The organism is Metabacillus sp. 84, assembly GCF_050107715.1.
GTDB lineage: Bacteria > Bacillota > Bacilli > Bacillales > Bacillaceae > Metabacillus_B.
This window is the reverse complement of sequence record NZ_JBNILN010000002.1, coordinates 113,951-171,621: the sequence shown is the minus strand read 5'-3', so window position 1 is coordinate 171,621 and position 57,671 is coordinate 113,951. Positions and strand designations below refer to the sequence as shown.

Annotated in this window: 52 protein-coding genes, 1 pseudogene, 1 riboswitch and 1 other annotated feature (2 of these 55 running past the window's edge); of the genes and pseudogenes, 14 read left to right on the top strand and 39 right to left on the bottom strand. The window is 44.6% G+C overall.

Annotated elements, in window-relative coordinates; translation table 11 throughout:
• Positions 1-290 carry the 5' end (the start) of a forespore capture DNA-binding protein RefZ gene (gene refZ, locus ACQCV8_RS05400; RefSeq protein WP_426843799.1) on the bottom strand. It extends 322 nt beyond the left edge of the window, so 290 of the gene's 612 nt are visible here — the first part of the coding sequence; its start codon is at positions 288-290; its stop codon lies beyond the left edge, outside the window.
• 154 nt (positions 291-444) lie between these two features.
• Between refZ and ACQCV8_RS05395 the strand changes: the two genes are divergently transcribed.
• A complete protein-coding gene (locus ACQCV8_RS05395; RefSeq protein ID WP_426843539.1) occupies positions 445-924 on the top strand; it encodes a GAF domain-containing protein in 480 nt (159 codons plus the stop codon).
• Positions 925-1,094: 170 nt separating this feature from the next.
• Here ACQCV8_RS05395 and ACQCV8_RS05390 read toward each other — a convergent pair whose 3' ends face one another.
• On the bottom strand, positions 1,095-2,915 hold the full coding sequence (locus ACQCV8_RS05390; RefSeq protein WP_426843538.1) for a diguanylate cyclase domain-containing protein: 1,821 nt from the start codon (positions 2,913-2,915) through the stop codon (positions 1,095-1,097).
• Between the two features lie 337 nt (positions 2,916-3,252).
• Between ACQCV8_RS05390 and rpsD the strand changes: the two genes are divergently transcribed.
• The gene (gene rpsD, locus ACQCV8_RS05385; RefSeq protein ID WP_426843537.1) at positions 3,253-3,855 is read left to right on the top strand and encodes a 30S ribosomal protein S4; all 603 of its coding nucleotides are present in this window, start codon (positions 3,253-3,255) and stop codon (positions 3,853-3,855) included.
• Positions 3,856-3,957: 102 nt separating this feature from the next.
• Here the strand turns inward: rpsD and ACQCV8_RS05380 are convergent, their stop codons facing one another.
• Together ACQCV8_RS05380 and tyrS are read right to left on the bottom strand one after the other, a co-directional pair.
• Positions 3,958-4,485, bottom strand: a complete 528-nt coding sequence (locus ACQCV8_RS05380; protein ID WP_426843536.1) for a cupin domain-containing protein — start codon at positions 4,483-4,485, stop codon at positions 3,958-3,960.
• Between the two features lie 190 nt (positions 4,486-4,675).
• Entirely contained in the window at positions 4,676-5,935 is a 1,260-nt protein-coding gene (tyrS, locus tag ACQCV8_RS05375) for a tyrosine--tRNA ligase (RefSeq protein WP_426843535.1), read from the bottom strand.
• A 55-nt stretch (positions 5,936-5,990) separates the two neighbouring features.
• Positions 5,991-6,215, bottom strand: a binding site (T-box leader).
• A 121-nt stretch (positions 6,216-6,336) separates the two neighbouring features.
• On the opposite strand from tyrS, the gene ACQCV8_RS05370 reads away from it, so the two are divergent.
• Positions 6,337-9,258 carry a transglycosylase domain-containing protein gene (locus ACQCV8_RS05370; RefSeq protein WP_426843534.1) on the top strand — a complete coding sequence of 974 codons (2,922 nt, stop codon included), beginning with the start codon at positions 6,337-6,339 and terminating at the stop codon, positions 9,256-9,258.
• Between the two features lie 44 nt (positions 9,259-9,302).
• Here the strand turns inward: ACQCV8_RS05370 and ACQCV8_RS05365 are convergent, their stop codons facing one another.
• On the bottom strand, positions 9,303-9,455 hold the full coding sequence (locus ACQCV8_RS05365; RefSeq protein ID WP_426843533.1) for a YjcZ family sporulation protein: 153 nt from the start codon (positions 9,453-9,455) through the stop codon (positions 9,303-9,305).
• Positions 9,456-9,616: 161 nt separating this feature from the next.
• On the opposite strand from ACQCV8_RS05365, the gene ACQCV8_RS05360 reads away from it, so the two are divergent.
• The gene (locus ACQCV8_RS05360) at positions 9,617-10,474 is read left to right on the top strand and encodes a YihY/virulence factor BrkB family protein (RefSeq protein WP_426843532.1); all 858 of its coding nucleotides are present in this window, start codon (positions 9,617-9,619) and stop codon (positions 10,472-10,474) included.
• A gap of 288 nt (positions 10,475-10,762) precedes the next feature.
• Here the strand turns inward: ACQCV8_RS05360 and pelG are convergent, their stop codons facing one another.
• The 5 genes from pelG to ACQCV8_RS05335 are packed head-to-tail and all read right to left on the bottom strand — an operon-like array spanning position 10,763 to position 17,609.
• A complete protein-coding gene (gene pelG / locus ACQCV8_RS05355; RefSeq protein ID WP_426843531.1) occupies positions 10,763-12,214 on the bottom strand; it encodes an exopolysaccharide Pel transporter PelG in 1,452 nt (483 codons plus the stop codon).
• Positions 12,177-13,613: a GT4 family glycosyltransferase PelF gene (pelF, locus tag ACQCV8_RS05350; protein ID WP_426843530.1), complete on the bottom strand. Its 1,437-nt coding sequence runs from the start codon at positions 13,611-13,613 to the stop codon at positions 12,177-12,179. The genes pelG and pelF overlap by 38 nt, the downstream gene beginning before the upstream one ends.
• Positions 13,613-15,466 carry a DUF2194 domain-containing protein gene (locus tag ACQCV8_RS05345; protein ID WP_426843529.1) on the bottom strand — a complete coding sequence of 618 codons (1,854 nt, stop codon included), beginning with the start codon at positions 15,464-15,466 and terminating at the stop codon, positions 13,613-13,615. The genes pelF and ACQCV8_RS05345 overlap by 1 nt, the downstream gene beginning before the upstream one ends.
• Positions 15,463-16,365 carry a hypothetical protein gene (locus tag ACQCV8_RS05340; protein ID WP_426843528.1) on the bottom strand — a complete coding sequence of 301 codons (903 nt, stop codon included), beginning with the start codon at positions 16,363-16,365 and terminating at the stop codon, positions 15,463-15,465. Before ACQCV8_RS05340 ends, ACQCV8_RS05345 begins: the two co-directional genes overlap by 4 nt.
• Entirely contained in the window at positions 16,362-17,609 is a 1,248-nt protein-coding gene (locus ACQCV8_RS05335; RefSeq protein ID WP_426843527.1) for a hypothetical protein, read from the bottom strand. The genes ACQCV8_RS05340 and ACQCV8_RS05335 overlap by 4 nt, the downstream gene beginning before the upstream one ends.
• A 43-nt stretch (positions 17,610-17,652) precedes the next feature.
• Positions 17,653-17,744: riboswitch (cyclic di-GMP riboswitch) on the top strand.
• 36 nt (positions 17,745-17,780) lie between these two features.
• Here ACQCV8_RS05335 and ACQCV8_RS05330 point away from each other — a divergent pair.
• Positions 17,781-18,641: a putative glycoside hydrolase gene (locus ACQCV8_RS05330; RefSeq protein ID WP_426843526.1), complete on the top strand. Its 861-nt coding sequence runs from the start codon at positions 17,781-17,783 to the stop codon at positions 18,639-18,641.
• Between the two features lie 865 nt (positions 18,642-19,506).
• Here ACQCV8_RS05330 and ACQCV8_RS05325 read toward each other — a convergent pair.
• From ACQCV8_RS05325 to acsA, 4 genes are all read right to left on the bottom strand, one after another.
• A complete protein-coding gene (locus ACQCV8_RS05325) occupies positions 19,507-21,387 on the bottom strand; it encodes a PTS fructose transporter subunit IIABC (protein WP_426843525.1) in 1,881 nt (626 codons plus the stop codon).
• A 12-nt stretch (positions 21,388-21,399) separates the two neighbouring features.
• Positions 21,400-22,314, bottom strand: coding sequence for a 1-phosphofructokinase (gene pfkB / locus ACQCV8_RS05320; RefSeq protein ID WP_426843524.1), 915 nt, complete (start codon positions 22,312-22,314; stop codon positions 21,400-21,402).
• Positions 22,311-23,066 carry a DeoR/GlpR family DNA-binding transcription regulator gene (locus ACQCV8_RS05315; protein ID WP_426843523.1) on the bottom strand — a complete coding sequence of 252 codons (756 nt, stop codon included), beginning with the start codon at positions 23,064-23,066 and terminating at the stop codon, positions 22,311-22,313. Before ACQCV8_RS05315 ends, pfkB begins: the two co-directional genes overlap by 4 nt.
• A 905-nt stretch (positions 23,067-23,971) precedes the next feature.
• On the bottom strand, positions 23,972-25,687 hold the full coding sequence (acsA, locus tag ACQCV8_RS05310; RefSeq protein WP_426843522.1) for an acetate--CoA ligase: 1,716 nt from the start codon (positions 25,685-25,687) through the stop codon (positions 23,972-23,974).
• A gap of 387 nt (positions 25,688-26,074) precedes the next feature.
• On the opposite strand from acsA, the gene ACQCV8_RS05305 reads away from it, so the two are divergent.
• From ACQCV8_RS05305 to ACQCV8_RS05295, 3 genes are read left to right on the top strand one after another with little or no spacing between them, the layout of a single operon-like run.
• Positions 26,075-26,707, top strand: a complete 633-nt coding sequence (locus ACQCV8_RS05305) for a GNAT family N-acetyltransferase (protein WP_426843798.1) — start codon at positions 26,075-26,077, stop codon at positions 26,705-26,707.
• Positions 26,708-26,763: 56 nt separating this feature from the next.
• Positions 26,764-27,408 (top strand): acetoin utilization AcuB family protein, encoded by a 645-nt coding sequence (locus ACQCV8_RS05300; protein WP_426843521.1) that lies wholly within the window; start codon positions 26,764-26,766, stop codon positions 27,406-27,408.
• On the top strand, positions 27,405-28,586 hold the full coding sequence (locus tag ACQCV8_RS05295) for an acetoin utilization protein AcuC (protein WP_426843520.1): 1,182 nt from the start codon (positions 27,405-27,407) through the stop codon (positions 28,584-28,586). Before ACQCV8_RS05300 ends, ACQCV8_RS05295 begins: the two co-directional genes overlap by 4 nt.
• Before the next feature lie 146 nt (positions 28,587-28,732).
• Here ACQCV8_RS05295 and ccpA read toward each other — a convergent pair whose 3' ends face one another.
• Together ccpA and ACQCV8_RS05285 are read right to left on the bottom strand one after the other, a co-directional pair.
• A complete protein-coding gene (gene ccpA / locus ACQCV8_RS05290; RefSeq protein WP_426843519.1) occupies positions 28,733-29,734 on the bottom strand; it encodes a catabolite control protein A in 1,002 nt (333 codons plus the stop codon).
• A gap of 257 nt (positions 29,735-29,991) precedes the next feature.
• On the bottom strand, positions 29,992-31,068 hold the full coding sequence (locus ACQCV8_RS05285; RefSeq protein ID WP_426843518.1) for a bifunctional 3-deoxy-7-phosphoheptulonate synthase/chorismate mutase: 1,077 nt from the start codon (positions 31,066-31,068) through the stop codon (positions 29,992-29,994).
• A gap of 290 nt (positions 31,069-31,358) precedes the next feature.
• On the opposite strand from ACQCV8_RS05285, the gene ACQCV8_RS05280 reads away from it, so the two are divergent.
• Entirely contained in the window at positions 31,359-31,517 is a 159-nt protein-coding gene (locus tag ACQCV8_RS05280) for a tRNA U-34 5-methylaminomethyl-2-thiouridine biosynthesis protein (protein WP_426843517.1), read from the top strand.
• A gap of 254 nt (positions 31,518-31,771) precedes the next feature.
• Here ACQCV8_RS05280 and ytxJ read toward each other — a convergent pair whose 3' ends face one another.
• The 3 genes from ytxJ to ACQCV8_RS05265 form a co-directional block, all read right to left on the bottom strand.
• A complete protein-coding gene (gene ytxJ / locus ACQCV8_RS05275; RefSeq protein ID WP_426843516.1) occupies positions 31,772-32,113 on the bottom strand; it encodes a bacillithiol system redox-active protein YtxJ in 342 nt (113 codons plus the stop codon).
• 118 nt (positions 32,114-32,231) lie between these two features.
• Complete coding sequence (locus ACQCV8_RS05270) at positions 32,232-32,687, bottom strand: YtxH domain-containing protein (RefSeq protein WP_426843515.1); 456 nt, start codon at positions 32,685-32,687, stop codon at positions 32,232-32,234.
• Positions 32,688-32,802: 115 nt separating this feature from the next.
• On the bottom strand, positions 32,803-33,246 hold the full coding sequence (locus ACQCV8_RS05265; RefSeq protein ID WP_426843514.1) for a DUF948 domain-containing protein: 444 nt from the start codon (positions 33,244-33,246) through the stop codon (positions 32,803-32,805).
• 213 nt (positions 33,247-33,459) lie between these two features.
• Between ACQCV8_RS05265 and ACQCV8_RS05260 the strand changes: the two genes are divergently transcribed.
• Positions 33,460-34,575, top strand: a complete 1,116-nt coding sequence (locus ACQCV8_RS05260) for an aminopeptidase (RefSeq protein WP_426843797.1) — start codon at positions 33,460-33,462, stop codon at positions 34,573-34,575.
• Between the two features lie 174 nt (positions 34,576-34,749).
• Here the strand turns inward: ACQCV8_RS05260 and murC are convergent, their stop codons facing one another.
• From murC to ACQCV8_RS05230, 6 genes are all read right to left on the bottom strand, one after another.
• Positions 34,750-36,048 carry a UDP-N-acetylmuramate--L-alanine ligase gene (gene murC, locus ACQCV8_RS05255; protein WP_426843513.1) on the bottom strand — a complete coding sequence of 433 codons (1,299 nt, stop codon included), beginning with the start codon at positions 36,046-36,048 and terminating at the stop codon, positions 34,750-34,752.
• A gap of 243 nt (positions 36,049-36,291) precedes the next feature.
• Positions 36,292-38,949, bottom strand: coding sequence for a DNA translocase FtsK (locus tag ACQCV8_RS05250; protein ID WP_426843512.1), 2,658 nt, complete (start codon positions 38,947-38,949; stop codon positions 36,292-36,294).
• Between the two features lie 267 nt (positions 38,950-39,216).
• Positions 39,217-39,822 carry a YtpR family tRNA-binding protein gene (ytpR, locus tag ACQCV8_RS05245; RefSeq protein ID WP_426843511.1) on the bottom strand — a complete coding sequence of 202 codons (606 nt, stop codon included), beginning with the start codon at positions 39,820-39,822 and terminating at the stop codon, positions 39,217-39,219.
• A 1-nt stretch (position 39,823) separates the two neighbouring features.
• Complete coding sequence (locus ACQCV8_RS05240) at positions 39,824-40,642, bottom strand: DUF1444 domain-containing protein (protein ID WP_426843510.1); 819 nt, start codon at positions 40,640-40,642, stop codon at positions 39,824-39,826.
• A 32-nt stretch (positions 40,643-40,674) separates the two neighbouring features.
• Positions 40,675-40,989 (bottom strand): thioredoxin family protein, encoded by a 315-nt coding sequence (locus tag ACQCV8_RS05235; protein WP_426843509.1) that lies wholly within the window; start codon positions 40,987-40,989, stop codon positions 40,675-40,677.
• Between the two features lie 164 nt (positions 40,990-41,153).
• Complete coding sequence (locus tag ACQCV8_RS05230) at positions 41,154-41,654, bottom strand: hypothetical protein (protein ID WP_426843508.1); 501 nt, start codon at positions 41,652-41,654, stop codon at positions 41,154-41,156.
• Positions 41,655-41,784: 130 nt separating this feature from the next.
• Here ACQCV8_RS05230 and ACQCV8_RS05225 point away from each other — a divergent pair, with 130 nt between their 5' ends.
• The gene (locus ACQCV8_RS05225; RefSeq protein WP_426843507.1) at positions 41,785-42,225 is read left to right on the top strand and encodes a YtoQ family protein; all 441 of its coding nucleotides are present in this window, start codon (positions 41,785-41,787) and stop codon (positions 42,223-42,225) included.
• Positions 42,226-42,295: 70 nt separating this feature from the next.
• Here ACQCV8_RS05225 and ACQCV8_RS05220 read toward each other — a convergent pair whose 3' ends face one another.
• Both ACQCV8_RS05220 and ACQCV8_RS05215 read right to left on the bottom strand, forming a co-directional pair.
• The gene (locus tag ACQCV8_RS05220; RefSeq protein WP_426843506.1) at positions 42,296-42,823 is read right to left on the bottom strand and encodes a DUF84 family protein; all 528 of its coding nucleotides are present in this window, start codon (positions 42,821-42,823) and stop codon (positions 42,296-42,298) included.
• A 26-nt stretch (positions 42,824-42,849) separates the two neighbouring features.
• Positions 42,850-43,923 carry a M42 family metallopeptidase gene (locus ACQCV8_RS05215; RefSeq protein ID WP_426843505.1) on the bottom strand — a complete coding sequence of 358 codons (1,074 nt, stop codon included), beginning with the start codon at positions 43,921-43,923 and terminating at the stop codon, positions 42,850-42,852.
• A 107-nt stretch (positions 43,924-44,030) separates the two neighbouring features.
• Between ACQCV8_RS05215 and ACQCV8_RS05210 the strand changes: the two genes are divergently transcribed.
• Positions 44,031-44,342 (top strand): PepSY domain-containing protein, encoded by a 312-nt coding sequence (locus ACQCV8_RS05210; RefSeq protein ID WP_426843504.1) that lies wholly within the window; start codon positions 44,031-44,033, stop codon positions 44,340-44,342.
• A gap of 80 nt (positions 44,343-44,422) precedes the next feature.
• Here ACQCV8_RS05210 and ACQCV8_RS05205 read toward each other — a convergent pair whose 3' ends face one another.
• Entirely contained in the window at positions 44,423-45,265 is an 843-nt protein-coding gene (locus ACQCV8_RS05205; RefSeq protein WP_426843503.1) for a YtnP family quorum-quenching lactonase, read from the bottom strand.
• A 223-nt stretch (positions 45,266-45,488) separates the two neighbouring features.
• Complete coding sequence (gene trmB, locus ACQCV8_RS05200; protein ID WP_426843501.1) at positions 45,489-46,133, bottom strand: tRNA (guanosine(46)-N7)-methyltransferase TrmB; 645 nt, start codon at positions 46,131-46,133, stop codon at positions 45,489-45,491.
• Between the two features lie 177 nt (positions 46,134-46,310).
• Here trmB and ACQCV8_RS05195 point away from each other — a divergent pair, with 177 nt between their 5' ends.
• A complete protein-coding gene (locus ACQCV8_RS05195; protein WP_426843500.1) occupies positions 46,311-46,589 on the top strand; it encodes a YtzH-like family protein in 279 nt (92 codons plus the stop codon).
• Here ACQCV8_RS05195 and ACQCV8_RS05190 read toward each other — a convergent pair.
• From ACQCV8_RS05190 to thpR, 6 genes are all read right to left on the bottom strand, one after another.
• The gene (locus ACQCV8_RS05190) at positions 46,586-47,392 is read right to left on the bottom strand and encodes a phosphotransferase family protein (protein ID WP_426843499.1); all 807 of its coding nucleotides are present in this window, start codon (positions 47,390-47,392) and stop codon (positions 46,586-46,588) included. The two genes, ACQCV8_RS05195 and ACQCV8_RS05190, sit on opposite strands and share 4 nt — an antisense overlap.
• Before the next feature lie 228 nt (positions 47,393-47,620).
• On the bottom strand, positions 47,621-49,765 hold the full coding sequence (gene pulA / locus ACQCV8_RS05185; RefSeq protein ID WP_426843498.1) for a type I pullulanase: 2,145 nt from the start codon (positions 49,763-49,765) through the stop codon (positions 47,621-47,623).
• 136 nt (positions 49,766-49,901) lie between these two features.
• Positions 49,902-50,837, bottom strand: a complete 936-nt coding sequence (locus ACQCV8_RS05180; RefSeq protein ID WP_426843497.1) for a nuclease-related domain-containing protein — start codon at positions 50,835-50,837, stop codon at positions 49,902-49,904.
• A gap of 12 nt (positions 50,838-50,849) precedes the next feature.
• Positions 50,850-51,527: an LrgB family protein gene (locus ACQCV8_RS05175; RefSeq protein ID WP_426843796.1), complete on the bottom strand. Its 678-nt coding sequence runs from the start codon at positions 51,525-51,527 to the stop codon at positions 50,850-50,852.
• Positions 51,527-51,913 carry a CidA/LrgA family protein gene (locus ACQCV8_RS05170; RefSeq protein ID WP_426843496.1) on the bottom strand — a complete coding sequence of 129 codons (387 nt, stop codon included), beginning with the start codon at positions 51,911-51,913 and terminating at the stop codon, positions 51,527-51,529. The genes ACQCV8_RS05175 and ACQCV8_RS05170 overlap by 1 nt, the downstream gene beginning before the upstream one ends.
• Entirely contained in the window at positions 51,910-52,467 is a 558-nt protein-coding gene (gene thpR, locus ACQCV8_RS05165; RefSeq protein ID WP_426843495.1) for an RNA 2',3'-cyclic phosphodiesterase, read from the bottom strand. Before thpR ends, ACQCV8_RS05170 begins: the two co-directional genes overlap by 4 nt.
• Positions 52,468-52,600: 133 nt before the next feature.
• Here thpR and cysK point away from each other — a divergent pair, with 133 nt between their 5' ends.
• A complete protein-coding gene (cysK, locus tag ACQCV8_RS05160; protein ID WP_426843493.1) occupies positions 52,601-53,533 on the top strand; it encodes a cysteine synthase A in 933 nt (310 codons plus the stop codon).
• 162 nt (positions 53,534-53,695) lie between these two features.
• On the opposite strand, the gene ACQCV8_RS05155 is transcribed toward cysK, so the two are convergent.
• From ACQCV8_RS05155 to ACQCV8_RS05140, 4 genes and pseudogenes are all read right to left on the bottom strand, one after another.
• Entirely contained in the window at positions 53,696-54,859 is a 1,164-nt protein-coding gene (locus ACQCV8_RS05155; protein ID WP_426843492.1) for an MFS transporter, read from the bottom strand.
• 243 nt (positions 54,860-55,102) lie between these two features.
• The gene (locus ACQCV8_RS05150; RefSeq protein ID WP_426843491.1) at positions 55,103-55,864 is read right to left on the bottom strand and encodes an SDR family NAD(P)-dependent oxidoreductase; all 762 of its coding nucleotides are present in this window, start codon (positions 55,862-55,864) and stop codon (positions 55,103-55,105) included.
• A 467-nt stretch (positions 55,865-56,331) separates the two neighbouring features.
• A pseudogene (locus ACQCV8_RS05145) lies at positions 56,332-56,604 on the bottom strand (AMP-binding enzyme); the annotation flags it as partial.
• Between the two features lie 120 nt (positions 56,605-56,724).
• A protein-coding gene (locus tag ACQCV8_RS05140) for a quinone oxidoreductase family protein (protein ID WP_426843490.1) crosses the window boundary here: on the bottom strand, positions 56,725-57,671 show its 3' portion. It continues 37 nt past the right edge of the window; 947 of the gene's 984 nt are visible here — the last part of the coding sequence; the start codon falls outside the window, past its right edge — the gene reads right to left on this strand; the stop codon is at positions 56,725-56,727.

The following is a 57,671-nucleotide window of genomic DNA, read 5'->3' as shown; positions in this document are numbered from 1 at the left end:
AATTGACGTCTTTCCTGCTGGTAGTTTAAAATATCAAATACTAAACGGGTAAGCCGTACGATTGGACTTTTGTCCATATCAGCGAGGATGGCAGCTTCCATAACCTGAAGGTACCCTTCATAAAACCGGGAAACAAGGTGTTCCATCAGGCCTGTCTTCCCATTGAAATAATAGGAGATATGAGCGACGTTAACGTTCGCTTTTTTAGCAATGGCCCTGACGGAAGTTCCAGTGAAGCCATTTGTATTAAACAGAGCAATTGCAGACTGGATAATCTTCTCCCTGGTCATGTTTACGTTTTCCTGTTTCACACGGCTCACCCCTTAGTATATTCTTGATACATCATTCCATAGAGGGAACAGGAATCCTTTATCATATTCTCGACAAAATTCTGTCAGGAAGAAGCCTGGATTCATATAATAGATAGAAAGAAGGAGATCATTCATGTTTCATGTCGAAAAATATTCGAATAACTCGAAAGAAAATTATGAATTAGTGATTAAGCAGCTCCAAGCATTGCTTGAAGATGAGCACGATCAGATTGCCAACCTATCGAATGCATCAGCTCTGCTAAACCAGTTTCTTGAAGATGTAAATTGGGTTGGGTTCTATTTAATGAAAGAGGGAGAGCTGGTGTTAGGGCCTTTCCAGGGCCTCCCAGCCTGTGTGCGCATTCCTTCCGGCAAAGGAGTATGCGGAACAGCCGCTGCCACCGGGAAAACACAGCTTGTTGAAGACGTTCATCAATTTCCTGGACACATTGCCTGTGATGGCGCTACGAACTCTGAAATTGTCATCCCTCTTGTTAAGAATGGTCAAGTCTTTGGTGTTCTTGACATAGACAGCCCATCATTCAAGAGATTTAACGAAACGGATAAAGAGTACCTGGAAAAATTTGCAGAAGCTCTGCTTCCTTTTCTTTAAGTTCTGTTAACTTTGGCTGCTGATTGCAGCTAACGGGGGTCCGCTTTCCGCTCCAATCAGCGGGTGGAAAATCAAAACCGTGCTTTCCCCCCTACTCATACCAGCCATCATGATGTTCGGCTTTACTCCAATGCACGAAAAAGCGTCCGGCACCTATGCCGGACGCTTTTTCATAGTGGCTGGACCACAACTTGATCCTTTCCATTGCTTTTCGCCTCATACAAAGCACGATCCGCTCTTAGAAAAAGCCTTTTAGGGGTGTCTTCTCCCTCCGCCTCCCAGACGGATACACCGCAGGAAATAGTCACAGTAGGTGCAGTTACGTTTTTTACTCTTTCTACAAGACGGCTTGCAACTGCAATTCCCGCTTCCAAGTCGACCTGCGGAAGGTAGATGGCAAGCTCTTCTCCGCCCCATCTGGCTCCCACATCATTCTCCCGGATGCTGCTTTTGATAATACCGCCTACCTGGATGAGGACTTCATCTCCAACCTGATGGCCATATGTATCATTAATATTTTTAAAATTATCAATATCAATTAACAAAAATACGCCGTTTCTTTCCTCTTTCATCGACTGCCGGATCCGCTCATTTAAATAGTTCCTTGAAAACAGCTTCGTTAAATTATCTGTTTTTACAAGCGCCTCAAGCTCCTCCCGCAGCATCGAATTGGTCAGAGCAAGGGCTGAATGATGGATAAGAGACTGCAGCAGCTTAAATGTTTCGAACGTGAATTGGTATGGAACTGAATGCAGGGCGATGGCAAAGCCTTTTATCTGCTCATTTTCCATCATTGGCACGGCCATAAGGCATTTAAATAAACCGGAAACGGTCTCCGTTCCAAGGCTCCCGATAAAGATGCCCTCTTTCTCATTTTCGATTCTTGAAAGCACTAAGCTGACGTAAGGTTCAGCCTCTTCTGTGATAAAAAAACCGGTGCTCCCCGGCAAAAGCTGATAGTTTCCGGAGGAGTCCCTGTAAAAAAAACCGGCTTCCATTGCATTAAATGAGCGGATAATCCGATTAGAAAGGTATTTCATCGTATCCTTGAGCGGGAGATTTTTATTAAGCTGATGGGAGGTTTCATTAATAAGCCGCAAGTCATCAATTAATTTGCGGGACTGCTGATAAAGCTGTGCGTTTTCCATTGCATTTCCTGCAGCATTCGCAAGCATCATAATGAACGTAACCTCTGACTCTTTAATAGGAGCAGCTTTTCCTGATATAACCTCCAGAACGCCGTAAACCCCCTGGCGCCCCTTCAGCGGGATATACACGTGCAGCTGTCCGGCTGCCGTTCTGTCCATTTTTAAGGTCCCAGTCAGAAAAGCCTCCATAGCACTGTCAGCCGACCCTTTTTCATCGAAATACAAGTCTTTTGTAGGAAGATCCAGCTTACTGTCATTATCGTGAGATAGAAACAAATAAAATATGTTTTCCGTATACATATTTTGAAGAGACTCAATTAGCTTAACGAGAACCTGATCTTTATCCATGGATGAATGGAACCGCTCCGTCATTTCATATAGATGGGAATGTTTTCTTGAATTTAAGGCGCTTAATTCTGCTTCTCTGCAATAGAATAAAAATTCGAAGCAGGCATTGCTTAAGTCCGGCAGCCAGGTTTTATCCATTGCAGCCGCGTCCAGAATTTCAAGAATAGAAAACCATTCATTAGAAGGGGCTCCAAGAAGCAGCCTGCATTGATTTGCCTTTTCTGAAAAACCATTTGCAAACAGCTCTTCTTTCACCTCAGGCAGGGAAGAATCTCTTATTTGCTGAGGGGCAGTGCTTGCCGTATAATACGGCAGCAGAGGATCGCTGGCAGAATAGTAGCAGGATATAGAAACCTTCCCTGCCCTGAATAATTCCTTGAGCTCAGAAGCCAGCCACTGCGCTGCCTTCTCAAGAGATTGGTCTGGTCTTTCAGTATATAAATAAGCAAAAAATCGGCCGTTTAGCGAGGTTAAGATGCTGTTTGTTTGTTGCATGCACGGACCACCCATTAAGTTCCAAATTAAGTAAATTTTATAGATTTATTATATCATAAAACCTGCTCCCGCCATAGTTGAACTTTTCCCTTCAGAGCATTTGGAATTCACCCTTGACTTCACACTTGCTGGAGATTATAATGTTAGTTGTTGTGTAAAATATTGCAGCCTCAGAATCGCATAGATGTCCCCATTTTGTTCCCGTGCCTGACACGAGGTGCATCGAGTAACTCCCTGCTGCTGGAGCGAGGATGCATGAAAACATAATGGTCATACATGTAAGGTTCGGTCTGGTTTTTATTTTATACAAAATAAAAACACAAGGAGGAGTCATATAATGTCTCGTTATACTGGCCCTAGCTGGAAACTATCCCGCCGTCTTGGAATCTCTCTAAGCGGTACAGGTAAAGAATTAGAAAAACGCCCTTACGCTCCTGGACAACACGGTCCCGGACAGCGTAAAAAACTTTCTGAGTATGGTCTTCAACTTCAGGAAAAACAAAAGCTTCGTCATATGTACGGAGTAAACGAGCGCCAGTTCCGCAACACGTTCGTTAAAGCTGGAAAAATGAAAGGGATCCTTGGTGAGAGCTTCATGGCTTTGCTTGAATCCCGCCTTGACAACGTTGTTTACCGTCTTGGTCTTGCGCGCACACGCCGTCAGGCCCGTCAATTGGTAAACCACGGTCACATCATGGTTGACAACGCTCGCGTTGACATTCCATCTTTCCAAGTGAAACCTGGTCAAGTGATCACATTGCGTGAAAAATCCCGTAATCTTGATATCGTGAAAGAAGCTATGGAAGTAAACAGCTTCGTTCCTGAATACTTGACTTTCGATGCTGACAAGCTTGAAGGAACTTACACTCGCTTTCCTGAGCGTTCCGAGCTTCCAGCTGAAATTAACGAATCTCTTATCGTTGAGTTCTACTCCCGTTAATCCTGCACTTTGCAGATTAGCACACAAAAACCCTCTGAAATGCTGGTTCTCAGCGATTTCAGGGGGTTTTTCTTTTGCATATGCGCTGCCCTACTATAATACTTACCCCTGCATATATCCTTCTTCTGCTGCCAAAGCATCCTGTTTGGTTGCATGAACCGTTCCAAACGGATGGTTAGGAGGGGCGTATATCGAATAAAGCTTAATGGGTTCATTTCCTGTATTGGTTAGATTATGCCATGTTCCTGCCGGTATAAAGATGGCATAGTCATCAAATACATTCGCTTGAAAGGGTAAATTGTTTTTATTTTTCCCCATTTGGACCATTCCTTGCCCTTGCTCGATCCGTATAAATTGATCAACGTCAGGATGCATCTCCAATCCGATATCTCCGCCCGGAGGAATGCTCATCAGTGTCGTCTGCAAATAAGTTCCGGTCCATAAAGCTGTACGGAAATTATTATTCTTCTTTGTTGCTTCATCAATATTCAAAACCAACGGATTTTTGCCGTAATCCTTCAGCGGAATTCTGCTGAAGCCCCCTTGATTATTGCCGTAAGGATAAGTCCAGTAAGCAGACTGCCTGCAGCTGTAGCCTTGATGATATGGATCATTATAGTATGGGTGCATCTAACCCTTCCCTTCAGCTTTATTTTCAAATTATCCTATGCCCACGTTTAGAAAATGTACTTTTAAAGCTCATTTTTTTGTTTCCTTATTCGAACTCCCCCAGCAGAAGTTTTTTTCTTCCAGACCAGTCCGGTTGGTTCCCATACTAAAAAGGCTGATCCCGCAGCAAAGCGGAACCAGCCTTTTCAGTCTAGAATTGGATCATTGTATATTTCTTCTTCCCTCTTCGGATAATCGTAAATTCGTCATCTATCCTGTCCTCAGCCTGCAGAACGTAATCAAGCTCCTGTTTTCGTTCTCCGTTTATATAAACAGCACCGTTGGTAATATCCTCCCGTGCCTGTCTTTTCGAAGGAGAAATGCCGGCTTCCACGAGCAGTTCGACCAGACCGGTCTCCTTGCTGCTTGCCTGATGAGCAGGTACATCCTTAAAGCCCTGTTTGATTTCCTCTCCGCTTAATGCTTTAATGTCCCCGCTGAACAAAGCCTTAGAGATACGGATGGATTGATTGAGCGCTTCCTCTCCGTGTACCATTGCAGTTACTTCCTCGGCCAGGCGTTTCTGAGCCGTTCTCTTCTCCGGAGCTTCCTGTACTTCCTTCTCAAGAGTATTGATTTCTTCATGGGACAGGAAAGTGAAGTATTTTAAGTATTTTACTACATCCCGGTCATCTGCATTAATCCAGAATTGGTAGAACTCATAAGGGGAAGTTTTTTCGCGGTCAAGCCACACCGCTCCGCCCTCCGTTTTCCCGAATTTCGTTCCATCCGCCTTTGTTACGAGCGGAATGGTCAGTCCGAATGCTTTTGCATCCCCATCGGTTTTACGGATCAGTTCAAGACCTGCTGTGATGTTTCCCCATTGGTCACTTCCGCCAATTTGAAGCTTGCAGCCTTCGTTTTGGTATAGGTTAAGGAAATCGTAGGATTGAAGAATCATGTAGCTGAATTCTGTGAAAGAAATACCGGATTCGATTCTTGTTTTCACAGAATCCTTTGCCAGCATGTAATTCACACCGAAATATTTGCCTACATCCCGCAGGAATTCAATAATGTCCATTTTTCCAAGCCAGTCGAAATTGTTAGCAAGGACAGCCGGATTTTTTTCAGCTTTAAAATCAAGGAATCTGGATAGCTGATCTTTGATCCGCTGTGACCAGAGCTGAACGATGTCTTCCGTATTGAGTGTTCTTTCTGCTTTTTTCCCGCTTGGATCTCCAATCAGGCCCGTACCGCCTCCAACCAGCGCTATTGGATGATGTCCTGCCTCCTGAAATCTTTTTAATGTAAGAATGGGAAGCATATGGCCGATGTGCAGGCTGTCCGCAGTCGGATCGAATCCAGAGTACAGCTTGATGGATTCTTTATTCAATGCCTCTTCCAATCCGGCTTCATCTGTTATCTGGCTTATAAGCCCTCTAAATGTTAAATCCTGCAATAAATTGTTCATGGTTATACTCCTTTGCCTTTTGATAGAAAATAAAAAAGCCCCTTCATTTTAAAAATGAAGGGACGAATCACGTCGCGGTACCACCCTACTTAAGAATGGTTCACTAAACAGCCATTCTTCGCTTTAACAGATAACGGCCGGGGCCGTCTTCCGCTGCATAATGCAGCTTCAGATGCTCATGGATTGTAATTCACAGCCTGTTTGTGTGCTGATTCTCACCGGCCATCAGCTCTCTGCTACAGGGAAACAGCTGTTACTGTCATCCAATCGTCGCTCACTATTCATATATTGATTTTTACCACATTCAATACCTTCATGTCAAATTCAATTTTCCGACAATAGATTCCAATTTTCAGTTAATTTTATGATATACTATCTATGCTTCAGGGGGGAGGATTATAATGGAAAAATGGATAAAGAAATTAATTGGGGATTCTTCTACACGCCCTCTTTTGGTAAAAAAACTTAGAATCGCCTACGGTGTTATGTGGAATATAGCCTTAATAGCCATTATTGCATGCAGTTCATTCGTTGTGTTTGCCGGCAGTGCAGGTGCAGGCTATTTTGCTTCCCTTGTAAAAAACGAAGAAATACTGAGTTACGATGAAATGAAAAAAGATATTTATAATTATGAAGAAACAACGGAAGTATATTTTGACAACCAGGAGCTGATCGGCAAACTCCGTTCCGATTTGTCCAGAACAAAAGTAGCGCTTGATGAAGTATCTCCGCATTTGATAAATGCCATCATTTCTACAGAAGATGAATTTTTCTATGAGCATGACGGGGTTGTTCCGAAAGCCATTTTCAGAGCCCTTTTTCAGGAATTTACGAATGCCCCCACACAAAGTGGAGGAAGCACTCTGACCCAGCAGCTAATTAAAAACCAGATCTTAACAAATGAAGTTTCCTTTGACCGAAAGGCAAAAGAGATTCTGCTTGCGCTCAGACTGGAACGTTTTTTTGAAAAAGATGAAATTCTTGAGTCCTACTTGAATATGGCTGATTTCGGGAGGGATAATTCCGGAAGAAATATTGCCGGAGCAGAAACGGCTGCCATGGGCATCTTTGGGGTAAGCGCTAAAGATTTGAGCATCGCTCAGGCTGCTTTTCTTGCTGGAATGCCTCAAAGTCCTTTTGCCTATACCCCCTATACAAATAACGGAGAGCTGAAAAAAGACTTCTCTGCCGGGGTTAATAGAATGAAGACCGTTCTCAGCCGGATGCTCAGCGAAAATAAGATTACCCTCTCTGAATATGAAAGCGCTTCGGCGGAGGATATAACCGCTCAGTTTAAAAAGCCTAACAAAAACCGTCTTTATAATAAGTATCCTTTCCTGACAGATGAAATTGAAAAGAGAGCAAAAGAAATTCTGATGATTCAGCTGGCCGATGAAGATGGATTTTTGCCAAAGGATCTTGATGAAGATCCGAAACTGAGAGCAGACTATCTCGCTCTTGCAGATCGTGAATTAAGGCAGAACGGCTACCGTATTCAAACGACTATAAACAAAGATATCTTTGAAGCGATGCAGAAAGCAGCTGAAAACTATCCGGATTACGGACAGGTAAACACGGTTATGAAGAAAAATAACGATACCGGTAAAATGGAACAAGTGAAAGAACCGCTCGAGGTCGGAGCACTCTTAATGGAAAACAAAAGCGGCAAAATCATCAGCTTTGTTGGCGGGCGTGATCATTCCAGGGAGCAAATAAATCATGCAACAGCCGGAACAAATAGAGGACGGTCAAATGGATCAACCATGAAACCCCTCGTGTTTTACGGTCCTGCGCTGGAGGAAGGGTTTTTGCAGCCCGGCAGCGTTTTAGCTGATTTGCCCTATGATATAAAAGCAAACGGGGATCCTTATCCAAAAAACTTTGACAGGAAATCCCATGGGCTGGTAACTGCAAGAACAGCTCTGGCTAAATCCTATAATCAGGCCGTTATAAGGGGCTATTCTAAGCTGATGCCGACGGAACCCACACGGTACCTGACGAAAATGGGCATAAATAAAAATTTTGAAGACGTTCTTTCCCTCTCGCTTGGAGGAGGAGCCAAAGTATCTGTGGAAGAAAACGTAAATGCCTATTCTACCTTTGCAGCTGGAGGGAAATTTACGGATGCCTACATGATTGAGAGCATCCGCAAGGCTGACGGAACAGCTGTATATCAGCATGAAAAAGTGACTGAGGAGGTCTTTTCCCCTCAAACCGCGTACCTCACAATCGACATGATGCGTGATGTTTTAAATGGAGGGACAGGTTCAAGAGTTCCCGGATTGCTCAATTTCAGTGCAGACTGGGCTGGAAAAACCGGTACGAGCCAGGATACGATAGATGCCTGGTTTGTTGCTTCCAATCCCAGTGTTTCATTTGGGACATGGATTGGCTATGATACCGAAGCCACCATCCAATCCTATAAAGGAAAATCCTACAGCACGCGGAGCCAGGAAATCTGGGCAGCTCTTATCAATGCAGCCCATGAAAAAAATCCTGAGTTGATTGCTCCTGAGGAACCTTTTAAAATGCCTGAAGGGATAGCCGAATTTTCTTATTGTGCCCTATCTGGAGCCCTTCCCTCCGAATTGTGCAGGCAGGCAGGCTTTGTAAAATCCGATCTGTTTAACGTGAAATATGCTCCAAGCAAAGTGGATGACAGCCTTCGGACTGGAAAGTACGTTCTTCAGAATGGCACAGCCTATGAGGTGCCTGCAAGCGCCCCGCAGGATTTTGTATATGAAGGACCGATGATCAAGCAGGAGCTGCTGGACAGGTTTGGACTGAATTCTCCAAAGGAGCTGTACCAATATACCAGTGATATAGGAAAGCTTGTCGTTTATTCAGGAAAAAGACTGGAGGATGATGGCGTTTCTCCTGCCCGGTTAAAAGGGGTTTCCATCAGCGGTGCAACACTGAACTGGTCTCCAGCTTATCAGAAAGACATTCTCGGCTACCGGGTGTATATGGCTGGAGGGGGGTCAGGCAACTTCACAAGGATTGCAAGTATTTCCGTCGCGGACGGCACTGGGCTGACTATCGGCTCGGGAAGTGCTTCTTATTATGTAACAGCAGTCGATGCAGGAGGCAAAGAATCACCGCCTTCCCAAATAGCCGGAATGAGACGAAGGCCAAATGCGCCCGAAAAGAAAGCTCCTGAAAAACCGGAGGAAAAAGAACCTGTACCTGATAAGAAGCCGGATGAAAACAATGAAAAACCGGATCCTCCTCCTGAAAATAAACCTGCAGAGCCGGAAGATCAGGAAACAGATCAGAAGCCTGCAGCTGAAGACTCCGAAGAAGAGCCTGAAACAGCGGCATAAAAAAAGAAGCCGGACCATTAATGGTCCGGCTCTTTCTGCTTTAATTACCAGCCGAATCCTCCGCCGTAGCCGCCTCCGCAGCCTCCGCCGTATGAACCTCCAACGTAAGATGCGCCGATGATAATCAAAAGAATAAACAATACAACCAGAAGAGCAAATCCTCCGCCATTGTATCCTCCATGTCCGCAATCGCTCATTTTATTAGCCTCCCTTCTCCATTTTCCTGATAGTATATGGTCCCTCATTTAATTGTGGAACGGTCCGCATCCCCAATTTCCCCCTCTTCCCCCGCCCAGGTTTCAAATCAAATTTACTGAGGGTAAGATACACATAAGAAACCTTTTACAGGAGGCCGTATATGACCATCATCAAAGAACTTATCCAGCGTATTCAAAAGCATGAATTAGGAGACTTGGCAGCCGTACTCGCCTATTATTTCCTGCTGAGTCTTTTTCCGCTCCTGATTTTTTCACTGACACTTCTTCCCTACTTTTCAATCGATCCTCAATCCGTCGGCAAGTTTATCAATGAATTTGCTCCCGGAGAAACAGGTCAGCTTCTGGAAGAGCAAATCACCTCTCTTATTTCCACTCCTAATGGAGGACTCCTTTCAATCGGGATCATCGGGACGATTTGGTCCGCTTCCAATGCGACAAATGCGGTAATGAGATCATTGAACAAGGCACATATGGTTGAAGAATCCCGATCCTTTTGGAAGGTGCGGGGCATGGCCATCCTATTGACTTTCGGCCTCGTACTCGGTCTTGTCATTACACTCGTATTGCCGATTTTCGGCGATGTCCTCCTTTCCGGAATTAGGGGTATTTTCCCTGAAACCCCCTTGACTGACAGTGTATTTACCGTCATTCGCTGGATGATTGCTTTTGTATTTATGGCATTGATTCTCGGTGTCATTTATTACTTTTCTCCAAACCTCGGACTTCGTGCGAGAGACGTCTATCCGGGAGCCATTGTCGGCACACTGCTGTGGCAGCTGCTTTCATTCGGATTCTCCTTATACGTAAGCCAATTTGGAAATTACCAGGCAACCTACGGAAGTCTGGGCGGGGTAATCGTTTTACTGACCTGGCTTTATTTATCCGGCTTTGTTATTCTGATTGGCGGTGAAATTAACGCAATCCGGTTTTGTAAAAGAACCAGCCAGCACTGCTATTCAGAAACGGATGAAAAGGACGATAAAAAAGCATCATTATAGGAAACCATACAGATGGGTAGGTGGGTAAGGCCCGGAGCCACTAAGGTGTTCCGAGCCTTATTCGGATAAAGGACTGGCACGCAGTACCATCTTTCCAATCTGTTGTACAGAAAGTCTAAACAAGTCAGGCATTTGACCCGCTGCTTCCACAGTCCTTGGCGGACAAGAGGTTAAAGTAATAGTCTCCCGTTGCAGCAGGCAAAAAAGTGCTCAGAGCCAGTCTCTGAGCACTTCTTTGCTTATAGGATACATCGCTTTCTCTTCCGGCACAGGCTGTTTGCCTGAACTTTAAATCCACCGTTCAAGCTTCAGGGCAAGGCGGTGAAAAGGCCCATCAGATCGTGTTTTGTGAGATCTGCAAAACGCATAGTAATCAGCTTTGCCGACATACTGAAAGAGCCGTGCAGAGGAATAGATAAAGCTGATTAAACTGCCGAGTGTAAAGCCCGTACCATATGCTGATTCACCGGCGGGGAGAAAGACAACCGTAGTAATGGCAATACCGCTGAAAAAAAGCAGAGCTGTGCGAAACGCACCCCTCCGGTCATCAAAATAAAGGAGAAGGAGCATCATAATCAGCGTCATCCCGTTAAAGAAGGCTCCAATGATGGTGATACGGAACAGGTCCAGTACAGAATCCGCCTTTATAAACAGGGGAAGCAGCAGGACAGCCAAAATCAGCAGAGCGAGAGAAATAAAGCCCTGATACCTTACAAGTCTTTCCAGTTCCTGCTTGAGCACAAGAATCATTGAGGTTTTCGACTTCATGATCTGGCTCAGTGTTCCGCCATCATTTATAAAGGAGAAGAAGGTTTTGTACCTTTCATAAAATCTCGTTTCAATTGAAACGACAAAGATTACATAAGTGGGAAGTATCGTCAGGTAGGCATAAAACAGGGCAGTATCATAGCTGGGATGATAGCGGAAAGTTCCAAGCAGCCATTCCCCGCTGTTCAGCCAAATGATCCAGTTGCTGATCCAGAGACCGGCATTATAAAATATCCCTGTGAATGCAAGCAGGCCATATTTATCAAAGTAAGCCAAATAGGCAAAGGGGGCAGTCGCCGACCTGTCAGGAAAGGTTTTGAGCATCGATACAACAAGCCCAAAAAAGGTTATGGCCATACCTCCTGTAAAGGACCCCATCATCATCCATGCCGCAGACCACTCCCCCTCAAAAAAGGGAAACCATTTCATGCACAAGAATAAGAATCCGATTGAGAAAATTCCGCCAGCCAAAAAGGAAAGCGCGATGGCCTGATAATTCTTTGCACCTGATAAATACAGCAGCATAACCCAAATGAGATTCAGCATAATGAATAAACTAAGCATCAGCAGCTTATAATCCCATCCTATGGGGGAAAGCAAGGCGAATATGAGCCAAAGCAGTCCTGCAGCTGCTATCGTTACGGCTGAAAATCCCAGGAAAGAAGAAAAAACTTTTTCTTCTTTTTTTTCATAAAGACAGTCCGCCACATAGCGCGTAACAACGAGCTGCTGAAAGCCAAACAGCACTTGGGAAAACATAAAACAATAGGATACGGAAATCATGAAAAGCTGTTTGTTTTCAGCCGTAACATCTGGAACAGCCTGAAGCAGCAGCTGCAGCATCAGAATGGTTAAAATGACAATCAGCCATGGTCCTGCTGTGACAAAGAGGGAATATAAATAGGCTTTAAACCTTGAAGAATAGTAATCTTCCTTAAATAGTTCCTGCAGCTGGAATCCGATGCCCGCCAACCGCTCCACCTCTTTTCTGATAAAGACTTCTGTATGCTGCTATAACATTTTCAATCAAATAATCGTGTTTAACACGCTGAAGGCCGCTGCGTCCCATTTTCTCCAGAAGCTCCGGATGGCCGATGCACCATTTTAACCGATCTGCGAGTTCATCCGGCTGAATAGGCGGAATGATGAATCCCGATGCCCCGTAAGGATCATCCTCTTTTCCTTCAATCAGCTCCCGGCAGCCTCCCACATCTGTTGCTACCCATGGCTTTCCGGCAGCCATCCCTTCAAGAATTGCAAGCGGCTGCCCCTCTGAAAGGCTGCTTAGAACACACACATCAAAATCAGGCAAATACTCCTCGATATTGACCCTGCCGGTAAAGGTCATATGCAGTTCAAGACCAAGGCTTAGAACCAGTTCTTTGCACTCCCGGGCATACTCAGGCATCTCCTCATCCGGTCCAAGAATAGACCAATGAAAGGCACAGCCCCATTTTTTCAGTGTGTTGGCAGCGTAAATCATGGTTTTTATATCTTTAATCGGAACCACCCTCACGATGGCTCCGATATGAAACACAGAGCTCGTTTTTTTTCTGGCTTTTGGAGAATGAATTCCGATCCCATTCGGGATAATCGCTGTTTTTTCAGGGGGAGCCCCAAGTTCAAGCTGATAGTCCTGATTTTTTTTAAACAGGGTGATGATATCAGATGCCTGGTCATACGCAATGGCGGATAAATGATGGAAAAGCTGGATCCATCTTTTTTTATAAACAGCAGGAATCCAAGAGGATTGCAGAATTTCTTCTTCTCTTTCCCTTGAATAAATTCCGTGCTCCGTAATGATAAAAGGCACGTCCTGCACCTTTGAAATATAGGCGCCGACTAGTCCGCCATAGCCGGTTGAAGCGGTATGGATCACATCCACTGAGCTGAAGTCCTGCTGCAGGAGATGCAGGATTGGACTGTACATGGATTTCCACATCCACATGTAATCAAGAAATGATCCAAACAGTCCTTCATATTCATAGCATTTCTGAACAAGCTTATAAAATGCTTCACTTTCAAAGAATGCTTCACTCGAACCCATCCTGCTTCTGTCTCCCATAATGATCAGGGCTTCTGGATTCCGGGTCTGAAACGTAAACCATTTAAAAAGCAGCAGAAGTTCCCCATCTGTCAGGTTGGATTTCTGTATTTCCGGCCTGAAGGCGGACATTAATGCAATGTTATGATGATGCACAGTATTAGGGTGAAGCCTGTATTTGAAATCTTTTACCCCCTTTGCCTCAGGGGTAATTGTAAAAAGCGAAAATTCGATCTCATTCATGCCTTTAATAAGGGTATGAAGCCAGCTTGATACTCCCCCGCTTACATAAGGATAGCTTCCCTCAGCAATCAGACCTGCTCTCATTATGCATTCTCCTCTATATAGCTGATGGCTGCATCAGGCTGTGTCATCGTAATCAGATAGAGATGATCCTGCTGTTTTTTGACATGGCCGAAAGGATGCTCTCCTGTCTTCAGCCTTTTCCCGGGCTCCAGCCTCAGATAAAAATAAGAAGGGGATGGTACATTGTAACCATGGATCTCAATTCCTTCCGGATTGTAAGAAAAACTCCATTTTCCTTTTTGGTAAGCATCCATTCTTCTTTTAGCATCAATTTGCTTATATCCCTTAACGTGACTGAATTCTTCTGCCAAAAACTTCTGCATCGATGTATAGCTGTTTTTCATCGCTTCCCAGTCTCCCTGCTTAGATCGGGCTTCATCAAGGACATCATCTGGATGAATAAAGTGAGAAAACACTCCCATGTTAGCAATTGAGTCAGCGAGCTGGAACTGATCTTCCTTCGAAAAATGATAGCCGCTGTTTATCCTTGGAAAATGGTAAAGCTCTTTATACACTGAGTCATAGTCAAACTCCTGAATCAGGCTTCCGTTGGAAGGATCTCCTATATAAAGGCTGGCGATCACTTCCAATTCAGGCACAGCTTTCTTTAAAGCGGATATTCCGGACCGGTTCAGCAAGTTAGAAGGAGGGACATAGGTTTTCAGCTGCTGTGCTGCAAAAAGTTCTTCCTTCAGCGCTTTTACTTCCAGCAGGGAGTTCACCATCTCTTCCTCTGATCTCCAAGGGCGGTATCCGAACTCAGCAGATACCGGATCGCTTTTTGTAAGGAGAGACTCATGGTTGTAGCCATGCAGGGCCAGCTCTCCATTTCCCTGGATCAGCTGCCTGCCGTATCCAAGCAAGTCCCTCTCACTCATGCTCAGCATTTCCTGGCTTGAGAGATCAGGTTTGTCCTGGTAGGTGCCTATTAATGCGCCCGTGTAGGGGATTTGATAAAGCTTACTGATTTCTTTCATATCCGGCCACCAGCGGTTCCGATAGAACTGCTCGTAGGACATTCCATACGTTTTCTGAAATTGCTCTGAGCTTGTTTCGGCAATGGGGGCAGGGAAGTCATCGATGAACATAACCTTCCCTCCCATCTGTCCGGATAAAAAAGCCGGAAAAGCAAGACTGATGGAATGGACAAGCAGGCCTCTTGCGGATTTTTCCTGCAGGCTTGTGCCATTCCAGACGGCAACCCGGCCCGTTCCTTCATCATGCGTCCACAGAAGGGGCAGGCTCTCTGCGGTAATATAGGTCATGGAATCCGGACTAAGCTCTGCTTTCAGCATACTGTTTGAAAAAAATTCGCTTTCCGGACCTAAATCTGGATAGCCTTTAAAAAAAGACTCCGAGAACACTGCGCCTTTAACTGTATCATTGTAGCCATGTGCCTGCTCAATCCCAAGCAGATTATGCCAAGCCGGATCAGAAAAGCGGTTAGCCGCGAATAACCGCCCGCCTTCCCTGACAAACTTTTTTATGACTTCTAAATTCCAGCGTGAGGAATCTTCTCCCGTTAAAATAATCATCGTATATGGATTTGGTTTAAGAGACTCCATTTGACGGGGAGAAATGACTTCCAACGGGATTTTCGCATATTGAAGGGCTGCTAAAATGTTGGCATGCGTCCTCTCACTAAGAAGGTTTCCTTTTTCAGGCTCAGCTAAATAAATCTTGATACGGTTCAGATCGTTTGCCTTCCCATCCCATTCAGAATTCATAAAGGTAAGCTTTTCAGAAGCGGCGTCCGATTCCGCTGCCGGAAGACTCGCATAAAATCGATCTGTATTCATATACAAAACGCCTGCCAGCAATAAAACAGCCAAAATAGAGGTGAATTGGACAAAGCCCGGAACATTGCGATTCATTCAGCCTTCCCTCCCAAAAAACGGATGGTTTCCTGCTGCTGCTCAGAAAAAAAACGCAAATCCGGATGTTCCATAAGCAATGTTGCCAGTCGAAATACTTGATTCCATTCTCCTTTTTGATAAGAAATCCGCAATTTCCCCCACATCAGCTTGGATGAACGGGGATCTTTTTCGTAAATTCTTTCATATAGCTTATCCGATTCTTCCGGATTGCTTTCCAGTAAGAAATCCGCCAGCGCCACAGTAAAGGAATCATGCTCCGGAAAAAGTCCAGAGGCCTCCTTTAGAAACATCTCATACTCTTTCTCTGTCTTTTCCCGCAATGCGGACGAGAGCAAATCACTTGATAGGTACTCCTGATAGGATTCAAGAAGCACTTCATAGCTGTTTGGAAGTTCCGGTGATTTCTCTATTTTTAATTTTTGTAATTGGTTTAACAGCCGGTCCTGCAGCACATTGGTTATCGTAGCAGCATAATGAACCGCCTCCTGATCAGGATGGCTAAGCCCTTTTTTTATGATTTTTTCCTGATGAGTGTTTTTCTCATTGGACATATTCAGCAAAAGACTTTTTATCATCCAAGAATTTTCTGACGTTTGTCCTTCAGCAGATAATAAATGCCGGTCCTGCTTGAGCATTTCTCTTAAGCTCTCAAAATTGTAAACCTTATTATGGATATAGGTTGAGTAGTCTTCCATAAATGTTCCATCCTGCCTTTTACGGAAGACGTACACCACAGCCCATCCTCCTATAAATCCTATTATGGGCACAGCGCATGCAAGCAGCACCCAAAGGAAAAGGAGGCCGTGCTGGCTGCGTTCCATATTTTTGGCATAGCGGCGAGATAAAACGGCAGCAATAACTCCCAGCAGAATACCTAAAAAAAACATCCAAATCATTTGACTGGAGCCGCCTCCTTCCGAAGTGCATTCTGAAGCCTTGCTTTTACAGACGCTTCAAAAGCCGGTTCAACACCGGGAAGCAAAACATAAAGAATATCCGTCTCTTCATCCCACCCCGCTGAATCAAGTTCCCTTAGCTGATTTTTAACTGTAAGATCAATCTCCCCTATGGATAAACCTGGCGTGTGTATTTCAAAAATTACGAAAGGCTGGCCGATTTTTTCAACTCTTTCCAGCTCCGCATTGAACTTTCTAAAAAAGGAGGCCAGCTTATAAATCCCCGTTCCCTCATAACGTTCGAGATGATTTTTTTCCTGTTCGTATTTGTAAGCAAAGCTAAGCCTGTTTCCTGCCCACTTCAAACACCAGTCAAGCCATTGAATGTGATGGGCTGTACATGACTCAAGCTTTACACCATTCAGTGCCATCACATACCTCATCTCTCCGACTACAAACACAGGGCCTGCAATCATTGGAGAATCATCGGCTTCATCAGCCGATTTGAAAAGAACGCGGGGAGAGTGATTCATCACCTTGCTGATCAGTCCAGGAACGTCTTCTCCCCTGTAATTCGATTTTAGGCTTCCCACCTTATTTGTGTTGATTTTTGAGCGGATGGAATGTCCCTGAGAAGAAATATAATACAAAACAAGCTGGCTGCTTCTGAATCTCAGCTGCACGATTCTGACCAGTTCATTAAAAATCGTATCAGAATCTGTGAAATTCAAAGCCGTAACCATATCATACATTTCCGAAAATGCATCCTCGGATTCTAAAAACCGTTTCCTGTACAGCCGATTTACTTCCAGTGCATCTTCAAGTGCCTCTTTCAACTGCCTTTTTTCTTCTGAAGCCTCCTGATAAAGGGTTGTTAAATCCGAATACCGTTCCTGCTGGGAATTACGTGACAGACCTGTAAAAAGGAGGAGGAAAAAATACAGGAGAAGCGTTAATATGCTTTCGAAGTTTGTAAAAAATAAATACAAATCTCCGCCCTGGTTAACTTCGTAAAACAACGTGGTGATCACTGCACCGGAAAAAGGAATAAAGCCGGGGTAGATGCCGTATCTGAGAGAAATCAGTACAATAGCAACAGGCCAGACAAACAAGCCAAGTGCAGGAAGATTTTCGCTAAAATAGAAAATGGCTGCTGCATTTAATCCTGTCAGGGAAAATGCTTCTATTACTTTTCGTATTGTTTTCGACTGATTATAGATCAAAAGAATCACTACTTTCGGCAAAAAATAGGTTGATCTTACAAAAACAGGCTGATATGATTAGGCCTAAGGTGATGGGCAAACTTGCTGAAAAGCAAGGACGCAAAGGCATGGGTCGTCAGATTTCCTATGGGAGATACCGATCGCCAGCCTGCGAAGCTGCCATCCCTCGTTAAAAAAACGGAGGGATTACAAATGAATAACGTAATCAAATTTTTTGTATTGATCTTTTTTGCCGTATCCATTACTGTCTCTTTATCGTCTCCAGTCACTGCAGCCTCTGCAATGTCACACGGAAGCAACGGGATTCTTGACGGCGTGAAATCCTATAAGATTTACTACGATGCTCCTACCCCTGCAATTATCAGAAAAATGAAAGCTTATGATCTGGTGATCATAGAACCCCTCTTGTACACCAAAACCCAAATCGATGAGATTAAAAAGGGCGATACGAAAGTATACGGCTACATCAACTCGATGGAAGCCGATAATTGGAATACAGCATTTATCCGGAAACTTCTCCCCCAGGATTACTACCGGAGCAATGGACAAAAACACTATATCAAGCAATGGGATTCCTATTTGATGAATATGGGTTCTTCCCATTTCAGGCAGCTGCTTCTGTCAGAAATCCATGCACAGGTATACAGCAAGAATATGGACGGTGTCTTTTTGGATACAGTCGGAAATATAGATGATTATTTTAGCAGTAAGCCCGCTGAGCTAAAAAAGCAGCGGACCGGTTTGCAGCAGCTCCTTAAAAGCGTTACATCTTCCTACCCAAGATTGGGGATCATCCAGAACTGGGGAATGGATACATTGAAAGCTGCCAGCGCTGATTATGTAGACGCCATTATGTGGGAGGACTTTTCTCACCGGGTCGTTTCCAAGGACCAATGGTCTAGGAATCAAATTCTTGATTTAAAAGAGCTGCAGCAGGAAACTGGGCTGGAGGTTCTGACCGTCTCATTTGAACAGCACTCAAAAAGTGATGCATTTTCTGCAGCTCAAGGATTTAAGCATTACAAAGCGGTAAAAGACTTTAACCGCTGGTAATTCGACAAAAACTAGTACTCTAATCATAAACTCAATAACTGCTTACATTATTTGTAGCACACGCCCAGATTGAAGACAATTTCCAAATAGGCTCACCAGTTTCACCCTGCTTAATCATCCTGGTTCCTGCTCAAAACGGACTGATGTACACCATTCATTTTACCTACTTCTAATGTCTTAGTCTATTAAGTTTTTTAGAAAACATGACAATAGACATAAAAATATCATGCGTACAGTAAACCGTTCTCATGTTCTCTCCCCTTTTTTCTATTCGGTTTGCCAATCTGCCTGAGTCATTCTGAACAAAACTTTCACAAAGAAAACCCCGGTGAACGAGGGTTTTCTTTTTGCTATTTTCTATCAGCAGGATCTTTCTTTCAGTTCAGGAACGTGCATATACACGCATCATTGCATGATTCTCCATCAGCTTGAAAGGTACTCTAAATCAAAAAGGACCCCACTTATAGGTAAAGAAGCCGTAATTCCGGATAGCAAAATTCCGTAAATAAGCAAACTAGGTGCAGGATTAGGAGACTTGCCCCGATACTCTTACAGCTCGTCCCTATTCTATTGAGACTATAAAAAAAGGATGGGACAAAAGGTTTCCGGCTAAAAAAAACCGAACTTTATTTGAAACTCTGGTATAGAGCTTCGTAAAAGTTCGGTTTTCTTATTTTCATGCTTTTTCCCAACAAATTATTCGGCTTTAAGGACAACACTTTTAGTTATATCCCAGCCTATTTTTCGGCCTATTTCTGCACCTGCTCAGCTTTAAGCGAATAATTGTGAAAGACTATCTTTTTTGAACTCTGAACAGGGAAGCAGGACAGGCTTTTCAAATTTTACAGCGGCAGCCGCTCGATTGTTATGATTGAACCGGTTTCTTCCACATGCCGGCAATTATGGCTGTAACAAGGGCTCCAATCAGGATGGCCGCTACGTACAGAAGGGGATTTCCTTCAACGATTGGAATAACAAATGCTCCCCCGTGCGGTGCCGGAAGCTTTATGCTGAACAGCATAGAAAGGGCACCTGCTGTCGCCGCTCCGATAACGGATGCCGGGATGACTCTTCCAGGATCTGCAGCTGCAAATGGAATCGCTCCTTCTGTAATAAAGGAAGCGCCCATGATATACGCTGTTTTTCCAGCTTCCCGTTCCTGCTTTGTAAATTTATTTCTAAAAAAGGTCGTTGCCAGAGCCATACCTAGCGGAGGGACCATTCCTCCTGCCATTATTGCAGCATGGGGTGCGAAGTTTCCTGCATCGATCATGGCAATACCAAAGGTGTAGGCTGCTTTATTTAGCGGGCCTCCCATATCTATTGCCATCATTCCGCCGAGGATCAAACCCAGAAGAATTAAATTTCCGGTTCCCATCCCCATAAGCCAGCCATTCAGCGCATCATTCAATGCTTTTGCAGGGGGGATTACGACTGTCAGCATGATCAAGCCTGTTGAGAGAACACCAAACAGCGGATAGAGCAATACAGGCTTAATGCCTTCCAGTGAACCAGGCAGCCCGCTGAATGCTTTTTTAATCAGCACTACGAGATACCCTGCAAGGAAACCGGCGATCAATCCTCCAAGAAACCCTGCTCCCCCAGTGGAAGCAAGAAGCCCGCCGACTGCACCGGGAGCAAATCCGGGACGGTCTGCAATACTCATCGCGATAAATCCTGCCAGAATCGGAATCATAAGCGCAAAGGCATTATCTCCTCCGATGGTTTTTAATAGATAGGCAATTTGATTATAGCTTGGATCATCCGGATTCGCGGAATTAATCCCAAACATGAACGATATGGCAATCAGAATGCCTCCGCCCACAACAAACGGCAGCATATTGGATACACCGTTCATTAAATGCTTGTAGAAGCCGGTTCTCTGTCCTTTTTCTTTTTGTCCATCCGGCGAAGCGCTTTTCCCGCTTTTGTAAATTGAGGCATCCTGCTTCAGAGCCTGTTCAATCAGTTCCTGCGGCTTTCTGATCGCCTGTGCAACCGGTACCTCTATGACGTGCTTGCCGCCGAATCTTTCCATTTCCACTTGCTTATCAGCAGCTACGATGATGGCGGAAGCCCTTTCAATATCATCCTGAGTCAGGAGATTTTTCACACCGCTTGAGCCGTTCGTTTCTACTTTAATTTGAACGCCCATCTCCTTAGCCTTTGCTTTTAATGAGTCAGCTGCCATATACGTATGGGCAATCCCTGTCGGACAGGCCGTAACAGCAAGGACCAGCTGCTCTTCGGATGATAGGGAAGCTTCATCCCCTTCATTATCATCCATTTCGCTGTCTTCCTTTGAATTGATGGCCTCCAGAACTTCCTCCTCCGTCTTTGCCTCTTCTAATTTCTTTCTAAAATCCGGATCCATTAAAAAACTTGAAAGGGAAGAGAGTGTTTCTAAATGGGTATTGTCCGCACCTTCCTCTGCTGCAATCATAAAGAACAAACGGCTAGGCACACCGTCAAGCGAGTCATAATCAATGCCTGCTGCAGAACGTCCGAATGCGATAGCCGGACTTTTGACCGCTTTTGTTTTTGCATGCGGAATTGCTATGCCTTCTCCGATTCCGGTTGTACTTTGAGCCTCCCGTGCCAGAATGGCTTCTTTGTACCCGGCACGGTCATGTAATTTTCCGGCACGGTCCAGCTGATTGACTAATTCGTCAATAACCAGTTCTTTTGAATTCGATGAAAGATTTAATAGAATGGTATCTTTCGTCAGCAAATCTGTAATTCTCATGTTCCTTCCCCCTTATCCGATTTTCTCTATTTTTATTTGCGTCAGCAGCTTCCCGGCTTCTTCTTTTGTACAAAGGTCATCCGAGAATGCTGTTGCACTGCCTGCAGCGGTACCAGTCCGGAAGGCTTCTTCATAATCCTCTCCCTTTGTATAGGAGGCCAGAAAACCAGCCACAACGGAATCGCCTGCTCCAACTGAGTTTTTCAATGTACCGGCTGGTACGGAAGCCTTTAAGACGAGATTTTCATTAATGAAGACGGCTCCTTCGCCTGCCATTGAAACAATGACATTCCGAACGCCCTGAGCGATCAGTTTTTTCCCAAAGTAAGCTGCTTCGTTCACACTCGTTACGTTCGTTCGGAATAAGTCTCCCAGCTCATGATGGTTCGGCTTGATCAGCAGCGGTTCATATTGGAACGTTTCTTCAAGAGCGGGACCGGTTGTGTCGATAACGGTTTGAGCTCCTCTTGCCCTGCTTATTTCTGCAAGTGTTTTATAAAACGTCAATGGCATAGAGGACGGAATACTTCCGGCTAAAACGAGCAAGTCTCCTTCTTGCAGCTGTTCCATTTTTGTGATCAGGCTCTCTTGCTGCTCCATTTCAATGGAAGGGCCCGCTGCGTTTATTTCTGTCTCTGTATCCGTTTTCAATTTCACGTTGATCCTTGCAGGCTCATAAACTTCTGTAAATTGTGATGAAATAGCTTCTGATTCAAGAAAGTTTTTAATAAAGTCTCCTGTAAACCCTCCGGCAAATCCAAGCACTACACTTTCTGTTCCCAGCCGTTTTAACACTCTTGAAACATTAATGCCTTTCCCGCCCGGAAAAAGCTGTGTCCCTTTCGTGCGGTTCAATTGACCGAGCTTAAAATTGTCAGCATGCATAATGTAATCAATAGAAGGGTTTAATGTGCAAGTATAAATCATGATCTTTCCACAACCTTTATCTCCGTTTTTTCTCTGTATTCTGCCAGCACATCTTCTTCTACGCTGGCTGTAAGAATTACAGCTTCATGTAAATCTGCTATTTTTGAAAATGCAGCTTCGTCAAACTTGCTGCTGTCCGCCAGCATATAGGCTATTTGCGAAAAGCGAATTGCGCTTGTTTTCACAGCCGCTTCTTCAGGATCGGGAGTTGTATAGCCTGAATCCAGATGGATTCCATTGACTCCCATAAAGCACTTATCGAAACGGTACTCACTTAAAGTTGCTATGGTCCGTGCACCGATCAGCGCTCTTGTCGTCTGCTTCACATACCCGCCTGTTAAGTACGTAGGAATTTGGTACTTCGCCAGCTCTTCTATATGAGTTAGTCCATTTGTAACGGCCATGATATCTTTTCCTTCAAGAAAGCGGATCATATGGAAGATGGTCGTTCCGGCATCTAAAAAAACCCGGTCTCCGTCTTTTACAAAGCTTGCCGCAAATTCACCAATTCGCTGTTTTTCTTCCAGATGAATGATGGATTTCTGGGCGATATTCGGCTCTGTTCCCTTTTGATGAAGCTGCTCTGCTCCGCCATGGACTCTCTTAAGTTTCTTTTCTTTGTGAAGCTGGCTTAAGTCTCTCCTTATCGTTGACTCGGATGAACACGTTGCATCTACAAGTTCCTGGATATTGACTACTTCTTTTTTATCAATTAAATCAAGAATAATACTGTGTCTTTCAGGGGTAAGCATTTACGCACCTCCAGCCTGATAGTGCCTTATGACTATAGTGTAACGAAAGCCCTTACAAAAATCAACCAAAAACAATCATTTTCATTCATATTCATGCTGAATTTAATAAATCCAATCATTTTCGTTCAAATATACTCATCTATTCAGGATGTAGTGATCAATGAGAAAGAAAATTCAGCAGCTGCCATCGTCAGCCGGGTAACGAAAGGATGGATTCCGCTTCTGCAGGGAAAAAACAAATTCATCGCAAAAAAGGTGCCTTAAAATTCCGTTCAGGCACCTTCTATCCTCGTAATAATGAAACAGCAAAATGTTTACTTCTACTTTAAAATCAGTAATGCTTCTTTAGGAAATTTAAGATATCACGGTTAATTTTCACAAGATGTTCTTCAGATGGGAAATGCCCCATCTCATAAGTATTAAAAGCTGCCAGGTTAGGAATGATTTCTCTGGCAGCACTTTTTAATCTGCTTTCAGGAAAAGCTCTGTTAAACTTGGCTGTTGATTTCCGCTGCAGGCGTTCGCTTATCCTTGGGCGGGCGGTGAGCCTCCTCCTCGCTTCGCGACTGCGGGGTCTCACCTGACCCGCTGCTCTTAGCTCGGAGTCTCACGCCTTCCGCTCCAATCAACAGGTGTGAAAAATCAACACAATGCTTTAACAAAGCCTCAGGAAAAAAACATCTTTTCTCCCAGCTATGATTAAAGTAGGGGAGTTATACAGGGACAACTCTGCCGCCTGCTATTGCAGCCAAAAAAAAGAGGGGACTCACAGGGCCGGATTCCTCCGGCCAATTGAGTCAGCCTCTTCTTTTTCCGTTTTTATGGGACTGCCTCTTACGGACAATTTCCTTTAAAGGAAAGAGGACAGACAGTGCATAGCCTGCCTTCTTCCTCCAGAGTACTTCTCAGTCCTCCATTGTAGATAAGTCACCGGCGGGCAGATCAAGTTCCCAAGCCTTTAATACCCGGCGCATAATTTTACCGCTTCTTGTTTTCGGCAGTTTATCTTTAAATTCGATTTCCCTTGGAGCCGCATGGGCAGCCAGACCTTTTTTCACGAAGGTCCGGATCTCTTCGCTTAATTCTTCGGAAGGTTCGTAGCCGTCTCTGAGTGCAATGAACGCCTTAATGATTTCACCGCGCACAGGATCCGGCTTTCCGATTACTCCCGCTTCTGCAATCGCGGGATGCTCCACAAGCTTGCTTTCTACCTCAAACGGGCCCACTCTTTCACCAGAGGTCATGATGACATCATCAATTCTGCCTTGAAACCAAAAGTACCCATCTTCGTCCATGTAGGCAGAATCCCCAGAGACGTACCAGTCGCCCGGCATGAAGTAGGATTCATATTTTTCAGGATTGTTCCAGATGGCGTTCATCATGGATGGCCAGCCTTTTTTTATCGCGAGGTTTCCCATTTGGTACGCCTGCAGCTCATTGCCCTGATCATCCACGATGGCTGCCTTGACACCTGGTACCGGACGGCCCATGGAACCTGGCTTGATTTCAAGCGATGGGTAATTGCAAATCGTTTGGGCTCCAGTTTCCGTCATCCACCATGTATCATGGATGCGGTGGCTGAATACTTTCATTCCCCAGCGGATTACTTCCGGGTTCAGCGGCTCTCCAACGCTCAGGACGTGGCGGAGACTGCTGAGATTAAAATCTTTTATGATTTCATCCCCTGCCCCCATCAGCATTCTGAATGCCGTTGGTGCGCTGTACCATACAGAAACGCCCAACTCTTCAATCGTATTGTACCAGGCTTCAGGCTTAAACCTTCCGCCGACAATAACATTGGATGCTCCGTGCAGCCAAGGACCGAAGATACCGTAGACTGTACCTGTTACCCAGCCTGGGTCTGCTGTGCACCAATAAACATCATCCTCCTTCAAGTCAAGCACCCATTCAGCCGTTTGATAATGCTGAATCATGGCACGCTGTACGTGAAGAACCCCTTTTGGCTTACCGGTAGACCCGGAAGTGTAATGAAGCAGCATCCCGTCATCTTCATTCAACCATTCGATTTCAAATTCTTTGCTTGCCTTCTCCATTTCTTCATGGAAATGAATGTACTTCTCTTCCTCTGGCTGTCCGCCTACAAGAATAATGTGCTCTAGTGCAGGGAGTTCATCATGCGGCACCCGTTCAAGCAGTTCGGGTGTTGTCACAATCACTTTGGCACTGCTGTCAAACAAGCGGTCTTTAACGGCCCCTTCCATAAATGCTTCGAATAACGGTCCGACAATAGCACCGGCCTTTATTGCGCCCATAATGATAAAATATAGCTCAGGTGTTCTCGGCATAAATACGAAGACCCGGTCTCCTTTTTCAACATTGGCTGCCTGGCGCAGAACGTTTCCCGCCTTGCTGGATAGATCCTTCATTTCTTTAAACGTATATTTTTCGTTCCGGGAAGGGTCTCGATAATAAAGCGCAACTTTATTTTTCCGATGGGTTTCTGCATGACGGTCAATTGCTTCGTAGGCTGCATTCATTTTTCCTGTATGATGCCATGAGAAGTTCTTCTCTGCATCTTTCCAGTTAAAATTCAGATAAGCTTCTTCGTAGTCTTTTAGATTATGATTCCCCTTCGACGCTGGGAGCGCTTCCAATTTCATCCCTGAATCCCCCTCTTTTCATCATTCAACTTTTATTATAGTATACGAGTTGATTTTTCTCAATTTTTAAACAATATGTTTGTGAAAACGCTTTATTATTTGTAGTATAATAGAAGGAAGTTTCACGGCATGCAGGAGATCCTAAGAAAACCCGCAGGCCGATTGAAGAAAATAGCGTGTGGCTCCTGAAAAAGAGCAGCGCCACTGGTACAGACACACCGCTCAAGGCTGAGCTCGAAAGATTGATTCCTGCATAGAAAGTTTAACCGGCTGCCGGCTTTCTATTTTTCCTTATTCCCCCAGGCAATGATTGGGATTCCTCCAGAAAGTACGTATATAATGATTGAACAAATACCTACGATTGACTTAGAAAAGGCGGGTGACCGAATGGAACACAGCAAGACTTACAATGCAATGGAATTAAAAACCTCCGGCGGGACTCTTATTATTGAAGGTCCCATTGCATCCAGCAAACTATCAGGCTATGAATTTCATAAAGATTTAGTTGCTTTCAGGCCGCCTGGTCAGCAGCATAAAGCACTGATTGAAATCGCCGACCTTCCGGAAGGACGAATATTGATTGCCAGGCATAAGCATACCATTGTCGGCTATGTAACGTATTTATATCCCGATCCACTGGAAAGATGGTCTGAAGGAAACATGGAAAATCTGATTGAACTCGGGGCAATCGAGGTCATTCCTGAGTTCAGGGGATGTGCGGTTGGAAAAAATCTCTTAAGGGTTTCCATGATGGATGACAAAATGGAAGATTATATCATCATCACGACGGAATATTACTGGCACTGGGATTTGAAAGGAACAAGCTTAAACGTATGGGAATACCGTAAAGTAATGGAAAAAATGATGAATGCCGGAGGGCTGGAATGGTATGCCACCGATGAACCGGAAATCAGTTCCCATCCAGCCAATTGCCTAATGGCGAGAATCGGCAAACGAATCGATCAGGATTCCATTCAGCAATTTGACAGACTCCGCTTCAAGAATCGTTTTATGTATTAACTGACAGACAATAGGGAGAAAAAAACCGGGTATGAAATGTAAAGGGGTTGGGATACATGATTGTTGATCAAATCATGAACAAGCAGGTGGTTACCCTTTTACCGAGAGACACACTGGGTAAAGCCATTGAAGTAATGAAAGCAAAACGAATCCGTCATATTCCCGTCGTAAATGAAGAGGGCATCCTTACCGGAATTCTATCCGACAGAGATATAAAAGATGCAAGTCCTCCTGTCTATCAGCTCGCAGAAAGAATGGACGAGTTGAATCAGCCGCTTGAAAAGTTTATGAAAACAGATGTCATAACAGGCCACCCTCTCGATTTCGTTGAAGAAATATCCTCCATCTTTTACGAACGGAAAATAGGCTGTATGCCAATATTGAGAGCGGGAAGGCTGGAGGGGATTATTACAGAGTCAGACCTTCTCCATACGTTCGTACAGCTCACGGGGGCCGATCAGCCTGGATCCCAAATTGAAGTAAAGGTATCCAATAAGGCTGGAATGCTTGCGGAGATAACAGCGGTTTTCAGTGAGCGGAGGATTAATATCTCGAGTGTTCTCGTTTATCCGGATCGGGACCCTCTATTTAAAATACTTGTTTTCCGGGTGCAAACAATGAATCCGACCGGTCTTATCACCGATTTGGAAGCCTCAGGATACCACGTTCTCTGGCCGAATATGCCGGGGATGTCCTTATGAAGGATTCAGTATTTATTTATTCCAAAGATTTTTTGACTTACCAGTTCAGTCAGCACCATCCCTTTAATCAGCTTCGGGTTGAACTGACACTTGATCTGCTGAAGAAAATGGGGAAATTGGGTGAAAGCCAGATTGTTGCTCCAAGAATAGCCACTGAAGAAGAACTCGCATTGGTGCATGATGCGAAGTATATTCATGCCGTTCAAAGAGCAGGAAAAGGGGGGCTAAGGGACGAAGAAGCCTCCAATTATGGAATAGGTACAGAGGATACCCCCATCTTTAAAGGAATGCATGAGGCGAGCGCTCTTCTTGTCGGGGGGACATTGGAGACTGCAGATCAAGTCATGACTGGAAAAGCAAACCATGCTTTAAATTTGGGAGGCGGCCTGCACCACGGCTTTCGCGGAAAAGCTTCTGGCTTCTGCATTTATAATGACAGCTCGGTCGCCATTAAATACTTGCAGGAAAAGTACCATGCCAGAGTCATGTACGTAGATACCGATGCTCATCATGGAGATGGGGTGCAATGGACATTTTACGATGATCCTTCAGTTTGCACGCTGTCTTTGCATGAAACGGGCCGCTATTTATTCCCCGGCACTGGAAACGTTACCGAACGCGGTCACGGATTAGGCTACGGATACTCATTTAATATTCCGCTTGATGCCTTTACTGAGGATGAATCTTGGCTGAATGCCTATCGAAAATCATTCCGTGAAGTGGTGAAATTCTTTAAACCGGATATCATTTTTAGCCAGAATGGAGCGGATGCCCATTATTACGATCCATTGACCCATTTATCCTCTACTATGGAGATTTACAAAGAAATTCCAAAACTCGCCCATGAGCTCGCCCATGAATATTGCCAGGGACGGTGGATTGCGGTTGGCGGCGGCGGATATGATATATGGAGAGTTGTACCGAGAGCCTGGTCTTTGATTTGGCTTGAAATGCTGAATGAAACCCCTTCTGGCCAATTGCCTGAAGAATGGCTTCAGGCTTGGAAAGACAAAGCCCCTGTTCCGCTTCCTTCTACATGGGAGGATCAAAAGCCGCTCTATAAGCCCATACCGAGGAAAAAAGAAATTGAAGAGAAAAATGCCCAAACTGTAAAAAAGGCTCTGCATCCGATTATGCAAAGCGAAGAAAGTACCGGCAGACGAAATGTAAACGGCTGATGTATTTGTCAGCCCATTCACACCTTCACGAATCCAATATCTGTTTACAGATCCATGTTATCAGCCGGGTCCCGCTCAGCGCATAGTTAGGCTGCTTCACGAAGAAGGCATTACAAAAGGCACCCCGCGAGGTGCCTTTTGACTCTTTATTTCGTAGATTGACGCACTTCAATGCGGTGCGGAAGTTCAAATGCTTTTTCTTCTACGGATTCTTTATTCATCAGCTTAGTAAGTAGACGCATAGCAACGGCTCCAATATCATATGTCGGCTGAACCACAGTCGTCAGCTGTGGACGAACCATTGTAGACAGGCGCGTATTATCGAATCCGATTACTTCAATGTCACCGGGAATGCTTTGACCGCGGTCCTGTGCAGAGTGGATCACACCAAGTGCCATTTCATCTGTACCAACAAAGATAGCAGTCGGTTTACTTTCCAGCTCCTGCAGCTTTTCAAACGCTTCAATTCCGGAGTCATACGTGTAGTCTCCTTCAGTCACCAGCTCTTCATCAAATGTCAGACCTGCTTCGCTGAGAGCACGTTTGTAGCCTGCGAGTTTTAACTTGGAGTTTGCCGGCTCTTCCAGAGGCCCTGTTACATACCCAATCCGTTTATGGCCTTTTTCAGCCAGCATGGTGACCGCATCGAATGCACCCTGCTCGTAATTAATAGTAACCGAATGAGTTTCATTTTCCATATCCACTGAAGCAGCGAGAACAATTGGAACAGGAGAGCGTTTAAACTCTTCTGTGTGCTCATTTGTTATATTTCCGCTCATAAACAAAATTCCGTCTACCTGCTTGCCGAGCATGGTGTTCAGAAGATGAAGCTCCTTGTCTTTGTTCTGGTCCGAGTTGCTCAAGATGATGTTGTACTTATACATTGTTGCGATGTCTTCAATTCCGCGTGCCAGTTCTGCATAAAATATGCTTGAAATATCCGGAATAATGACGCCTACCGTTGTGGTTTTTTTACTCGCAAGACCCCGCGCTACCGCGTTAGGACGGTATCCAAGACGCTCTATGGACTCAAGCACCTTTTTCCGGGTTGTTGGTTTTACATTTGGATTTCCATTCACGACACGTGATACGGTAGCCATTGAAACGTTTGCTTCCCGCGCCACATCATATATGGTAATATTGCTCATTTTTATACACTCCTTTAACTAGCCTGCATGTCCTGTTTATTTGTAGTATGAGCAAATTGACAAAATAATACTAAAACCGCTCTAATTCTACATTCATGTACCCTATCATACGATACAATGAAAGCGTAAGCAACGAATTTACAACGTTTTAACATGGAATTTGATTTTATCCTATTATAAAGCGCTTACTCCTGCAATAATTTTGCAAAAAAAAATTGCCGGCTGAATACCGGCAATTTTATGCGTAATCTGTCTGCTTATGCTTTTGCTTTTACTAATGGCCTTAATTCCGAAATCCAGCTGTTGAACTCTTCAATATTCATTTGCTGCGCTGAGTCTGACAATGCCACTGCTGGATCAGGGTGTACCTCTGCCATCACTCCATCTGCCCCGATTGCCAGAGCTGCTTTTGCTGTCGGAAGAAGAAGATCCTTTCTTCCTGTGGAGTGGGTCACATCTACGAATACTGGAAGGTGTGTCTCCTGCTTAAGGATAGGTACTGCAGAAATATCCAGTGTATTGCGGGTAGCTTTTTCATAGGTGCGAATTCCGCGTTCACAAAGAATAATCTGATCGTTCCCCTGGGAGATAATGTATTCTGCAGCATTCATGAACTCCTGAAGCGTTGCGGCAAGGCCTCTTTTCAGGAGGACAGGCTTGCGTACCGCACCGGCTGCTTTCAGCAATTCAAAGTTCTGCATGTTGCGCGCTCCAATTTGGATGACATCCACATAATCAAGCGCTGTTTCAATATCTGCCGGATTAACGATTTCACTAATAACAGCCAAATCGTATTCATCTGCTACTTTTTTAAGGATTTTCAGCCCTTCCAGACCAAGTCCCTGGAAATCGTATGGGCTTGTTCTTGGCTTGAAAGCCCCTCCTCGAAGCAATTTAATTCCCTGCTTCTTGGCAGCTTCTGCCACTGCTGCCACCTGCTCATAGCTTTCCACTGCACATGGCCCGACAATGAATGACTGACCGCCGTCGCCAATCGGCTCTCCTTTTACGGTGACTACCGTGTCTTCCGGCTTTTTCTTTCTGGAAACAAGCATTGCCTTGCTGTGGTCATCCTCCTGAAGCTCAAGCCCCGCTTTGAATATTTCTTTAAATATATGCTGAAGAGTAGATTGCTCAAATGGTCCGTCATTGGATTCAAGAATTTGATTCAGCATTTTTCGTTCACGTACCGGATCATAGCGGTTAACCCCTTGTGCTTCTTTCGCTTTACCGATTTCCTGAACCAATCTTCCGCGTTCATTAATCAACTTTAGGATTTGCAGGTTAATCTCGTCTGCTCTTTCCCGTAGTGCTTCTAATTCTGCGTGACTCATCTCTCTCATCCTTTCACTGTTCTATCTATTACGCAAGTTATGAATCGCTATGTTCACGCCCGCGTTTCTGATTAGTGTTTATTATAAACAACTTTACTTTCCATGTCACGAAAAAATTCTTTATTATTTAAACGCTTTTAAGCACTAAAGTATTTTATGCTGAAAACTAGTCTCCTGTGTCTTTCGTTGAAACGCATTCCTAAAGCCTGTTCGTTCTCAGCCAGCACAATTTTACAGGATAACAGTTGAAAATATGGTAAAATATTCAGAGGATCTGAAGGAGTGATCAAATGAGAGGAATCGTTTATGCCATATTAGGTATTCTAACGGGATGGCTTATTTGGGGTTTGTTCACAAAAGATTTCGAAACAAACTTTCTTTTTATGTATATCTTCGGCCTGATCAGTGGATATATGATCAGGAAAAAGGAAAGCTTGCCGGATGAATAATAAACACAAAAGAAACTGACGGACAGCCAGGAAGTTTGTTTTAAATTAGTTTGATCTAGCTGATTTTTAGGTTGAACGCTTTGTACAAAGAAAACTCCCGGAATTGCGGGAGTTTTCGTATTACATTTTTCTTTCTAGCTCTGCTGAACCCGGCTGTTGATTGCAGTTAGCAGGCATTCGCTTATCCAAGGGCGGGTGGTAATAAATCAACATCATCCATTAACAAAGCCTTCTTTTTATACAACCCTTCATCGTCATGAATTTCTTATCTGTTCAGCCGTCGCTTTACTCAGAGAATCAGCTGTGATCTTCCAATGGGATGCATTCCATACAGCCTTCCCGTTTTCTATCAGGAGAGCCTGGGGTGATTCGTGCTTCACTTCAAATTTATCCGCTATATACGCAGATAGCTCGCGGGACTCTTGAACATGCAGATAAAATGTTTCAATGTCCTCCTGGGACGAAGAAAAATTTGAAAACTGCTTGAACGCCTCCTTGCTGATGGGGCATGTAAGGCTATGCTTGATAAACAGAAAGCGATGATGATTTTGCAGAAGCTCTTCAAACTCATTAATTTCAGTAATCTGTTCCTTCATAAAAATTCTCTCCTTTTCATACGGGCTGATTGCTGATTCTTCCTATAAAAAAAACGGCAGAAGCTCTTTCTGCCATTTTTACATGTTTGAATAGGTATTGCCAGGGATTCTGACTCGATCAGCGTGGAGCTGATGATTTATCGGATAGCTCACTTGCCTCTTGAATCACTTTTTCCTGTGATTCAAAAGCAGCGGAACGGGAGGATGCAGCGGCTTCTTCAGCCAGTTCATCAATAGCAGACACTTCTGCTTCTACCGGGTCCTGTTCCGTATTTTTCTGGCCGCCTCGAATATCCTTTACTTTGCTCATGAGCTGAGAAGTCTGGCTGCCGACAGATTGGGACAGCGTCGTTGTTTTTTCTTTCGCTTTATTTGTCCATTCGGAGCTTTTCTCCAGTGCATCCGTTTTAATTTTATTGGTTTTTTCTGCCACCATGTTGGCCTGGCTTCCTATGTCTGTTCTCAAATCCTTACCGGACTTAGGAGCAAGCAAAAGGGCTGCTGAAGCTCCAATGATTCCGCCAATTAAAGAACCGATAATAAAATCCTTACTGTTAATCCCATCTTTGCTCATCCTGATTCCTCCCCGTAATGGTTCACTCTGCTTACTATGCCAGTATGCTTGATTTCGCCGGCACGTCTTTAAAGCCTTCTTTTTAATGCGTGGCACTGGTTTGCTTTAATATAGCCTAGTGCATAGTGGATTTAGCAGCTTTTGTCTGCTCTTTTTTAACTTTCCATCTTTGCCAGATATCCATGGCCGTGTTGCTCCACTGAACCACTTGAGAAATCTGTTCTTTGTTGTTATCCAAACCGTTTGTAACCGAAGTGGAAACATTGCTTACTGAGCGGTTTAGCTGCTGGATGGACTGGCCTACGCCCTGCACAGCATTTACGACAGTGTTCAGTTTCTCAGATTTCTGCTGAATGTCATCTGCGAGTAAATTGGTTTTATGTAGGAGTTCTGTCGTTTCTGTTGTGATTCCCTGAACTTGCTTCTCCAGCCCTGACATAGTCCCTGCTACGTTATCCAGCGTTGCCTGTACGGATTTTAATGTTTTGGATACAAATACTACTAATACTGTAAAGGCAATTGCGATTAATGCGATGCTTAAATACAAGATGATTTCCACGATCGGGCACCTCCCATGAATTTAATTACCTTTTACCCCTCACATGACATTATAAACATTTAACAGACGTCCTATTAGCCAATTCTACACACATAGCGCAATTCCTTTTCTTCTAAAAAAATTTTCATGTTTTGCCGGATAAATGACAAAAAATTCTGTTTTTCTCTCTTTTAGGGTAAAATAAAGAAGAATACATAACTGGGGGTTAAAATGATGAAAGATCCGCGAATTAATACTCTGGCTCATAATTTAATCAATTATTCTGTAAGGCTTCAAAAAGGCGAGAAAGTGCTGATTGAAAATTTCGGTTTGCAAAGAGAGCTTGTAACTGCCCTTGTTCAAGAGGCCTACAAAGCCGGCGGTTTTCCTTTCGTTCTTCTGAAGGACCAGCAGGTGGACCGGTCACTGCTGCTTGGCGCAACGGAGGAGCACTATGAAAAAATAGCAGAATATGAGGCAAACGTTATGAAAGATATGGATGCCTATATAGGTCTTCGTTCCGGAAACAATATAAACGAACACTCAGATGTACCTGATGGCAGCATGAAAATATCGAGCCGGACAATCGGCAGGAAAGTACATAACGAGATCCGCGTGCCCAAAACAAAATGGGTCGTTCTAAGGTATCCGACAGCATCCATGGCTCAGCTCGCAAAAATGAGCTCAGAAGCTTTTGAGGACTTCTATTTTGATGTATGCAACCTGGATTACAGCAAAATGGACAAAGCAATGGATGCTCTTGAACAGCTGATGAATAAAACCGACCAAGTCCGTTTGAAGGGACCTGGTACAGATCTTGCCTTTTCCATTAAAGACATTCCGGCTGTTAAATGTGCAGGGCATCTAAATATTCCGGACGGAGAAGTTTATTCAGCGCCTGTTAAGGATTCTGTAAATGGAACGATATCCTTTAATACACCTTCCCCTTATAATGGATTTACGTTTGAGAATGTCAAGCTTACATTTAAGGATGGAAAAATAGCAGATGCTTCTGCAAATGACTCTGAAAAAATCAATCAGATTTTTGATACTGATGAAGGAGCGAGGTACATAGGCGAGTTCGCGATTGGAGTTAATCCTTACATCCTTCATCCTATGGGAGACATCCTTTTTGATGAGAAAATTGACGGGAGCTTCCACTTTACTCCTGGTCAATGCTACGATGACGCCTACAACGGCAACCACTCAACCGTACACTGGGATATGGTCATGATCCAGCGTCCAGAATACGGCGGAGGGGAAATTTATTTTGACGATGTGCTGATCCGTAAAGACGGCCGGTTTGTTATTCCGGAACTTGAAGGACTGAATCCGGAAAACCTGAAATAAGAACGAAAGGGCAAACGAAGGAATGAATTCTGCTGAGTACTGCGGCAATGTAAAATGGACCGGGGTACGAGCAGATTGCTGATGATCAGCAGCTGTTGATTGCCCGGGAAATCAGCAGCCAGGTTTAAAGAAGAAAAAAATCCGCACTCCTTAAACGGGGTGCGGATTTTTTCTTTATAGAAGGACGTTCTCGTAGGCGCGCTGATACTTTTGAATATCCCCTGCTCCCATAAAGACAAGAACTCCGTTTTCATGTTTTTTCAAAACGTCCATCTCGTCCTCTTGAATTAAGGAAGAATGATCGATTTTTTCGATTAAATCATTGATGCTCAGCTTACCCGCATTTTCCCTGGCAGAGCCAAAAATATCACATAGGTAAACGTAGTCTGCTTTTTTCAGACTTTCCGCAAATTCCTCCATAAAGGATTGTGTACGGGTAAACGTATGGGGCTGAAATACTGCTACGACTTCGCGATCGGGGAATTTCTGCCTCGCCGCCTCAATGGTTACTTTGATTTCTGTCGGATGATGGGCGTAGTCATCAATCAGGACCTGGCTGCCTGCACGTTTTTCGTTAAACCGGCGTTTCACCCCTCCGAATGTAAGCAAACGCTCCTGAATAATTTCGGTGTCCACTTCTTCATAGTGGCAAATAGCGATAACGGAAAGCGCGTTTAATACACTGTGGTCGCCAAATCCGGTAATTTTAAATGAGCTGTAAAACGTATTTCTTACAAATACATCAAAGCTTGTTCCATCTGTGCTTTTCACAACATTTCTTGCCTGAAAATCATTTTGCTCTCCGAATCCGTAGTATACGACAGGGACTTTCGCCTGAATCTGCTGCAAATGTTCGTCGTCTCCGCAGGCGATAATGCCTTTCCTAACCTGAAGAGCCATATTTTGAAAGGCATCAAAGACATCTTCAATGTTCGTAAAATAGTCAGGATGGTCAAAGTCTATGTTTGTCATTATTGCATAATCGGGATAGTACGAGAGAAAGTGCCTGCGGTATTCACATGCTTCAAAGATAAAATACTTGCTGTCAGGAAGCCCTTTACCGGTCCCGTCGCCGATCAGGAAAGAAGTTGGTTCCGCTCCCTGGATAACATGGGAAAGGAGGCCGGTTGTGGATGTTTTGCCATGCACGCCCGTAATTCCCACACTTGTATACCGGTTCATAAATTCACCAAGAAAACGATGGTAGCGGATGACAGGAAGGTCTTTGCTCATAGCCTCTGCAATTTCCGTGTGTGTATCAGGAAATGCATTTCCTGCAATGATCGTCAGCCCTGGCTGTATATTTTCTTTATCAAAAGGAAGGAGCTGAATCCCCCTGTCCTCAAGGGCTTTTTGGGTAAAAATCGTTTTGTCGATATCGGAACCCTGAACCTTGTACCCCATATCATGGAGAATCTGTGCCAAAGCACTCATTCCTGTTCCTTTAATTCCAACAAAATGATATACAGTCATAAATTGAACCTCCAGCAACGTCTATCTGTTAAATATCTTCGCTTTTCACAGTATATGACGTTTATCTAAATTTTGCGACCCTTGAGCTCCACCGCCGATTTTCGGGTGAAGAAGGAGCATTTTGGTTTTTCGCTGCTCTTGTCTGCAAGCTGCAGACTTCCCTACTATAAGCCTCTTTTCATTACGTGTCAATTTGCCTTAGAAGGAACCATCCAGCTTTTCAGGTACTTAAGAAAATGCGTCTTAAATAAGATTGCTTTCCTGAATGGACAATAGTTCATCCTCGGAAATCAGGATATCCCGGGGACGGCTTCCTTTAGCCTCCGAAATAATGCCCTGATCTTCCATCAAATCAATGAGACGTGCAGCCCGATTATATCCGATTCTGAATCTGCGCTGAAGACTTGAGGCCGATGCCCCGTTTTGGGTAACAACAAACTCGCAGGCTTCTAAAAACAGATCATCTTCTTCGGTTTGGAGGGATGATTTTTTCAGGAATTCTTCCTGATTAAACAAATATACAGGCTCCATTTGCTTCTTAACATGGGCAACGACCTGCTCCATCTCGTCATCTGAAACAAAGTTTCCCTGAACCCTTAAATGCTTAGAGGTTCCGTTTTCCAAAAAGAGCATATCGCCTCTGCCGAGAAGCTTTTCGGCGCCTCCTGCATCCAGGATGGTTCTTGAATCAACCTGCGAGGATACGGAGAATGCAATTCTTGTTGGGATATTTGCTTTTATTAACCCTGTGATGACATCAACGGATGGCCTTTGAGTCGCTACAATCAGATGAATGCCGCATGCCCGGGCTTTTTGGGCAATCCGGCAGATGGCTTCCTCCACCTCACCCGGAGCTACCATCATTAAATCTGCAAGCTCATCAATAACGATAACGAGGTAGGGCAAGTGTTCACCGCGCTGATGGGTTTTAACAAGTTCATTGAACCGGTTTATGTCACGCACTCCTGAATGGGCAAACAGTTCATACCGCCGTTCCATTTCCTCCACTGCCCATTTCAGAGCCCCTGTCGCTGCCTTTGCATCTGTAATGACAGGACTGACAAGGTGGGGAATGCGGTTGTAAGGTGCGAGCTCTACCATCTTTGGATCGATTAGCAGCATCTTAACCTCATGGGGGGCGGCTTTATACAAGAGACTGATCAGCATAGAGTTGATGCACACGCTTTTTCCGGAACCTGTCGCGCCTGCAATGAGACCATGAGGCATCTTTTTCAAATCAGTCACAATCGGCTGGCCGGATATATCCAGCCCCAGCGCTACGGTCAGCGGAGATGGATTGTTCTTGAATTCCTGGCTCCTGATGATTTCCCTAAGACTGACGGTTTTGCTTTTTAAGTTGGGAACTTCGATTCCAATTGCGTTTTTCCCGGGTATCGGCGCTTCAATCCTGATATCCTTTGCAGACAGGCTAAGCTTAATATCATCTGACAGATTCGTAATTTTATTCACTTTCACTCCCGGCTCTGGCTGTACCTCAAATCTGGTGACAGAGGGCCCCTGAGTTACATGGACCACTTTCGCACGCACATTAAAATTCTTTAACGTACTGTCAAGCAATTCTTTTTGTTTGTAAAGCCAATCATCATCCGCTGATTCCTCGCGCGGCGGAATTGTCAGCAGATTTAATGGCGGGAAATAATAGGAGCCTTCCTGAACACGTTCTTTCATTTTGCTTTTATCCCGATTCAGCATGAGGACATTGAAAGGAACGGATGATTTAGGCTTTTCCGCTGCAGTCTCGCGGCCGGCTCTGTCTTTTTCAGCTGAACGGCTCTCAGGAGACCGCTGCGGAATTTCTTCCGCTGCCGGGTCAGAGTAGTGTGCTTCAGAAGAGAGAGTCTCTTCAGCCGGATCTTCGTTTAAGAAATCCTGGGTTTCCCTTTCATCGCTATTCTCTGTTTCTTCTGCAGGCAAAGGCTGCAGGTCCAGTTTCTCAGCCGTGTTTTCTTCAAAAATCAGAAAAGACTCTGGTTCAGCAGAGGTCTCTTCCTCCCATGTGAAATCATCATTCTCTTCCACTTCTTCCAAAACCATCTTTGGTGCTTCTTCCTCTTCTTTTTCTGAAAGGGCAAGAGGTCTCTCTTCTTCTATGTCCGGAATATTCGCTGCTTCAGCATCCGGATTCAGAAAATGTTCTCCCTGCATATTCTCTGCACCACGCGGAGCTGCTTCTGTTTCATAAATCTCCTCTTCCTTTTCTAGGAAGGAAGGGGGCAGGCCGCTGTTTATATCGCTGCTGTCAGACAGAAAGGAGCCTTTTTCCGATTTTGTCTGCTTCTGCACTGTTTCAGCAGCCCGTTTTTTATAAAAGGAGGAACTGTGCATGGATAGTTTCCGAAGCGTCTCTTCTTCCTGCATCCTGCTCTCCGCAAGTGATTTTTCTCTCATTTTATAAGGTAGAGATTCCATGTCTGACCGATTTTGAAATCCGTAGATAGGGGATGGGATCAGCGTTGGCTGAAATGGCTTCTTCGGCCCGCCCGATAATGGCTCAACTTTTCGTTTATAAGTCGGCTCCGTCTGTGGCGGCTTCGGCACTGTCCTTCTCCCTTTTTCAGCTTTATTGTGATCCATCATTTTTTTATTCGCGTTTTCAGCAGAGGCAGGCCTGTTTTTCTTCGGCCTTGCCGGTCTTCTTCGTTCATCAGGAATAGCGGGAAAACGGAAATTACCTTCCGGATATTGATACGAGATTTTCGTTTCAAATTGAGAAGCGGAAGCACGTACATTTTCCGGGGGGTGACTTTTCTCAGCGGGCTTGCTTTCACGCCTTATTTCCTGCACCTGCTCATCATCATCCACTCTTACATATTCAACAACTTCCACAATCTCCTCTGTTTCCCCAAATAGAAATTGCTTAACTTTTGATATCCAGCTCATTTTAATAATCACTCTTTCAGCTCATGTTGTATGTTCATCTTTTTGGAGTTCATAAATTTTATCTGTTAATCCAGCCTGCTGATTTCCGTCGCAGGCGTCGATAGTCAGCAGCTGTATTCCCGGGTCTTATTCCCTGTTTTTATGCTAAATAAGCCGCAATTTTGCTGCCGATAAAAAAAGCCACTAGCAATTACTCTAGTGACTTTTATCTTACCATAATTTACGTTTGATTTTATTGTTTTCAGTCGGTTGATTCATAGAAAAGGCTTATTCGAAAAATGCATCTCCAGGAGTACGGCTGTCATCCAGTACAAGTATGCCTTTTTCCTGGGGGGCATCCGGCAGATCCAATTCTTTTGCTGAACAAATCATTCCGCTCGACGCCACGCCTCTCAGCTCTGCATGTTTAATCATCATTCCGCTTGGCATTACCGCCCCCACTTTGGCGACCACTACCTTTTGTCCTTCATTTACATTCGGTGCTCCGCAGACGATTTGAAGCATTTCTGTTCCGATATTTACCTTGCAAATATTCAGCTTGTCTGCATTGGGGTGCTTTTCTTTTGAGACGACATGGCCTATAACAAACTTAGGTGAAAAATCCACTTCCAGCTTTTCTTCGAACCCATTTTGGCTCAGGCCTTTATTTATATCATTTATTATACCTTCAGATAATTCAAGCGGACCCGCACCATTAACTGCTATGTATTTTGAAGCATGGAACAAGTTATAGCCTGCTATGTCTTTCGTTTCTGCATCATAAATTCTCACAGCGTCCTGCCTGCGGTCAAAGGCTCTCTTTTCACGCGGAATTTCTTTAATAAAAATCAGAAGTGTGTCGCCTATTCCTTCACGGTTATAAAAAACATTCATTCTATTCTTCCTTTCCGTTTTTCGGTGAATGTGCTTTATTTTTTCCTAGTATGAATATCGGCTCAAGCTCACCGTCTTCATATAAAAATGAAAGAGCGGTAATCGGAACCCTGCCGCTTGCAAAAAAACTCATCGTCATTTGAGCAAGAATATCGTACCCGGTTTCGTTTTGAACATCCGCGATGATCAGGACATCCTGGTGGGGCACAGCCAATGCCATTGTACCGGTAATGCGTGTCTTGAACGACTCCAGTAAGGATTCATTCAGCATTCGGCTTGCATCATAGCCGTCGTTGGCTCTGAAAAAGTAGAAGGTGTTTCCTGCCACCTGATCTTCTTTCACTGAAGGAGCCAGGGATCTTAGATTAAAGAGGGCTGTTTCCTTAATCCTTTTTTGGCTCCATCCTTCTTTATCCATCATCGCCTGGTCAATCAGCCTGTACGTTTTCCCCATGTCCAGCGCATAAAAAATCCTCGTTTCGGCTGTGTGTTCGTCAAACAGAAGAGGGATTCCCTCACTGGATTCCTCTGGAAAAGACGTAGAGCGGACAACCGGAAAAATAGATTTCTCTTTGCCTGTCAGACCGCTTTCTGTTCTCATTGCCAAAAGCGCCTCTTCCACATGGTACGAAACTTCGTCAATGGCTTTTTCTTTCTCGGTTTCATATTTCGCAGCAATTTCATTCAGACCGATGGTGATACCTTTTTTAATAGCGGGATCTTCAATTCTTAGTGTCTCTTTTTCACGGTCATAAATAAATGTCCAATTATGCTTGCTTAGCCGGTCTTCTAGAATTTGCGAAAGTTTTCTTGGCTTCATCCGCGGTTCCCTCCTGTCAGCCGTTTATCTATTTATTGGATCTTATCGAGGAATTGCTGAATTTCCTCTTTTGTTTTACGGTCTTTGCTGACAAATCGGCCAGTCTCCTCCCCTTTATGAAAGGCAACAAAGCTCGGAATGCCAAATACGCTTAATTCTGAACATAAGTCAATGAACTCATCGCGGTCGACGTAGTAGAACGTAACGTTCTCATTTTCCTTTTCAAGCTCTGGCAAAAATGGATCAAGAAAGCGGCAGTCCGGACACCAGTCCGCTGAAAACATTAGGACACTTCGCTCTTTGTTCTTTATTTCACGGTATTGATCCATTGATTGTAATTTTTCCATGCGTTCATCCTCCATATTTTCGAAAGGCTTTTCAAAAAAATTGATTATGCAGTCAGGATGCTTGGGGGCATCCTGCTATTGGAAATTCGACTGAAATAAGCCTTTGTAAATTTCACATAGTTGAATCATACCAGAAAAAAGATGGTTAAATCCATCTGCATGTTTCATTGAACAGATTTAAGCATCTTCATCATTTTTTTTGCCGATTCAGGCACAGCTTCCTTTTCGGCGATCGTGGACACTTTATTCCCCCCTATTCCAGCGGTGACTTCGTATTTTCCTTCATTTGTTTTATATACCAGCAGGTAGCCGAATTTTTCTTTGTTTTCAAACGTCTTATTTATCGTTAGTTCTTCATAGCTTGATTGGAGTGTCTTATATGACTCCTTGCTGTCTCCTTTTTCGTTATTGTTGATAAACAGCAGGAACTTTTGCTCTCCCTTTTTTAATACGGCATTATTCGGTTTTTTAGAGGAGACCGTATACTCTTCAGGCAAAAAGAAGGAACCGCTCTCGATTTTTTCGTTCGGTTCACGCGCTTTGCCTTCAAAGCTTTCACCTGCCATTCTCTCTGCTTCGGTTTTCATCTCTTTCTCAGAAATCCCTCCGCATCCCGTCACGATGACCACTAAAATTATAAAAAAAAGAGAAATCTTTCTGCTCATTTATTAGTCCTCCTAATCCTGTTTTTACCTTTACCATTCCCATTTTGAAGCTAAATCCGCTCCATTTTCCGTTTTTTCTGCATAGGAAGAGGGTATAGTTGGCTATAAAATCCATTTAGGGGGAGTTCTGATGAACCTAGTTGTTTATTTAGCCGGGGAAATTCATAGTGAATGGAGAAAAGAGCTAAAAGAAAAGGCCTCACACCTGCCAATTACGTTTACGGGACCAATGGAGAATCATGATCGCTCTGATCAAATAGGGGAAGAAGTTCTCGGAAAGCAGCCTGATTCCATTGCGAAGGATGAAGCGGCATCCCGCATCAATAACCTGCGGACCTCACTTCTGCTGAGTAAAGCAGATTTAGTCATCTCCCTTTTCGGGGAATCATACAAGCAGTGGAACACAGCTATGGATGCCAGCACAGCGATAGAGATGGGTAAACCTCTGATTCTTATTCGTCCAAAAGAACTGCATCATCCACTTAAAGAGCTTTCCAGCAAAGCGAGTGTAACCGTTGAATCGATTGGCCAGGCTATTCAGGTTCTTTCTTATATCTTTGATAAGGACTAACAGATGCCGCCCCACGGTGCTTTCATTGCGATCCTCATTGTTTTCGTTCATACAGGAGCAGACAGCCCCCTCAAAGGGACTGTCTGCTTTTTTCATACATATACCTTCCGGCCAGAAGCCTGGCAATATGGACAAACATTTCCGTACGGCTAACAGCTCCATAAGTAAACACTCCAACCGCTCCCTCTTTTTTACTGATGCCTTTCCTCGAAGCAAACTCATCCATCACATCCCCGAGTTCTCTGCCTTTTACCAGCTCGGCTCCTATTTCCAGGGGAAGCTGAATTCTTGCTCCTCCTGCTATGATTGGCTGCAGACCGCCATCAGATAAAGCCCCCCAGCTGCATAAAAAGAAACCTGAAGAAGTTTCAGTAACGCCTCCTTCAAGGCCGATTCCGATATCGGCACCTGTTTCAGTCCGGCTGGCATCCGCTCTGTTAACAGCTCCTCTGATTGTTTCTTCATCTGAAAACGGCTGGCTGGAAACTCCAGATGATACCTCAGCATGTTTGAATTCTGTTCCTTCGCTTATTTCTGAAAAGACCTGCCTGACCGCGTTTATTTTTACCGGATTGGCAGAGCCAACGCTAACAATCATATGTGCCTCCCTATAATCATCCGTCATTATCCATTCGATTTAATCGCATCAACGGTTGTCCGGTCACATGCTTTAACTAATTTCACCAGAAGCTCCTTTGCTGCAGCATAATCATCCACATGCACGATTGAAGCATGCGTGTGAATATACCTCGAACAAATGCCAATCACTGCGGAAGGGACTCCTTCATTTGAAATATGAACTCTTCCTGCATCTGTTCCCCCCTGGGAAACAAAGTACTGATAAGGAATTCGATGAGTTTCTGCCGTATCAAGAACAAATTCTCTCATCCCTCTATGAGTGACCATAGAACGGTCCAGAATCCTTAGGAGCGCTCCTTTGCCAAGATGTCCAAATTCTTTTTTGTCGCCTGTCATATCGTTTGCAGGACTTGCATCCATGGCAAAGAATAAATCCGGTTTAATCATGTTGGCGGCAGCCTGTGCACCGCGTAATCCAGCCTCTTCCTGAACGGTTGCACCGGCATAAAGAATGTTTTCTGTTTTTTCATCCTTCAGCTCTTTTAATAACTCAATGGACAGTCCGCAGCCATACCGGTTGTCCCATGCTTTCGCCATGAGTTTTTTAGGATTTGCGAGCCGGGTAAAGGAACTGTCGGGAATAATTTGCTGACCGGGTTTTATTCCAATCTCCCTGGCATCTTCATCGCTGTCTGCACCGATATCGATAAGCATATTCTTCATTTCCATCGGCTTTTTCCGCTGTTCTTCGCTCAGGTTGTGTGGAGGGATCGAACCGATTACTCCAGGTACAGGCCCATTATTTGTGTAGATCATTACGCGCTGCGCAAGAAGAACCTGGTTCCACCATCCTCCAAGCGGCTGGAAACGAAGCATGCCGTTTTTTGTGATGGACGTGACCATGAACCCCGTCTCATCCATATGCCCTGCAGCCATAATGACAGGTCCTTCAGGATTTCCTCTTTTGACCCCAAAAATACCGCCTAACCGGTCCTGAACGATTTCTTCTGAATAAAGAGCCAGCTGTGTTTTCATAAACTTTCTTACCTGATGCTCGTTTCCCGGTGCACCCGGAAGCTCAGTCAGCGTTTTGAAAAGTTCCATTGTTTCTTTGTTCAATTTGAAAACCCCTTTTCTATTTTTGTGTGAATATGTATACACCCTGCTTAACATGTCAGCACATCTTAGGTATACTGAAATAGAAAAGCTTAAGGAGGCAGATAATCATGAAATGCAAAGGTTTACTCGCTGGGATTGCACTTGGGTTTGCTGCAGCTTACCTGTTAAAAGACCAGCTAAAATCCCCATTTATTTCGTCCGATAAAGCACTCCAGCTCGTTAAAAAGGAATTCCGGAAAAAAGGACCGATTGAAGGTTCCTGGATCTACACCGTTCCAGAGGATTATTCCATCCATGATTCGAATCACAAAGTTTACAAAACAGGCATCACCAGAACCACTGAAGGAGCTCTTGAGCAATTTGAAGCAATCGTTCATGCTCAAACCGGGCTTTTGCTTGAAGTGAACAAAGTGTCGTAAACATTTAGAAACAGAAGAGCTTCTTCTGTTTCTTTTTTATATGGCCTGGCGCTCATGCCACTGGAACAGCACCACCCTTCCTATCTTATCCTAACTACCGTTTTAACGGTCTCCCTTGATGCATTCCACTTAACTGCCCTGTACTCTGCATCATGGTAAAACGTCATCCATGCTTCCTTTTCAGCCGCAAACTTCAGCCATTTTTCCTTTTGCTCAATAGATGTCATCGGATAGTCATCATAGGCAAGAACCCAAAGCACATTTTCATGGGCATGGGTAGGCATTAAATCTGCCATATGAACCGCAGTTTCTCCTTGATCTTCAAATAAAAGGATACTGTGGCCGTCACTGTGGCCGCCTGTATGAATCATAGTTATGCCGGGAAGGACCTCCTTCCGGCCGGTAAATGGTTCCACCTGATCCTCAATCGCCTTCCAGTTTTCTTTCCAGTATGTATTCTTAGAGCGAATATTCGGATTTCTCATTTCGTTCCATTCTGTTTCACTTGTTATGAGCTTTGCATTCGGAAATACAGACTGCAGTTCTCCATCCTTTTCTTTTGATAATCCAGTAGCATGGTCAAAATGCAGATGTGTCAGCAGGACGATATCAATATCGCTTGGCGACAGTCCAAGCTCTTTCAAAGATTCCTCTGCCTTTGACTCTTCATTCACTCCATAATTTCTCAGCTGTTTTTCTGTCAAGCGCCCGTTTCCAATGCCGGATTCCACTAAAAGATTTATTCCGTCTTTTTGGACAAGAATCGGATCTGTACGCAGCTCAATCTGATTGAGGTCATTAACCGGGTACTTCCTAGTCCAAAGAGCTTTGGGCACGACTCCAAACATCGCTCCCCCATCCATATGGGTTACCCCTCCATTTAACCATGTCAGTTTTATTCCACCTATGTGCAATTGTTCCATTAAAATCCCTCCCCTTTATATTTTAACAGGAAATTGTTCATTCACAATCTGAAAAGCTCCTCTAATCCGGCCCTGCAGTATTTAGGAAAAGCTCAATCCCGTGAGACGTGCCGCAGCAAAGGATGCCTCCAAGGGCAAGAAGATGGCCGGGAGACGTTTGCATAACGTAAAAAAACCTGATGACCCGCTCTCACCAGAGAAAGGGCCAACCAGGTTTTCGTACTTATTCGTTGAGGAATTTCGCTTCAGCCCGGTATATTCTTTGGCCTTTATTGGCGAATTTTTCTTCGTATTCTGTCATAACATTTCCTTCAAAATCACTTTCATGAAGATCCAGACTTACATAGGTCAGCAGCAGCCCATATTCAGAGAAGCTCTTTAATGAATATTCGAACAGTCCCTGGTTATCGGTTTTAAAGTGAATTTCTCCGCCTTTTTTAAGCAGCTGTTCGTAAAGGCTCAGGAACGTCTTAAATGTAAGCCGGCGCTTTTCATGGCGCTTCTTTGGCCACGGGTCGGAGAAATTGAGATACACGCGGCTTACCTCTCCGTTTTTGAAAACCTCAGTAAGGTCCGCCGCATCCACATTCAGCAGCTTAAGATTCGTGACTTCGGCATCCAGCACCTTTTGAACCGCAATGACCATTACACTTTCAAAAAGCTCAATGCCGATGTAATTGATGGCAGGATTTGCTTTAGCCATTCCTGCTAAAAACTGTCCTTTTCCTGTTCCAACTTCTATATGAATGGGATTATCATTCCCAAAATACTCCTGCCATTTTCCTTTAAGGTTTTCTGGACTGGCAATGGCGATATGCCGGTTCTCCGCTATAAATTCACTCGCCCACGGTTTGTTTCTTACTCGCATACTAACACCTCATGTACGTTTATTCTCGGTTAAAAATAGCATGTCTCCAATGTTTTCGCAATTCGGGACAGGTTCACGAACAGATAAAAACCGGCAGCCTCTGCATGCCGGAGCGTTACATAAAAAGGATTCAGTTGAACATCTTATAGGTATAAAGACGATGAAAGGATGATAAATATGCCGCTGGATTATCACAACCAGGTTACTTTGCTGAAAGACATTTTAACGGAGCAGCAGGCTGACTGCTGCGGAACCGTAGCTGAATGTGAGCAGATTGAACGCCTGATCAAATCCTTAATGGTCAATTCAAACGTAACCAAGGACGTTAAAAATGTTCTTCAAAATATTTATGAATACAGTCAAAGAGGAAAATCAGCTCCTGAAATAAACGAGCACATTACGTCACAGCAAGAAAATCTGACCCAGTGGATCCAGGATATTGATTCGTTTTCCTAAACTTTATGGGCAAGGAGCCAGTTCAGATGCTCAAACGCCTGGTGCAGTTCCTTTAGGTGGTTCTTGGAACGATTCCACATGAGCGAGACGATTGTCTGTGCCAGCACATACCAATACATGCGGAGCCTGAGCTGATCTGTCAGTTCCAGACCATATTGGGAAAGCCATTCCGCCCACCGGCTTTCCTCAATATAGGAATAAAGCAGATTGCCTAAATCGATTGCCGGATCCGCAATAACAGCCCCATCCCAATCAATCAGATAAAGCTGTCCATTCTGGGAAAGAAGCCAATTGTTGTGATTGAGATCACAGTGGCAAACGGCGGTTTCTTTCACTTCCATTTCAGGCAGCCGTTCATCCAAATAGTGAAGAGCTTCTTCAATTTCCGGAGGACAAAAATTTTCAAATTCCAGTGTTTGCTTTATGTCCTCAATAATGGAAGAAGGCGTCATCGGATTCTTCTCGAGTCTGTTAAGCATATCCAGCAGTTCTTTTGAATGATGAATTTTGTGTAAAAGAGCTGCTACATGATCGCCGTCCATGTCAGCAGGCTTAAGCTCCCGGCCTTCCAGCCAGTGCTGCGCCGTTATCACATCGCCATTTTCCATTCTTCTTGTCCAAACCAGCTTTGGAACGATTCCTTCTGCTGAGAGAACTGCGAGAAATGGCGAACTATTTCGTTTTAAGAAAAGCTTTTGTTCCCCATTCCGGGCGTAATACGCTTCTCCCGTTGCCCCTCCGGCAGGAGAAAGCTCCCACTCTTGACCGAGCAGATGTTCCAGCCAATTTTGATTCAATGTCAACCCATCATTTCGTGTTAAGATTTTTATCCTATAAGCCAGCAAGGCAAATGAAGATGGACTATTAAAAGAACAGTACACCTCCCCAGCCGTTTTGTTATATTTGAATACCGATTGCTTCCTGTAGAAAAATAAAAAGACCGCTAATTGAGGCAATATAAACCAGCATCCAATAGCCGTCCTTTTAAATTTTATCGTTTTCTGGTATTTCCCGTCAAGAAAAACTAAGGCCTAAGTCTTAAACAATACATACGTTCCTATCTTATTAATCATTAGCTTGCCAATACCGGCATAGCTTAGTCCCGTTTCTTCCTTTGGTGCATAAGCCAGCTGCCAATTCCCTTCTCCAGGCAAATCCAGCTCCACCGGATGCTCCCATGCGTTGTGAACCACTGCTATTTCCGTCCAGGAGCCATATTCCGCGACGTCCTTCAGCACATAAAATATAGCAGAAGGAGGAGAGGGCAGCGCGTGAAAATGCCGTTCTGTCTTTTCTTTATCAATCAGCCTGAAGGCACCATGACTTTTGCGCAGGCTGATTAATTTTTTTAATTCCTCAACATCGTGATCAAACGTTTCTCTTAAATCCCAGTCCAGCTGATTGATTTCATCGCTTTGGTTATAGCTGTTCTCGCATCCTTGCTTTGTACGGTAAAATTCCTGGCCGGCGTGCAAAAACGGAATGCCCTGCGAAAGAATGACCATGGAGGACGCAAGTCTTTGATAGCGGCGCAGCTTTTCATCGGATGCATTTGGAACAGCCATTTTCAGTTTATCCCAATACGTGTGGTTATCGTGGGATTCAACATAGTTCACCGATTGGGAGGGATCCTCAAGCACCTTAGGAGAATCCTTGCTGTATTGAACAATCCCTCTCAATGCCGTAAGGGCTTCCTCTTTTTTTCCCTCATCTCCCATTGAAAATCCTCTGTCGCCATGCAGGAAGGTGCTGCCTTTAACCATGTCGCGAAACCGGTCATTGAAAAAAGCCACTCCAGGAATTTTTTTTGCATTATTAATGGTTGTTTTTCGTTCTGCACCGAGTGGAGTTGATAAATCCCATCCTTCTCCTAGAAGAATAGCATCCTCTTTTATGGAAACAGCCAGCGCTCTTACCTTTCGCATTGTATCCAGATCCAAAATTCCCATCAGATCAAACCGGATACCGTCTACATCATATTGCTCCATCCAAAATTGGACAGAATCCAGTATAAATTTCCTCGCCATCCTTCTCTCAGACGCAAAATCGTTGCCCACTCCCGTTCCATTTGAAGGATAGCCATACTCATCCATCCTGAAAAAATAACCCGGGACAAGCTTTTCAAAAGCTGAAAGGTTCATATTGTAGACGTGATTGTAAACCCCATCCATAATCATTTTCAAACCGCTGGCGTGAATGGCCTGAATGCATTCCTTTAATTCGCGGATCCGCGCGGCAGGGTTATCGGGGTCTGAAGAATAGCTTCCTTCGGGTGCGTTAAAATGGACTGGGTTGTATCCCCAATTATAGCCCCCGTCCGTCTCCCCTTCTGCTACTCCTTCAAAATCGTAAACGGGCAGAAGCTCTAGGTGAGTCACGCCAAGACTTTTAATGTAATCCATACCAGATGTGAATCCCTTTTTCGTGAAGGTCCCTTTTTCTGTAAATGCTCTATATTTTCCTTTTGCGAGCAAGCCGCTGTTCGGATGGATAGAGAAATCTCTGACATGCAGCTCATAGATTATGGCGTCTGTAACCTGCTGCAGGAGAGGGACAGGTATTTTTTCCACATGCACGTCTGAAGGATTGATTAATACCCCCCACTCCCCGTTCTTCGAAACAGCTTCCACATACGGATCCGCAGCCTCTCTCCACTTCCCGTTAATCAAGGCCCGGTACTTGTAGAATTTCCCTCTGTGCTCCGATGAGATGACTGTCTCCCATACTCCTCTTTCCCATTTCTGCATAGGAATTTCCGACTTTTCCCCTAAAGGATCAGAAAGAATGAGACGAACTTCCACCGCTGTAGGCACCCAGACTTTAAGGGTGATTTCCTTCTCCCTGTACTGTACACCAAGTTTGCCGTCATATCCGTAAAGCTCATCAAAAGCTTGAGTCCTAATCACTGCGCCCATCATAAGGTCAGTGGAAAGACCGCTTGAGTCCGATACAATCTGTCTGGCACCTGCTTTTAGCTGCACGCTTGAATGGCAAATGCATTTGACGAAATTCTCAATATCGTAGCAATCCGACATGGATAATGGAGATTGATTTCCGTTTTCATCCGTAACCGTAAAAGATTTATTGAAAGAATGCCGGCGTTCATTCGGCAGCAAAATAGTAATGGTATGAAGATCATCTAAGTAGGCCTCAAACGGGCTGTTTACACTTGTCATTGCTCTTCCCCCCTGGAGAAACGGTTGATGAAACAAATTTAATACACGGTCTGTAATTGTTCAGTCTCTCCACTTTTTACCCAATCTATAATGTATTTTATGTCCCGGAGAAGATGGTGTGTTAGGGGACTTCCCGCTAATTTAGCCCATCCTCCCATTCGCTCCGGACTCTTGAGCGGGTGTGGGTCCATGAAAGCAGGGCTTTGGCACATTTAAGCTGATCGTGTTTTACGGGTGAAGAACGATTTCTCATTTTTGTAAACCAGTCGTGAAAATTTCTTTTATCTGTTACTTCCAAGTCGTACGGGAGATTTTGAAAATCCGCATAGCCCTTCTCGAAAATCAGCCTTTTTTCAATTGGAAATTCAATATTACGGCTCTTTAAAATTTTTCTGATGACAGAGGCGGTTCTGTTTAGATCCAATAGCGGATTCAACAGCCGTTTAGAATGCCTGCCGCTTTTCATTTCCCAGAACCGGCCCCCGGACCCTATCAGGATGTCTTCATTCCTCCCCGGTACCCAGGCGATGCACTGAATTCCTGAAGGAGTAATTAGTACAGGTCCGAGCTCAACCGTCGCATTTTTAATTTCGAGAACGGCGTCATGCATATACAAATTATGATCAGGCAGACGTTTTAGAAAGAACTGCAGTTTTTCATCGTAAAAATAACGCCTGTCAAAATCGGATTGCTCTCTGATCGTGGAGCTCGCCCATTTTAGCTGGAACCGGTAGACCTTGTCTAAAAATTCATGCTTCAAATCTTCCGTTGATAAAGGAGTATGCGAGAACAGCATATCGGGCCCGTCCTCTATTGGAGCCTCAGCAGGATACCCCCGTGTCTCTTCTTTCTCCTTTTGAAACGGCCACATTCCCCAAAAAGCAGCTTTCGTATTCTCAGCTTCAGCGGGCTCGGAAAACTGGGCAAGATAAGAATCGAAATGCTGTTCCTCCCAGGCTTTATTTACCCGCTCCCATTGCTGCTTTTTCAGACGGATAAATTGGCCTGTGTAGTGGTAGGGATCCAGTTCATACCTGGATATGTAATCTCTTAATTTTATTAATTGACCCATTTTTGGTCTCCTTTATAAAAAAAGTGCTGCGATTGGCGGACAAAGCAAGGAAGCAAAAATGGCGCTGAACGTCATCGCTGCTGAACTCACTGCCCCCTGCTGCTCTCCCAGTTCAAGAGCCCTTGCAGTTCCGATTCCATGACTTGCCGCTCCAAAACCAAGGCCTGCAGCCATTGGATGCTGAATGTTCAGCTTTTTCAATAGCAGAGGACCAAATACCGACCCCGATATACCTGCTGCCATTACATAGACAGCGCTAAGTGGCGGGATCCCGTTAATCAACGCAGCAATATCCATTGCTATGGGAGCCGTAACGGATTTGGGGAGGAGCGATCTGACCATCTCCTCATTCATACCGAACCAAATGGCCATATACATCCCGCTGAAAAGTCCGATTAGTGTACCGGAAAGGGAGGCCCCTGCAAGCAGAAGCAGATGCTCCTTCAAGCGGTCCCATTGCTCATGAAGTGGGACGGCTAAGGCAACGACAGCCGGACCTAGCAATGTACTGATAAGCTGGCCTCCCTCCATATACGCATGATAAGCCGTTCCTGTCATTAGAAGAAGCAGAATAATAAGAGCTGTACTCGTAACGATCGGCAGGAAGAGCGGGACGGGAAATTTCACATGAAGCATCCTCATCCAGCGAAAGATCAAAATCGTGCCTATAAAGGACAAAAGGGTTGACATCATGACTCATATCCTTCCCGGCTCTGTTTTTTCTTTTTCCGCTGAAGGGATTTTTCAGTCATGAAGGCTGAAACAGCCATGACCAAGAAGGTACTAATAAAGGCGGCCGCGAGACTCATAATGCCGCTGCCATTGAATAAGTGCAGATAATCAATCAGGCCTACGGTTCCTGGTACAAACAGCAGCGATAAATTTTTTAGGAGAAACGAACTTCCAGCCTGAATCCACTCTGCCCGAAACCAGCCAATCCTGAGGAGCACAAACAGGAAAATCATTCCGATGATGCTGCCGGGAACTTGCAGATTGGCGGCCTTTTGAAGATATATACCGGCTGTGGAAAAGCCAAAAAGAATACCGGTCTGTCCGGCAGTTTTAACATAATTCATCCGTTCTGCTTCCCTTTAAGTCTGAACGAACGGATGGTCTTGTATTTCGGTGTGTCCTCCATCCTTGTTTCAAGCAATTCTACCGACCTGACAGAAAAAGTGGCCATTTCCGGCAGTTTTCCTGACGGACCCTCATACGGCCGCCGGCCCGTCCATTTTCTTGCAGCGGTAATGTGAGGCTTGAACGGCCGCTTATCTAACTTGAAACCGTTGTGAAGACAGCTTTGATACACCATTTCTCTTAACTCTGCCAACGCTTCAGAATGGTTTACTCCTGCCCAGAAAATCCTTGGTGATTCTTCAGCACCAAACGTACCAGTTTCACTGACTTTAAGAGTAAACTCCTGCTTATTTATCTTATCGGTTAAATCTTCCGTAAGCTGAAGAAGCTGCTCCTCCGTATCGGGCTCTCCTAAAAAAGCAAGAGTGATATGATAATCAAGGGGATGAACCCAGCGGCCGAATTGCAGACTTTCATCATGAACGAACTGCTGATGCATCTGTTCAGCTAATTGCTCCGGTATCCGGACAGCCAGAAAATAATGTGTTCCCATGCTCCAACCCTCTTTGCTAAAAACTCTTACGCTTATTCTACCAAATGAATGGCGGGGATACACAATCCGTACACTAGGTACTACCCGTTTATTTTTGATATGATAGCCTTAAACGTTTCAGGAGGGACCTCAAATGGACATTGCAAATAGTATGGCTGACCTGATTGGGAAGACGCCTTTAGTTAAGCTGAATAAGCTAGCGCCCGAAGGAGGAGCCCAAATCTACTTAAAGCTCGAATTCTTTAATCCAAGCAAAAGCGTAAAAGACCGCGCAGCTTTTCAAATGATTGAAGAAGCTGAGAAAAAGGGCCTTCTGAATGAAAATTCTACTATTGTTGAGCCGACAAGCGGCAATACGGGAATAGGACTTGCTATGAACGCAGCCGCAAAAGGATACAAAGCCATTCTCGTTATGCCGGACACCATGTCTGCAGAACGCATCAACCTGTTAAAGGCATATGGGGCCAAGGTCGTTCTGACTCCGGGTAATGAAAAGATGCCTGGTGCAATACAGAAAGCAAAGGAATTAACGAGGGAAATCCCGGACAGCTACATGCCAATGCAATTCGATAATGAAGCCAATCCCGATGCTCACCGAAAAACGACCGCTCATGAAATAATGGAGGCCATGGATTCAATCGGCAAGAAGCTTAGCGCCTTCGTTGCCACCTCCGGCACAGGCGGAACTATAACCGGGACAGGGGAAGAATTGAAAGCAAACATAGAGGCTCTCACCGTGCATGTAGTAGAGCCGGCTGGATCACCCGTATTGTCAGGAGGCAAGCCAGGCAAGCATAAGCTGGTTGGAACAAGCCCCGGCTTTATCCCTTCTATTTTAAACCAGGACGTATACGATGAAATTTTCAAAATAGAGGATGAGGATGCTTATACAACTGCAAGACGGCTGGCAAAGGAAGAAGGGATTCTTGTCGGACCATCCTCCGGCGCAGCTTGTTTTGCAGCGATTGAAGTGGCCAAACGGCTGACCCCGGAGGATACCGTCGTTTGTATTGCCTGTGACACCGGAGAGCGTTATTTGTCCACCGATTTATTTTCGTTTGAATAAGGACAGGAATTTTCTATGCATTGGTAAAGGTAAAAAAGTGCTCTGAGCGCAGCTGGCTCTGAGCACTTTTTTCTGTTTAAAGGAAAAAAGGACCTCTGATAAAACGCCACATCTCTGAACCGGTCCGCTATTAACCGCTTTCTTCTTTTCAAATGAATTTGGCTAAGCGGTTCGCTTCTGTTTGACAAACAGAAGGAGAATAACAGCTGCGAGTGATAAACAGCCGAAGAAAAAATAAACAGCGAAAACAGAGTAAAACTCTAAAATAAACCCTCCCAAAAACGTACAAAACCAGTTACCAAGCCCATTCCCAACTGCTGAGTAAAGACCGATTGCCGTTGCTCCGGCAGAAACAGGGGCTAGATCCTTTACATACTGAAGAGCGGCCGGAATAAAAAGACCAGTTGAAAATCCCTGAGCAATCGTCGTAGCATAGACAAGGCCGATCGGAGGTTCAAGAAAGTAAAGAAACCATCTCAGAGTGGAGACAGCCGCCGCCAGAAGCAAAATCTGCTTCATCCCAAATTTCCTAATCCAGCGATTGGCAAATTTCATCACGGGCGCTTCGCTTCCTGCAGCAAGCATGAATGCCAGACCAATACCGGCAAGACCACCGCCAAGGTCATCTATAAATATACCGAAGTAAAAATTGTTTGCGAGAATCGGACCGAGAATGAGAAAGGCTATGACAAGAAAAAGAAAATATGAAGGGGCCTTTACAAGCTCGCCCATCCCTTTTTTAAAGCTGACTTTAATTGAATTGCTTTCTCTCGGAAGCTGCCAGGCGAAAATCGCTCCAATTCCCATTACGAATGTAAACGTATAGAAAATCACAGACAACCCCGTCATTTCTGATAATTTACCCACTGCAAGTACAGATACGGCAAACCCCACAGCTCCCCATAAGCGAATGGAGCCATAATCCATTTTCGTCTTTTTTACGTAATTAATAGAAATACTGTCTGAAAGCGGGATTAAAGCGGCCTGAAATACAGCCAGAATACCAGCTGCTGCAATAATGAGCGCATAGCTTGAAACTGCCGAAAACACAATCCCCATCACCGCGGTCATTACAAGCGCAATGGTAAGAAGGGTTACTGGCTTTTTTGTTGCATCGCTTATAATTCCCCACACTGGCTGGATTAAAATCATCACAACCGGACTGATTGAGAGCACCATCCCGATTTGACTTCCCGAAAGGCCGATGTCATCCCTCAAATAAACGGAAAGCAGCGGAGAAAGGGCACCAATTCCAAAGAAAACGAGAAAATAATACATATAAAAATTTAGTTTTACCGAGCGATTGCTTGCTAGAGATGCTTCCAATCTATGTACCTTCTTTCTGCAATAGAGCTTCTCTAACTATATCATTTTCATTCTGGAAGCGACGAAGGATATTTAAGTGGATTCTCTGGGAAAACAATTGGGAGATATGCATCCAGCAAAGAGCTTTTATCGATCGGTACCGCGCTTTTGCCGGTCGTTTAGGCTCATATATTGAATGGGTGCACAGAGAAATCGGTTCGACTAAAAAAAGCGCCTGCTCTAAACAGCGGCGCCTTCCATCATCTATTTGCGATTTCTATCTGCGTATGGATAAATCGGATCCTTCAGGTGAAACTCATACGTCTCTCCATCCACAATTCCAACGATTTTTTCGCTATCATACAAGTCCAGTAAGAACCCGGCCATTTCTTTCGCCGTATGAAACTTCGGAACCGCCCCCTCATATTGAAACTCATCCAGATTCAGTGAACGCTTTGCAAATTCTGTTTCTGTTGCTGCTGGTGCAAGCACTTTCGCCTGCATGGGCGCTTGCTTTGATTTCAATTCCTGGGCAAGGCCTTCGGTAAATGCACTTACGTAAAATTTTGTGGCACAATACGTGACTGCATCCGCCACAATAGTGTATCCGCCACCGGATGACACGTTTATAAGCTGGGTTCCAGGTTCGTCTGAGTAATCCCTTGTATAAAGAGTTGATAAGATCGTTAATGCCTCTATATTTAGGTGGAGCATCGTTTGAATCTTATTTAAATTTTGTTCAGCAACAGAGGCAAAATTTCCAAATCCCGCATTGTTAATCCACGTTTCGATCTCATACTCTTTGAGTTCCTCATAAAACTTATGCGCTTCTTCAGCAGAGGACAAATCAGCCGGCCGAATCAATGGATCTAAGCGGGAATCAATGGCTTTAACTTCAGATTTCAGCTTTTTAAGCTCATCCTCGCGGCGGGCCGTAATGATCAGATTCTTACCCCTTTCTGCAAATGCAAGCGCTGTCTCATATCCTATTCCTGAACTTGCCCCGGTTATTACGGTATATTTCATTTAATTCCCTCCTGTTTTAACTGCATTAAGATATGAACTTATTATACCGGTTAAGGTCCCACTTGAGTCAAAGGAGGAAGCTTCAAGGGCAAAAGCGTAAGCGTCTGCTTCCATCTGCAGCGCTTGACGCTGGAGATGGATAAAACAACGTATACATAAGAAACATTTTTTGTTTCCTGAATAAAGAAAAAGCCGGTCTTAATTTCCCCGGCCGGCTAAAAGAAGTTAGGTAATATCCCCTTCCTTCATATTAAGAACGAGCTGCTGCGGCTTCATTGACAACAGATTGTCGAGTTCTTTTTCAGTGAATCACGACCAGCAAGCTTGGGCAAAATGTGTTGAAAGAGATGAACCAGATGCCAGTTTTTCATCTGAACGGATAGCGTCTTCTGCTGCTGATATAGGACATGTCACTGTCTCGAGCTTCATTGGTCTATTCCTCCCGCTACCTTTTGGCGCTCTTCTTCCTACAGTTGTCTCCATAGCAATTTCCCACTGAATGTCATTGGAAGGGATTTCCGGAATTCAATGACTCTCGGATACTTGTAATCAGCCATTTGATCTTTAGCCCATTCCTTAATCTCCTCCGCTTGTGTATCGGATTGATCCTGATTGAGGACGATAAACGCTTTAACTGTCTCCCCCCTCCGTTCATCCTGGATCCCGGCAACACAGGCCTGCTGCACGGCCGGGTGCATGTACAGCAGCGACTCCACCTCTGCTGGCCATACTTTAAAACCAACTAGCTGATCATCTCCTATCCCCTGCCGCATCCACGAATCAAAACGTTTAATGAAAGAATGCGACATAAAAAGCTGGCCAGATTAGACGCGCAGTCTTCTTCAGCCAGCTTGAACCCTTTACGGAACTAAAATCAATTTCCCCTTTGTTTCTCTCCCCTGTAGCATCCGATGAACCTCCGGCGCTTCCTCGAGGGGATACACACCGCCAATAGTCAGCTGGAGTTTGCCCTCGCTTAAATACCCGAGAAGCTCGTTTAAGCTTTGTGTATAAAGCTCTTTTTTCCTCATCATTTGCGGAAGGAAAAAACCGATGACTGAAAGATTTTGCCCCATGAGGGAGGATGGATAAAGCCTGGCCTGTTCGCCGCTCGCCACTCCATAAATCACGAGCCGGCCAAATGGCGCCATGCAGGAGAGGGTTTTCCTGAAGACGTCCCCGCCTGCCATCTCAAGTGCTACATCCACACCTTTTCCTTCTGTTAAGCTCAACACCTCTTTTTCCCAGCCATCCTGGGTGTAATCCACTGCTGCATCAGCACCGAGCTCTTTCGCTGCAGTCCGCTTTTCTTCCGTGCTTGCGGTAGCGATGACTTTGCCTGCTCCGAACAGCTTGGCCAGCTGAACGGCAATGGAGCCGACTCCTCCTGCTGCTGCATGAACAAGAACGGTTTCTCCAGCTTCCAGTCTTCCCATCGTTTTTAGAACGTGGTACGCACTAAGGCCTTGTAAAGGCATGGCAACGGCGTGCTGAAGATCTACACCATCCGGAATCGGAATAAGGCCCCGTTCATCTGCGACCGTATATTCTGCATAGCCAGTTGCTCTTGATGTGCCAAGAAGCGTCACGACTTTGTCGCCTTTCTTAAATCGTTTGGCATCTGCCCCTGCTTCGACAATGGTTCCGGCGACTTCCGCTCCGGGTACAAACGGGAGCGGTGTATCGATCACATATTGCCCTTCTCTTCTTGCTGTATCTGCGTAGTTGACTCCGATTGCTTCAATTTTGATCAGAACTTCTTTTTCTGTCGGCTGCGGAGTATTGAGATCCACAAGCTTCATAACCT

What these genes read in the sequence shown, in the direction of transcription:
- ACQCV8_RS05395 (WP_426843539.1), top strand. Translation starts at nt 445, where the DNA reads ATGTTTCATGTCGAAAAATATTCGAATAACTCGAAAGAAAATTATGAA.
- ACQCV8_RS05390 (WP_426843538.1), bottom strand. Translation starts at nt 2,915, where the DNA reads ATGCAACAAACAAACAGCATCTTAACCTCGCTAAACGGCCGATTTTTT.
- rpsD (WP_426843537.1), top strand. Translation starts at nt 3,253, where the DNA reads ATGTCTCGTTATACTGGCCCTAGCTGGAAACTATCCCGCCGTCTTGGA.
- ACQCV8_RS05380 (WP_426843536.1), bottom strand. Translation starts at nt 4,485, where the DNA reads ATGCACCCATACTATAATGATCCATATCATCAAGGCTACAGCTGCAGG.
- tyrS (WP_426843535.1), bottom strand. Translation starts at nt 5,935, where the DNA reads ATGAACAATTTATTGCAGGATTTAACATTTAGAGGGCTTATAAGCCAG.
- ACQCV8_RS05370 (WP_426843534.1), top strand. Translation starts at nt 6,337, where the DNA reads ATGGAAAAATGGATAAAGAAATTAATTGGGGATTCTTCTACACGCCCT.
- ACQCV8_RS05365 (WP_426843533.1), bottom strand. Translation starts at nt 9,455, where the DNA reads ATGAGCGATTGCGGACATGGAGGATACAATGGCGGAGGATTTGCTCTT.
- ACQCV8_RS05360 (WP_426843532.1), top strand. Translation starts at nt 9,617, where the DNA reads ATGACCATCATCAAAGAACTTATCCAGCGTATTCAAAAGCATGAATTA.
- pelF (WP_426843530.1), bottom strand. Translation starts at nt 13,613, where the DNA reads ATGAGAGCAGGTCTGATTGCTGAGGGAAGCTATCCTTATGTAAGCGGG.
- ACQCV8_RS05345 (WP_426843529.1), bottom strand. Translation starts at nt 15,466, where the DNA reads ATGAATCGCAATGTTCCGGGCTTTGTCCAATTCACCTCTATTTTGGCT.
- ACQCV8_RS05340 (WP_426843528.1), bottom strand. Translation starts at nt 16,365, where the DNA reads ATGATTTGGATGTTTTTTTTAGGTATTCTGCTGGGAGTTATTGCTGCC.
- ACQCV8_RS05330 (WP_426843526.1), top strand. Translation starts at nt 17,781, where the DNA reads ATGAATAACGTAATCAAATTTTTTGTATTGATCTTTTTTGCCGTATCC.
- ACQCV8_RS05325 (WP_426843525.1), bottom strand. Translation starts at nt 21,387, where the DNA reads ATGAGAATTACAGATTTGCTGACGAAAGATACCATTCTATTAAATCTT.
- pfkB (WP_426843524.1), bottom strand. Translation starts at nt 22,314, where the DNA reads ATGATTTATACTTGCACATTAAACCCTTCTATTGATTACATTATGCAT.
- ACQCV8_RS05315 (WP_426843523.1), bottom strand. Translation starts at nt 23,066, where the DNA reads ATGCTTACCCCTGAAAGACACAGTATTATTCTTGATTTAATTGATAAA.
- acsA (WP_426843522.1), bottom strand. Translation starts at nt 25,687, where the DNA reads ATGAAATTGGAAGCGCTCCCAGCGTCGAAGGGGAATCATAATCTAAAA.
- ACQCV8_RS05305 (WP_426843798.1), top strand. Translation starts at nt 26,075, where the DNA reads ATGGAACACAGCAAGACTTACAATGCAATGGAATTAAAAACCTCCGGC.
- ACQCV8_RS05300 (WP_426843521.1), top strand. Translation starts at nt 26,764, where the DNA reads ATGATTGTTGATCAAATCATGAACAAGCAGGTGGTTACCCTTTTACCG.
- ACQCV8_RS05295 (WP_426843520.1), top strand. Translation starts at nt 27,405, where the DNA reads ATGAAGGATTCAGTATTTATTTATTCCAAAGATTTTTTGACTTACCAG.
- ccpA (WP_426843519.1), bottom strand. Translation starts at nt 29,734, where the DNA reads ATGAGCAATATTACCATATATGATGTGGCGCGGGAAGCAAACGTTTCA.
- ACQCV8_RS05285 (WP_426843518.1), bottom strand. Translation starts at nt 31,068, where the DNA reads ATGAGTCACGCAGAATTAGAAGCACTACGGGAAAGAGCAGACGAGATT.
- ACQCV8_RS05280 (WP_426843517.1), top strand. Translation starts at nt 31,359, where the DNA reads ATGAGAGGAATCGTTTATGCCATATTAGGTATTCTAACGGGATGGCTT.
- ytxJ (WP_426843516.1), bottom strand. Translation starts at nt 32,113, where the DNA reads ATGAAGGAACAGATTACTGAAATTAATGAGTTTGAAGAGCTTCTGCAA.
- ACQCV8_RS05270 (WP_426843515.1), bottom strand. Translation starts at nt 32,687, where the DNA reads ATGAGCAAAGATGGGATTAACAGTAAGGATTTTATTATCGGTTCTTTA.
- ACQCV8_RS05260 (WP_426843797.1), top strand. Translation starts at nt 33,460, where the DNA reads ATGAAAGATCCGCGAATTAATACTCTGGCTCATAATTTAATCAATTAT.
- murC (WP_426843513.1), bottom strand. Translation starts at nt 36,048, where the DNA reads ATGACTGTATATCATTTTGTTGGAATTAAAGGAACAGGAATGAGTGCT.
- ACQCV8_RS05250 (WP_426843512.1), bottom strand. Translation starts at nt 38,949, where the DNA reads ATGAGCTGGATATCAAAAGTTAAGCAATTTCTATTTGGGGAAACAGAG.
- ytpR (WP_426843511.1), bottom strand. Translation starts at nt 39,822, where the DNA reads ATGAATGTTTTTTATAACCGTGAAGGAATAGGCGACACACTTCTGATT.
- ACQCV8_RS05240 (WP_426843510.1), bottom strand. Translation starts at nt 40,642, where the DNA reads ATGAAGCCAAGAAAACTTTCGCAAATTCTAGAAGACCGGCTAAGCAAG.
- ACQCV8_RS05235 (WP_426843509.1), bottom strand. Translation starts at nt 40,989, where the DNA reads ATGGAAAAATTACAATCAATGGATCAATACCGTGAAATAAAGAACAAA.
- ACQCV8_RS05230 (WP_426843508.1), bottom strand. Translation starts at nt 41,654, where the DNA reads ATGAGCAGAAAGATTTCTCTTTTTTTTATAATTTTAGTGGTCATCGTG.
- ACQCV8_RS05225 (WP_426843507.1), top strand. Translation starts at nt 41,785, where the DNA reads ATGAACCTAGTTGTTTATTTAGCCGGGGAAATTCATAGTGAATGGAGA.
- ACQCV8_RS05220 (WP_426843506.1), bottom strand. Translation starts at nt 42,823, where the DNA reads ATGATTGTTAGCGTTGGCTCTGCCAATCCGGTAAAAATAAACGCGGTC.
- ACQCV8_RS05210 (WP_426843504.1), top strand. Translation starts at nt 44,031, where the DNA reads ATGAAATGCAAAGGTTTACTCGCTGGGATTGCACTTGGGTTTGCTGCA.
- ACQCV8_RS05205 (WP_426843503.1), bottom strand. Translation starts at nt 45,265, where the DNA reads ATGGAACAATTGCACATAGGTGGAATAAAACTGACATGGTTAAATGGA.
- trmB (WP_426843501.1), bottom strand. Translation starts at nt 46,133, where the DNA reads ATGCGAGTAAGAAACAAACCGTGGGCGAGTGAATTTATAGCGGAGAAC.
- ACQCV8_RS05195 (WP_426843500.1), top strand. Translation starts at nt 46,311, where the DNA reads ATGCCGCTGGATTATCACAACCAGGTTACTTTGCTGAAAGACATTTTA.
- pulA (WP_426843498.1), bottom strand. Translation starts at nt 49,765, where the DNA reads ATGACAAGTGTAAACAGCCCGTTTGAGGCCTACTTAGATGATCTTCAT.
- ACQCV8_RS05180 (WP_426843497.1), bottom strand. Translation starts at nt 50,837, where the DNA reads ATGGGTCAATTAATAAAATTAAGAGATTACATATCCAGGTATGAACTG.
- ACQCV8_RS05175 (WP_426843796.1), bottom strand. Translation starts at nt 51,527, where the DNA reads ATGTCAACCCTTTTGTCCTTTATAGGCACGATTTTGATCTTTCGCTGG.
- ACQCV8_RS05170 (WP_426843496.1), bottom strand. Translation starts at nt 51,913, where the DNA reads ATGAATTATGTTAAAACTGCCGGACAGACCGGTATTCTTTTTGGCTTT.
- thpR (WP_426843495.1), bottom strand. Translation starts at nt 52,467, where the DNA reads ATGGGAACACATTATTTTCTGGCTGTCCGGATACCGGAGCAATTAGCT.
- cysK (WP_426843493.1), top strand. Translation starts at nt 52,601, where the DNA reads ATGGACATTGCAAATAGTATGGCTGACCTGATTGGGAAGACGCCTTTA.
- ACQCV8_RS05150 (WP_426843491.1), bottom strand. Translation starts at nt 55,864, where the DNA reads ATGAAATATACCGTAATAACCGGGGCAAGTTCAGGAATAGGATATGAG.